A 57,671-nucleotide genomic window follows, 5' to 3' on the forward strand; every position below is an offset into this window, starting at 1 on the left:
CGGAGATGCTGGAGCATTGGGAACGCGTCGGGCGCCCCCGGTTTGGGCTCCCCCGGGCCACTCCCCTGTTTCCCACGGATACGGGCAACATGGTTGACCAGGCGTATCTGCGCCGTCATCCAGGGTTGCCGCGAAGAAGTACGAGTTCATGATTCCGGCCAGGGAATAGGCGACCACTGCGACGGGGAAGCTTCCGGCACATGCCGCTCCGGCCAGGGTCATGCCTACCCCGGCAGCAAGCCACGTCATCAGCCGGTCGGCATCGCCCCGCATCGGCCGGAGCATCACCCCCGCCGAACCGGCTAGGCCACCTAGCCCGTAGGCCGCGGCAAGGACGCCCGCTGCGGCAGGTTCGATCGAAAAATCGCCCGTGAAGGCCACGGCCGTGATGGGCAGTACCGCAACCGACAAGGCGACCACCACCGTCATATAGAGAGTTCGGCGCAAGGGACCCGTCGAGAACATCCTCACCAGGGTCCGTCCCGGGCGGGGGACGTCCGAGGCTGCGGCAGCAGGCGGGGAATATGGCAGGAGCCTGATGACCGCTGCCGCGACAAACGTGGCCGCGGCCAGCATCAACGCTGCTACCGCCGGACCCGACCACGCCTAAACCGCCGCGACAAGGGAGGGCGCCATCGTACCGCCCAGACCGTAGGTGGCCACGTCCCAGCCCTGTGCCCGGCGCTGGCTGGATCTGTCGGGCCCCGCAATGTCCGGCAGTCGGCTGCTGATGCCCCCGGTCAGCAGCGGGCCCACCAGACCGGAAGCAATCAGCAGTATTCCGGTGATGACGGGCCAGACGACCGGATACAGCAATACGGCTGCCGCAAGCGTCACCCCGTGGGCCATGCACGCCAGGGCAATCACGGAACGGCCGTCGCGGGCGGTGTCAAGGATTCTGGCAACAAAGGGTCCAAGCAGATGCGGAGCGGTAATGCAGGCGCCAAGAACGCCGGCCAGCCATCCCGGCGACCCACTCGTCGTCACCAGAAGGACGATGGCAATCACCGCGCCCCCATCCGCACTGCGGGCCAAGGTGGCTGCGACGACATAGCGGGCCAGACCGCCGCGCACGTCGGTGCCGCGGTCGGAAGTGCGGCCAGGGGCGCTACGGCCAGGAAGATTCACCCGGCGTGCCCCCAACTATGGCCACATTCATGGAGAAGTCCCCCTCGGCCCCCTCCAAGCCGGACCACGGTTGCGGGCAAAGGGCCCTGGCCCTCGCATCGGGAAGGACCTCCATGCCGATGCAGCCACCGGACCAAGGATCCCTGCGGCACGGCCCGAGGCATGGGGTCACGCCTCCAAACCGCACCGGCGAATTGCGTCCGCGACCTTCAGGCGACCTTCACCGTCCAGACCGTGAAGCGGCAACGGCAGGCTTGACGGCGAAATCAGCCCAAGGTCCTCCGCAATGGCCGCGGTCACGCGAAGGCTGCCATACATGCGGAACAGCGACCATACCGGTTCGAGATTCGCCGACGCTTCCCCTGCCAGATCCCTGCGGCCAGCCAACGCATGGTCAGCAATCACCTTGGCCCTGCCGGGAAGCACGCCTGCGATCACCGAGTACCAGGCGTCACAGCCGGCAAGCATCGATTCGGCAGCGGCCCAGTCGCCGCTGACACCCACGGAAGTACGTTCCGGAAGAAGCGCACGCAACTCACCCACGCGAGCAGAAGCCTGCCCCGGCTGGGGAGGCGGGATTTTGATGGAGGCAACCGCCGGAATTTCGGCAATGCGCGAATACAGCTCATCGGAAAATGTGAATCCGGTGGTCCCTGGGTTGTCGTAGACAACGATAGGTACGGAAGAGGCCCCCGAAACGTCTTGGTACAGGCTGAACACTTCTTCCTCTGACAAACGTTGGTACGACACCGGCGCCAGCAGCAAGGCCGAGGCCCCTGCCTCCTGCGCATCCTCAACGTGCGCAAGGACATCGCGCGTGCGCACGGCACCCACCCCGGCAATGACCGGGACCCCGTCGGCGGCACCGACGGCGACCTCGAGCACGGCACGGCGTTCATCCCGGGACAAGTACGCATAGTTCCCGGTGGAGCCGAGCACACCCAAGGAGTTCACGCCCGCTCCCGCAGTTCGCGACACCAACTTCGCAACAGCCTTCACGTCAATGCGGTCGTCAACAACCGGCGTGAGGGGAAAGGCGCAGAGACCATCAAACATGAGTCCTTCTTTCATCCGGCTGCGGGCTGCCCCACGTGGAGCAGCGCATGATCATTTGATTCCGGTGTTCATGATGGCACCCCATTTGGTCCTACACTAGGTCCAAGAAAGTTCAATTCGGGAGGTCCATATGGGAGAGACTGAGCTGCCGCTCACACTCGACAGGAATGATCCGAGTCCACTGACCGCCCAACTGGCCGACCAGCTCCGCAAGGCCATCCTCAGTGGGCTGCTCCGGCCGGACCACACGCTTCCGGCGACACGCAGGATGGCTTCCGAGCTCGGCATTTCACGCGGCGTGGTGGTCCGTGCGTTTGAGCAGTTGGCCGGCGAGGGATTCCTTGAAAGCCACGGTGCCGGTGGAACCCGGGTGGTGATCCGCCCGGATGTTCAACACCCTTCCGCCAAGGAACGCCCGGTCCCGCTCATCCAGGACAGCAGGCCGATCATCGATCTCACGCCGGGACGTCCTTCGGGCACACCGTTCAAGGACCGTCAGTGGCACACCGCCTGGCGCAAGGCGGTATCCGAACAGGGAACCACATTTCTGCCCCCGGCTCTTGGCACCGACACCCTGCGGACGGCCGTCGCCGGGCACCTGGCCGTATCCCGGGGACTGGACGTCGGACCCGAGGACGTCATCATTACCGCAGGAACAAGCGACGCCTTGCATCTGGCAGTGGCAGCCCTCCGAAGCCGTAGGGAGCGTCCACGCATACTCGTCGAGGATCCGGGGTATCCCACGGCACGACGGGTCATGGCCGCTGCCGGTGCCGTGATGGAAACTGTGCCCATCGATGAAGACGGACTGAGGGTCTCCCAGCTGGCCACCCTTGAACAGCTTCCCGACGCCGTGCTGATCACCCCGAGCCACCAGTACCCACTCGGCGGCCGGATGCCTGTCCAGGAACGGCTGGACCTTTTGAATTGGGCAGCCAAGCATGGTGTGCTCGTCCTCGAAGACGACTATGACAGCGAATTCCGCCACCGCCGGATGCCCCTGCCCGCCGTTGCCTCACTTCCCTCCAAGGCCGATGTTGCGCTGCTGGGGACTTTTTCCAAGACCCTCAGTCCTTGGCTGCGCTGCGGCTACCTCGTGGTCCGCGGGGAATCAGGCCAGGCGCTGAAGGCCATGCGCGAAGACCTCGACACACCGGTCCCCGGCATCATGCAATCGGCCCTGACCCACTACATCCAGGCCGGAGGCCTCTCCCGGCATATCACCCGGGCCCGCCGCGAGTACGCGCACCGACGGGCCCTGCTCCTGGAACGCCTCGGTGCCCGCCCAGACCTTCGCATTGCCGCCCTCGACGGCGGACTTCATGCAGTCCTCCGTTTCCAGGGAAAGGACGCCGGCCAACTGGCCGACGAGGCGCTTCGCCGGGGAGTCCGCATGGCCACACTGGCCGCCTACTATGTCGACCGCCGGCCCGAGAACGGCCTGGTGATCGGCTACGGTGCCCCCAGCGACCTTCAGCTCACCATGGCCCTAGACATCATCGCCGAACTGCTTGAGGGGCGCTGACCGCTGCACCCCAACGCCCTCCACACGTTCAGCATTCAGCTCTTCGTTTATCCACGCATCGACTCGGCGATCTGCGTCATCACGGTGTTGTCTGCAAGCGTGGTGGCGTCACCGACCTCGCGGCCCTCCGCGACGTCCTTGAGCAGGCGCCGCATGATCTTGCCCGAACGGGTCTTGGGCAGCTCGGGGACCACCAGGATGTGGCGCGGCTTGGCGATCGGGCCGATGTCCTTGCCCACGTGGGCTCGCAGCGTGGCCACGACGTCCTCGCCCTCGGGCGGGGTGATCTGCAGGATCACGAACGCGACCACTGCCTCGCCGGTGGTCTCGTCCTTGGCCCCGACGACCGCTGCCTCGGCCACGTAGGGGTGGGCGACCAGCGAGGACTCGATCTCCGTGGTGGACAGGCGGTGCCCGGAAACGTTCATGACGTCGTCCACCCGGCCCAGCAGCCAGATGTCCCCGTCCTCGTCCCTCTTGGCGCCGTCGCCGGCGAAGTACATACCCTCGAACCGCGACCAGTAGGTGTCCTTGTAGCGGTCCATGTCGCCCCAGATGCCGCGCAGCATGCCCGGCCACGGGTCGCGGATGACCAGGAAGCCGCCCTCGCCGTTGCCCACGGAAACGCCCATCTCATCGACCACGTCCACGGTGATGCCGGGGACCGGGGTCTGCGCGGAGCCGGGCTTGGTGGCGGTGACGCCCGGGAGCGGGGCGATCATGTGCGCGCCGGTTTCGGTCTGCCACCAGGTGTCGACGATCGGGGTCGGGTGATCCTTGCGTTCCCCGTTTTTCCCGTTGTTGGTGCCGATGACGTCGCGGTACCACATCCACGCCTCGGGGTTGATGGATTCGCCCACCGAGCCGAGCACCCGCAACGAGGAAAGGTCAAAGGAGTCGGGGATGCTTCGGCCCCACTTCATGAAGGTGCGGATGGCGGTGGGGGCGGTGTACAGGATGGTGACGCCGTACTTTTCGATGATTTCCCACCAGCGGCCCTGGTGCGGGGAATCCGGGGTGCCCTCATACATGACCTGGGTGGCGCCGTTGATCAGCGGCGCGTAGGTGACGTAGGAGTGGCCGGTGACCCAGCCGATGTCGGCGGTGCACCAGAACACGTCGGACTCGGGGTGCAGGTCGAAGGTGTCGCGGTGCGTGGCGGCGGCCTGGACCAGGTAGCCGCCGGTGGTGTGGATGATGCCCTTGGGCTTGCCGGTGGTGCCGGAGGTGTAGAGCACGAAGAGCGGGTGCTCGGCCTCGTGGCCCACGGCGGTGTGCTCGGCGGAGGCGGTGTCGATCGTCTCGGCCCACCACTTGTCGAGCGAGTCGTTCCAGGCGACGTCCTGCCCGTTGCGCTTGACCACCAACACGTTCTGCACGCTGTGGCCTTCCTTGGCCAGGGCCTCGTCGACAGCCGGCTTCAGGGCCGACGGCTTGCCGCGGCGCCAGGTTCCGTCGGCGGTGACCACGAGTTTGGCCTGGGCGTCGTCGATGCGGCTGCGTAGCGCGTCGGCGGAGAAGCCGCCGAAGACCACCGAGTGGATGGCGCCGATGCGGGCGCAGGCCAGCATGGTGATCACGGCCTCCGGGATCATCGGCAGGTAGACGGCGACGCGGTCGCCCTTGGCCACGCCGAGGGACTCGAACGCGTTGGCGGCCTGCTTCACCGCCGTCGTGAGCTGGGAGTAGGTGTAGGTGCGGGTGTCGCCCGGCTCGCCCTCGAAGTGGATGGCGACGCGGTCGCCCAGGCCGTTTTCGACGTGGCGGTCCAGCGCGTTGTAGGCGGCGTTGACCTTGCCGTCGGCAAACCACTTGGCCACCGGAGCCTCGGACCAGTCCAGGACCTGCGTGAAGTCGGTGTCCCAGGTCAGTCTCTTGCGTGCCGTGTCGGCCCAATACCCCAGGCGGTCATTCGCGGCGCGTTCGTAGCGTGTGGAGTCCGCCACGGCTCGGGCGGAAAATTCAGCGGATGGCTTGAATTTGCGGTTCTCTTGAAGCAGATTATCGGTTTGGGCATTCACGTGAGTATTCCTCCTAGATTATTGCGGGGTTATCGTGCGGTACTGCTCGTGCCCGGTCGGGACGCGAACGGGATTCCGGCCGGATTGCTCATGCCGAGGGGAATCGCATTGCTATCGAAGGGCGACCAGCGGACAGGTTCGAGAAACCGCGAGTGTCGTGGTGCGAGCACGAGGGGCTTGGGGCGTCGCCGGTTTCTGGGCCCCTGCCAACGGTTCTTTGATTCCTCCGACATCATCGTCCATCGCGAGGGGGGTAAAGAAATGCATCGCAGCTTAGCGGTTATCGTCGCAGGCGATGACGAGGACTTCGGCGTCAACAGCCCCGATGCTGCGCATTCGGTGCTCGAGGGAAGCGTCGAAATAGGCGCCGTCCCCGGAGTTGAGGGTGACGATCTCACTGTCGTGGTCCAATTCGATCGATCCGGCGACCACGTAGAGGAACTCTTGGCCGCCATGTTCTGGGTGGGGATCGTTGGCGAACTCCCGCCCTGGACGGACAATAAAGGGAGACATTCCCTTCCCGAGCATTCTCGGTGCGATGGGGTGGTATCGCTCTGTGCCGACTCGGTCAGGCGCGCGATCAATTGTTATTCGTGAACGCGATGCGTCGTCCGCGAAGAGTTGTCCGACATCGACGTTCAGGGAGCGGGCAATTCTCATTGCCACAGCGATCGAAGGCGTGCTCTGCCCTCGCTCGATCTTCGACACGTAGCTTTTGGTTAGGTCGGTCTGCGCCGCGAAGGCTTCGAGAGTCAGCCCCCGTTCCTTGCGTAGCGCCCGTACTAGTGCGGTCACAGTTCCGTCACCTTTTCATAGAGGTCCATAACGGGAAGTATACAAGGTGTCCTACAGAGAAAAATTATGAGAAAAATGCCTTGTCAGGAAACTTTGTGTCCTATAGGCTACTTATGTTTCCAGTTCGTGACGAGTCTGAGGAGACCAACAATGTCCCAAACCTTCAACGCCACCAAGGCAGAGCTGATGAGCCAGGCCCAAGACCAGATGCGCGTGCACTTCACGGAGTCGCAGTGGACGACCCGCCAGAAGATTGCCCTGACCTGCCGGGCACTGTATGACGCCGGCCACGATTCCGGATTGGCGGGGCAGATCACCGCTCGAGCCGAACAGCCAGGAACCTACTACACCCAGCAACTGGGTCTCGGCTTCGACGAAATCACCGAAGATAATCTGCTGCTGGTCGATGAGGACCTCAACGTTCTCGAAGGATCAGGTATGGCCAACCCCGCCAACCGCTTCCACAGTTGGATCTACCGTGCCCGGCCTGACGTGCAGTGCATCGTCCATACCCATCCTTTTCACGTCACCGCGCTGTCCATGCTCGCAACTCCTCTTGTGGTGTCGCACATGGATATTGCTCCGCTCTATGACGACTGCGCATTCCTCTCCGACTGGCCCGGCATTCCGGTTGGCAACGAGGAGGGTGAGATCATCACCGCGGCCCTCGGCGACAAAAAGGCAATACTCTTGGCGCATCACGGACATGTCATCGCCGGAAGCAGTGTCGAGGAGGCGTGTTCTCTCGCCGTACTGATCGAACGTGCCGCGAAAATGCAACTCGCCGCCATGGCCGCCGGAACCATCGCGGAACTTCCCGACCGGCTCGCCCGCGAAGCACACGATTGGACGCTGACACCGAAGCGCAGCCAGGCCAACTTCTCCTACTATGCACGCTGCGCCCTGACCCGGCACCCCGACGCCCTTACGAGCTAACGCGTGGCTGTTCATACACATGAACCACCTAACTCAGTCGTCCCTTTCCCGAACGCCACCACGAATCAAGAAGGACCCTCGGTCATGACTACACTCGAAGGCATCATCGCCTACCCGATCACGCCGTTCACCTCTGACGGCACCACAATTGATACTTCCGCACTCGCAGCGCTGGTCGACCGCCTGGTCGGTGACGGCGTTCATGCCATCGCGCCACTGGGCAGCACCGGAGAAAGCGCGTACCTCACGGAAAATGAGTTCGACACCGTCCTCGACACGACGATCAGCGCAGTCGCCGGCCGCGTCCCCGTGGTGGCAGGCGTGTCCGATTTGACCACAGCCAACACCGTGCGCCGGGCACGCCGTGCCCAGTCAGCGGGTGCGTCAACGGTCATGGTGCTACCGGTTTCCTACTGGAAGCTCAGCGAGCGGGAAATCGTCTCCCATTACGCCACTGTCGCCGCTTCGATCGATATCCCGGTCATGGCTTACAACAACCCTGCTACCAGTGGCATCGACATGAGCCCGGAGCTGCTGGTGTCAATGTTCAACAGCATTGATAACTTGACCATGGTCAAAGAGTCGACCGGGGACCTGTCCCGGATGCAGCGCATCAGCGAACTCAGCGAGGGGCAGCTCCCCTTCTACAACGGAAGCAATCCGCTCGTGCTCGACGCATTGAAGGCCGGGGCTTCGGGCTGGTGTACTGCCGCACCATGCCTGCGCTCACAGCCGTGCCTGGACCTGTACGAAGCCGTCCGCGAAGGCAACTTCGACCGCGCGCAGGCCCTGTACAGCGAACTTCAGCCCCTGCTTGAGTTCATTGTTGCCGGCGGGCTGCCCACCACCGTCAAGGCCGGCCTGGACATTCTCGGAACCGACGTGGGAGCCCCCCGGGCCCCGTTGCTGCCCCTCGACTCCGAAGGCCGCGCAATCCTCACCCGAATGCTGTCCCAGGTCTGAGAAGATTGGTGTGGTGCCGCGCTTGCGGCACCACACCATTGACTCAAACAATCAAGGAATGGCATCCTCTGAAGAAGTTACTGGTGCCCACCCGGCGGCATGTCAATCCGGCGCTGCGAAGAACAGTCCCTTTTCCATCTCGTCGGCGAGCAGGTTGGTCAGGTTTGAGAGCGGCAGAAACAGGGCCCCTGTGTTAGTGAGCCAGATGGTGGCAAAGGCAAACGGCATGGGGTGATGCCGGCCGCGAAATGCACGCCGCCCTCACAACGGAATTCGTGCGCAACTGTGCGACGGCCGATTTGACCTGAATATTCCGTCTTTGGATTGTCCCCTTCAGAAAGGTGCTGCTGTGGCTTTCACTGTGGCTATGGTTCTTCCGTTTCAAGGGCCCGGCGGGATCTACGGCCCTTCGGCCGAAGCCATCACGGAACTGGCCGTGTCCGAAATCAACGCCGACGGCGGCGTCCTCGGGGATCAGATCAATACGATCATGGTCGACGGCGGCGCTCCGCGATCACAGGTCCATGCGGAAGTCAGCAGATTGCTGACTGAAGACAAGATCCAGGCGGTCAGCGGGTGGCATATTTCCTCCGTGCGGAACGCCCTCGCGCCTCTTGTCGCGGGCCGGATCCCATACCTGTATCCGTCCTTGTATGAAGGCGGAGAACAACGCTCGGGAGTTTACTGCACGGGTGAAGTCCCATCGAATCAGCTCGAACCAGCAATGCGATGGCTCCGGAACCAACAGAATGTAAGGAAATGGTTCGTAGTTGGAGACAACTATGTATGGCCGAGGCAGACTTACGCGGCGCTCAAGGACCGAGTCACCGAACAGGGAATAGAGTTCGTGGGTTCGTCCTTCATCGAAGGCAGCCAGCACATCGACACAGCATTGGACTCCATCTCCAAGAGTTCTTGTGAAGGTGTACTGATGCTCCTGGTCGGGCACAACGCGGCAGTATTCAACCGCGCCTTCTCAGCGCGCGGCCTTCACGAAAAAATGATTCGTCTCAGCCCCCTGATGGAAGAAAATACGCTGCTGGCCAGCGGATCAGAAGCCACGGTAGGCATCTTCTCGACCGCCGCGTATTTCAGAAGTTTGGTGACGATGGATGCCATGGATTTGATGTCCCGTTATCACCGGCGGCAAGGCGTCACCGCGCCCATGCTCAACAGCCCGGCGGAGTCATGCTACGAGGCACTGTATGGCCTCAGACACCTCGTTGACCGAGCGGGAAGTTCAAACGTAAAAGACATTGACGCAAAGATCGACGGCACTGCATTTTCCGCTGGTCGCGGCACAGTGGTCTTCGAGGGCAACCAGCTCCGTCAGCCGCTCTACCTTGCGGAAGCCGATGGTCTCGATTTTGACGTAGTTGCTACCCTCTAGCAGGAAGGCGCACCTCGGCCCACAGTTCGGGCGTTCCTGCACCGGGAGGATGTCCCTTTCGTCTAACCTGCACCGAATCCTTCGCCGCCAGGAAATTCCTTCCGTCCTGCTGCCATAGTGCCCATCCAAGTAGAGCTGTTACTGCGCATGGACCCGGGATTAGGGTGTCTTGCGCCGGCGTATGACCTGCAGGTTTGTCTCGTTCCTGCATCAACTGCGCGATTCATGCATTCCATGCATTCGATTCGTTCCGCTGCAGCTACCGGCCACCGAACATCCCGCGGCAGCCGACCCTCTGGTCAGGCTACAAGGACGAAGGAATGGCACGGGTCGCCACGTATCGGCGCCATTCCGAGCAGCAACGATGCCCCGCCGGCACACGTTGGAACAGTTCACCATCGAGTATTCAGGTGTACCGGCATTGGCACGATGTCGGCGTAGAGACCCCGAGTCGCGGGGCCCGTTGTATCGGGCCATCCTCGTCATCGTCCTGAGGCGAGGATGGCGACTACAAGGGGTATCCCCACGGCCCCTGGCACGACCAGTATCCCGAGAAGGCAGAACCTCTTCCATGAAATCCGTATTCCCACCCTGTGGAGCTGGTCATGCCAGAGCAGATTCGCCAGGGAAGCCCAGGGGGTGAGCAACGGTCCCGCGTTGGTGCCAATCAAGAGTGCCACCAAACTGATGGGGGAAGTCGCAAGCGGCTCGAGCAATAGATAGGCTGGCAGATTGTTCATGATATTGCTGGTGAACACCCCGGAAGCGGAGATCCCCAGCAAGCTCCAGCCGGTGTGTTCGCCCGGGGCGAGGTTCTCGCCGATTTGGTTGGCGCTTAGATCGTGGAGCATCGGTACCACGAACATGAGACCCGCGGCCAGCAGGATGATGCCCCATGGGACCAGCGAAAAGCTGATGCTGGGCCTGTTGCGGACCGAGAAAGCGCCTATGAGTACGAGTGCGGCCACCGATGTCGTAATCCAGTAGGGAATGCTGGTCGCCAATAGCAGCACCAGGATTCCAAGCACGACTCCGCAGATGACCAGCAAGCGCTTGTCCGCGGCGGGGCCCCTGGGCATGAGGCAATGTCTTCCGCCCAGGTCCAGATCCTTTCGGAAAAGCACATAGGAAACAAGTGCGGTAACCACGACGGCGGCTAGCGCTGGCAGGAAGGTAGCGCGAAGAAAATCCGCTGGGCCGCTGACGATATCCATTTCGAGCGCGAGCAGGTTGGTTAGGTTCGAGACCGGCAGAAACAGTGACCCGATGTTAGCGAGCCAGACGGTGGTAAAGGCAAACGGCACGGGGTTGATGCCGGCCGCGATTGCCAGCGAGACAACGATCGGGGTGAGCAGGACCGCGGTTGTATCAAGGGACAGGAATGCCGTGCAAATTGCGCCGAGCAGGATGACGGTGATCCACAGCAGCCAGTTTCGCCCCTTGCTGAGCCGGGCGGCCGATGTTGCCAGCCAGGTAAAAAGTCCGGCTTTTGAACACAGGTTCACCACGATCGAGATGGTGATCAGAAACAGGATGATGGGCGCTACGCGGCCGACAAGCGTTTCGATCGTTCGGATCGGGACGCTTCCCGTGCAGATCGCGATAAGCCCCAGGGCCAGTGCTAATCCGCCAATGGACGCCGCCCTCACAACGGATTTCGTGCGCTATTGCGCGACGGCCGATGCGAGTTGGAGGTCGAGTTTCTGGCCCGTCCAGGTCCGTCGGCTTGAGCGGACATGCCACACCAGGATTGCGGTCATAATGATTTGGGCTGCGGCAATCGCCGAAACCGGAACAGTGGTCCACAATCCGGTCATTTGAAGGGCAGCAGGCACGGTGCACGTAATGAAGGCCTGCATGATCGCCAGCGCACCAGCTGGAGCGGTCATCCATTCGACTTTCAGTGCCAGTGATAGGAAGAAGGCTAGGAAAAGCAGGGACCACGAGGCCCAGAGCCAGCCGACGCGGTGATCTGCCAGGTGCGAAAAGTTGATGGCGGCGAGGAACATCGAGATCAAGGCCGCCCACCCGCAGTACCAGCCGAGGGCGGCGCCGTGGGCCCCGGCAAGATTGTTGAAGGCAACGCCCAGGTATGTGAATGAGAACAGCAGGAATCCGGAGGCGCCGAGAATGATACCCAAGCTGGCTTCGTCGGTTCCCCGCACCGGGAGCACAAGGAAGAGCACGGTCCCGGCCAGGAACAGTCCGACGAGAAGATTGATGGCGGTCGATGACTTGGCGTCAATGACGCCAAGGAATACCAATCCATTGATCAGCAGCACAGCGCCGACGAATAGCAGCACAAGACTGGTCATGATGACTCTTTTCTATAAGTGATGTTCAGGAACCCGAGGCAGGGAAGGGAGGGAACGGATGCCCTGGGGCACCCGTTCCCTCCCTTCGTGGCTACTTAGACGGCGGTACCGCTGTAAACCGCTGGCTTCCGCTCGCCCAGGGGTCGGGTCTGCTCGACCGCGGTGCCGACATTGAGCACGGTGGCCTCGTCGAACGCGCGCCCGATGATCTGGAGTCCCACCGGAAGCTGGCCGTTGAATCCTGCCGGCACCGACAGTGCCGGCAGCCCTGTAAGGTTGCTCGGCCCGGTAAACCGGATGAAGTTGTCGATGAGGTCGACTTTCTTTCCATTCAGGTCAGCCGTGGAGTCGCCGATATTCGGAGCCATGACTGGCAAGGTGGGCGTGATGAGCACGTCAACTTCCGAGAGCGCTTCCTTGAATTCAGATTTGAGCTGCCTGCGGATCTGCTGGGCCTGCAGGTACTCAACGGATGAGAAAAGCTCTCCGAGTTCAAAGAGGAACCGGGTGTCGTCTCCGAAATCCTCCGGCCTGTTGACCAGATCCCGGTGGTGGATGGCCGAGGCTTCGGACATGCTTGTCACGATTTCGGCCCATTCCGAAAGCTGAAGGGTAGGAATCTTGACTTTCTTCAGCGTTGCGCCCTGGCTGACGAGGCTGTCGATCTGGAATCGGACCAGTCTCTCGATCTCACTGTCCACGTCCTTGAAGAAGTAATCCTCCTCGATACCGATCACCAGTCCCCTGACATCCCCCGTCAGGTTCTCGTAACTCCCCGTGGGGGTGTTTACCGAGGTGGGATCCTTCGGGTCAAACCCACCAATGACCTTCAGCATGGCCGCAGCATCTGCAACGGTCTTGGTCATAGGACCGATGTGGTCCAACGACCAGGCGAGCGGGAAGCAGCCGAACTTGCTGACACGTCCGTGCGTGGGCTTCAGCCCGACGATGCCGCATGCAGCCGACGGGATCCGGATCGATCCGGCCGTATCAGTTCCCAGGGTCGCAAAGGTCATGTCCGCGGCCACAGCAGCACCGGAACCTCCGCTCGATCCGCCTGGCACCTTGGTGGTGTCCCAGGGGTTACGGACCGCGCCGAAATGCGGACTGTTGTTGTCAATCCCCCAGGCATACTCATGCATGTTCAACTTGCCGGTGAAAACCACCCCGGCCTCGCGAAGCTTGGTCACGACCGTGGCATCATGATCCGAGACAAAGTCGCCATGGATCTTGGACGCCATGGTGGTCACTTCGCCGGCGAAGTAGAGATTGTCCTTTACCGCCATTGGCACACCGTGAAAGGTTCCGCGGTACCTGCCGGCGGCAATTTCCTCTTCCGCCTTTTTTGCTTCCAGCAGGGCCTGATCGGCCCTGAAACTGATGTAGGCGTTGATTTCCCCGTTCAGGTCCTGGGCATGGTCAATCATCGCCGAGGTCGCTTCCACGGGAGAGACCTCCTTGCTCTCGATCAGCCCGGCAAGCTCGGTCACTGACTTCGCGAGAAGTTCCTTACTCAACGTGATCACCTCCGGGGGTGTTGTGGAGCGCAATGTCCGCATCCTCGAGATTGACGTTATCGAGATCGCCCTTGAGATCCAGCACTTCCTGCCACTTGGATTCAAGCCTGCCAAGATGCTCGGCAGAGGGGCTGATGCCCTTGCCGGCGAGAGTTTCCTGAATAGACAAAGCCATGCTTGTCCACGCTCCATATCTGGTCGGATGAGTTCGGGGCTCCTCAGAACCCAAAACAGTTCCAAATGGAACTGTTTCATTTGAAACTATGTGATCCTGCGCACACTGTCAAGGCCCCCCGCCAAAAATGAAGGCGCCAGGGCAATTACACCCAGCACCGTTTGATACCTCCACTCCAGCCGCAGGCTTCTCGGCGCACGGGATTCCCGCGTGCCCGAGGTGGGGAATGTCCATACTCCCGGCAGTTCCAGCTGTTAGCGATTTGCTGATTCTGCGGTGAGCGAGGTCAGAAGCGAGCGGTGGAGGTTCAGTCCGCGCTCTGAAAGGAATATCAGGATTCGCCGGCGGTCCTCGAATGCCACTTCCCGAAAAAGCAGGGCACGGTTAACCAATGCGTCGACATGGCGGCTCAAGGTGGCATTCGATGCTCGCGTGGCTGCACCAATTTCGTTCATTGACAGGCCGTCATTCTCTGCGAGGACGTCCAGTATCAGCCACTCTTCAAGTGTCAGATTTTCGACCCTCAGCACAGGTGCTAGCAAGGATGTCAGTCGCCGGGCATCAACAATGGCCTTTCGCAGCTCGGACACGGCGTCGCACCTCTCAACTCGGCGGATTAGGCAAACATTCCCCCACTTGTTTATTCATACTACAATCTCCCCCGCGGGGTCGCGTTTTTGCCTTGCCCTAAGACCTCCTCCATATGCATGGATTGGGTTAAGGCCCAAGTCCAGTACGACAACTGCCGTGGAAGAGTCGTCGCTGGCGGCCGGACGGATGATGTGAAGTGGCAGCCGGTCAACAAGGGCAATGGGCTGCGTCGGATCATCGCGCTTCCATCTGGTTGACATGGTGCACTGTCCCGTTGGCCGATCCCCCACCGCGACACCTGCGCACAAAAATCCGACGTTTTAAGTACGTAGGAAATCCGCGCATCTACCCGGACTCCCGATTCGCGCATGCCCTGCCCAATGAACTGTCCCGCCAAGGTGACTCAAACGCTGCACGCGAGTCATCTCGCTGCATCTAATTGGGCACGCCTCTTCTACTCGACCGCAAAGGCAAACAGGCCGCCACCAGTGATTATGAGATCCGAAACGACACGCCGAATTTCGACGGTACCGGTACCGGGACCACTTGTTAAGCAAAGATAGATTTCATGAGCCAGACGTACGCTACCCCAAAACTCGACGGTCAACGCGTCGCTTTACGCGGCCGCGTTCTACCTGCACAGCACGCCCGAGCGAGCGCCCAAGCAGCCCAACACGGGATGTCTTTGAGTGAATACTTGGCTGCGCTCATTGATCGCGCAAGCGGTCTACCCACCAAACTTGATAACGAAGAGGAGGCTCTTATCCCCAGAGCTTCTTAAACGGCAAAAGGCCCGCATTTAGCGGGCCTTGCCTGACATTTGCACAGTAGCTAAAAACCTCTATCCGCCAAGATTCTCGGTTTCCAGCTACTTCACCAACTTGGGATTTGTCATGTCCCGAATTACTTGAGATTGGTTCCATCATACACGCACACCCTTTTTTGGGTACAAGTTGCCCTGCTGACCCCTCTGTTGCGTCAGTCACCCCGCCAGACCATGCCCAGGTTTGGGCTGCGCTTGCACCCTTGATAGCCGGCTCCCCCATCATGCGGTTTGCCACGCGTGAGGGAAAATACCCGCGCCCGCGTAACAACCCCCCCCGCATCACCAAGGCATTACCCGCACGTCCAGCGGCCGTGATGATCCACGGCCCTGATGGTTCAGTGCCGACTTTGTCCTTGGACCTTGATACATCCAAGGCTCTGCAAGCTGTTGTAGACGCCGATGCGGCCGCGATCAGCGAACTGCTGACTTCATGTGGGCTGCGATTTGTCGCTGACCATTCCCCCAGCGGCGGACGGCACATTTACGTTCCGCTTTCAGAACGTCTCGCGGCCGAAGACGCCCGTGAACTTGTGGAAGCTCTGGCAGCCCGCTTCCCCAGCCTTGACCCCGGACCACACCAAAACATCACCGACGGGTGCATCCGCCCACCAGGTTCCCTGCACAAGTCCATGACCGGCCACCAAGTCCTCGACACACCGCTGGCCCAGGCATACGACGTGATGCGCCGCCGCAATCCCGCCTCGGCTGTAGCAACGCTGAGAACCGAGATCGCAGCTTCCATCCACCAGGTGCGCGCCCGGAAGACCGCTCGAAAGACTGCTCTGGTTGCCGTGGTCACCGATTCCCTTGTCGCCACCGACCGCCCCAGCACGCGCTCATCCCCGGGCAGCTCCGTGCTGCGACAAGTTGCCCGTACTGGGATCTACGACACCACGCGTTACCAGACAGCGTCCCACGCCCGCATGGCCGTCTTGACGCACCTAGCGAACTTCCCCATCGCTCTCCCCCAGATCCAGGAGCGGCTATCAAAGGATTTCTCCGGCCTGGCCGCGCTATATGGCGACTACGAACGGATGGACCGCCTGCTGTCTATGGAGTGGGCCAAGGCCAAAACCATCGTGGGTATAAAACCGGCTTCCAAAACCTCAGGGGTGCGAAGTTCCCTTAACTACGACACAGAGCCAACTTTAACTCACAGCGGGGGGGCTCTAGAAGGGCGCTCCCGCGTAAGTGCCCTTGAAGAAATCAATGATCTGGAAAATGTGCTCTACGCAGTTCTCGACCAGAGACTAGCCAAGAGTGGCCGAGAAGGAATCAGCCTGCGGCTGTTGCTTCGTGCTGTGATCGGTTTTGCTAGAAGCAAGCAGTCACTGGTTATTGACGTGGGGTGCCGTTCATTCGCTATTGCCATGGGAAAGCACCACGGCACCATAGCCCGCTTGCTTCCACGTCTGGAGAAACTTACGGAGGGCCTGGTGGAACGCATTGAAAAAGGCCGCGGTAAAGGGGCTGACGTGTACCTGTTGACCCTTCCGGAGCAATGGCGCTCAACCGCTGCGGCGCTGTCTTGGCGGAAGGGAAAAATCTACGGAATTCGCCCGGTTTTCAGGGCCTTGGGCGACGTTGCTGCCCTAGTCTATGAGGCCATCGAACGAGGCAGGGTCTCTCCCACCACGGCTGACATTGTGCGGGCCACTGGCATTGGGCGTACAGCCGTCGACCAGGCGTTGATGACCATGGCCGAACTGTCGATGATCGAACGCCATCAGGGTGCCTGGCAGATTCTCCGCGCCACCAATCTCACCCGAATTGCTGAGTGGCTTGGTGTCCAGGACGAATATGAGGACCACAAACGTCGTGTCCGGGCAGAACGTAGGGCCTGGCACGCGCATCTTGAACGATTCACGGAACCAGCGATCCATGAGGAAGACCTTTACGACCAGGAACGGGCTGAGTGGGACCCCTGGGACCCCCACATCTACGATGAATCGGTGGCCCTACAAAGCGGATTGCTTGCCGCGTAGCCGGCCGCTAACCACTACCAAATAAGCGTTGGAAGAAGCCCGTCTTCCTGTCTTCCGGTGCTTCTGGTTCTTGTTCGATGGGTTCGATGACCAAGTGTCCATTCTCAATGAGCTCTAATTCGATTTGATGCTCTGCATCGGGAGTCGTTGGCGCCTTCCGTGCATTGTGTTCAAGACGATCGAAATAGGCGGTTGACCGTGCCCTGACAGGGGAATCCTCGGCGATATTGAGCATTCCGATTTTCGAGGAGAGGTAGAACCCTTGTTCAAATTCCTCCCCCATCACTTCTATTGAGTCCTCATACAGCAGGTGATCTGGAAGGATTGGCAGCGATGCCTTGGGATCGGCTTTCCCTACACCTGACAGACGATGCCGGCCCATCACGCCACGGATCTCCTTGAGGGGCTTCGGCGTTCGTAAACCACGAAGTAACGATATTGGGTTCAGCCTGGCTCAGATCGAAGCGGTCAGCCACAACCAGCACGAAATAGACGCCGTCTTCGTACTCACGCTCCTGAAATTCTCGACGGTCCATCATTCCCCCAATTCACGGATGATCTCCCCCACTGTGCCCCAGCGGATGGTGTCGCGATCAGCATGGCGCTGACCTTCATCCGCCTCATCGGGGTCTACAAACAGGGCATCTCTGAAATATGGGAGAACAAGAATCGTTCTGGACGTTGGATCTGGATACCGATCTCTGGGGATTGGCTTACATCTGAAGTCGTCATGGAGCGACAGTCTACGAGCTGATCACCGAACCCTTCACCTCCGCCATAGCTATCTCACTTCTCAAGACCACGATGAAAAAACCTTGAAGGTACGGCTGCGCCGGCTGGTAACTCATTAGGCGAGGCAGCCGCATCTGCCCCCCAAACGCCATACCGTTCAGAACTAAACTGGCCCGCCCGCAAAACGACGGTCTCGAAGAAGCAGCGACTTGCGGCAGCTTCGGCGCTACGGCACTGGATCTTCCTCGTACGCCCAATGAGCCCAAAAGACGTAGCCTCCGCCATCGGAGACTTCCTTATTTCAGACTGGAAAGTCGCAGACCTTCACCACGCCCTGGACTACAACCCAACGGATCACCCTGGCCCTACTCAGGAATCCCCCGAAGCGACTCGGCTCCAGGCCTTCGCGGATGGATGCGCAAGCGTCTTGTGGCGTGGAGACCGCAAACGGTGAGCCCCTCCGCTCAAGCGACCAACGCTCCACCTCAGAAGCACTAGAACGCCCAAGTCGCTCAAAACACCGAATGCCTCCGCAGGAGCGCGACGCACGCGCCGCCCGGGTGGGTCAGGACTCCCCCGGCAAAATCATGGCCCTCGCCCAAATTCGAGCCCTGCGTCAAGCCAGGAGAATACAGAACGATGCAACCTACTGCCTAAACCAAGTAGTGCCAGTCGGGACGGTGTCCCTTAACATCCTTAGTGGAGCAAGAATAGCTGGCTATTTATTGCAAAGACCGAAAAGCGTGCCGATCAAAAAGTTTATATTAGTACCATACTAGTACCAAACTAGTATGCAACTAGTTTTACGGGTAGTCACAAGCTGGTCTTGACTAGCAAGATTTCAGGGGAAGAACTATCGGTCCCCTCGGCAATTGAATCTGGATTGCGTCACTGGAGGTACGTCCTGATGCGAATCGTACAACACTAGTACCAAATTAGTATCGCACCATCAGCTTCCCTTCCGCTGCCGGAGAGTTAGCGGCGCTTCCTTTCTGCAGAGCGCTGCGTCACAGCCCCAGATTTTTTAGAACTGCATGTTTGTACTAATTTAGTACCAAACCAGTGTTGTACTAAAACTATACTGGTTGTGTTGTTGGAGGTATGTCCCGATGTGAATCGTACAACACTAGTACCAAACTAGTATCGCACCATGAGCTTCCCTTCCGCTTCCGGAGAGTTAGCGGCGCTTCCTTTCTGCAGCGTGCTGCGTTACAGCCCGAGATTTTCAGAACTGCATGTTTGTACCAATTTAGTACCAAACCAGTGTTGTACTAAAACTATACTGGTTGTATGCTGGTGTAGAACCAGTTCGATATAGACCCAGTACTTTTGCGGTACTGGCTTCAAACGAAACGAATCGAGTACCAATGATTATCACCACGGGCTCACTCAAAGGGGGAGTCGGGAAAAGCACCGTCACTGTGAACGTGGCCACTGAACTGTGCAGACTCGGCCGCAAGGTCATCGTCGTCGACGCAGATCCCATAGCTACGACGTCGCGATGGATTGGGGACCGGGAAGAGAGAAGCCCCGATCACGCCCTGATTCCGGGGATCCAGAAGCGCGGCAATCTCCGGCAAACACTGCTCGAACTTGATTCCACATACGACTACGTACTAGTAGATGTAGGCGGATACGACAGTCCGGAAATGCGAACTGCAGCAACTACCTCTGATCAGCTAATTGTCCCCATGAAGCCATCCCCGCCGGATCTAGACATATTGCCCGAATTCGTGGATCTGATAAATCAGTTTCTTGACTTTAACCCAGAATTATCAGTCAGAGGACTTTTCACCCAGGCACCCACTCATTCGACCAGCCGCAAATTAGGGGACTCGAAGAGCATCCTCCTGGACTATCCTGAAATTCCCCTATTCGACACAACGCTTTACCAGCGCGCGGCCTATATGGACGTCATGCCCTTGGGCAGGGGAGTGGTGGAGTGGAGTACGTCCAAGGCAAAGGCGGAAGTCCAAGTGCTCGTTCAGGAGATGATTGCCAATGGCTAATGTGACTCCCAACCGACGCCGCCCGCCCGCCGACCCGGAGCTCGAGAAGAAAATCGAGCAATTCGGCCACGAGGCTGCCACTGTTCCGGAGCAGCGCCAGGCCTCGTTGGCGCCGGAGCTCCCGGCCTCGAAGGCCACTGTTGGATTCAACTTCAAGATGACGCCCGAGGACCACCAGAGGCTCAAGGAGCTGTGTGCCCGTGAGGAACGCAGCATCCAGTACATGCTCAACAAGATCGTCTGGCCGGCCGTGGAACGCCTGCAGAAGGAAGCCGGCCGAACCTAAGTTGTCATGCCCAGCCATCACCCCCACCATGGCAGCGCTTGGGTGGGGGATGACGCATTTCCCTTATGCGGCAGTTGGAAGTGAACCGCTTCGATCCCGTTGCCCTAATACTTGCCTTGCGGCAAACAGTGTTTCTCTCTGTGGGGAACAACCGCGGCCTCCTGGCTTTGTCTCCGGGGGGCCGCACTTTTATGCCCTGGGAGACCGATGGATAGCAGTCGCTCACCATTTTCAAGGGAACCCTGCAATTTCGCGGCCGCAGCCTCGTAGTCTCGGCCTTGGGGTCTTGGTAGTAATGGAACAGGATTGAACGCTATGTGGTTGTGCTCTCGCGGGTAGCGTGGGCCTGCAGGTGGCGGTAGAGCGTCGCGCGGCTCCACCCGACCAGGCGTGCCGCGTCTTCGGCGGTGCGCCCCTTCGCACGCGCCTCCTTCGCGATCGCGAGCTTCTCTGCTACCACCGACGGATCGGAGAGCGGCCGGCCGAAACGGGTACCTGAGGCCCGGGACGCGGCGATCCCGGCGTTGACACGGTCCACGATCAGCTCGCGCTCGTACTCGGCCAGGGAGGCCAGGAAGTTCAGCATCATCCGCCCGGTCGAGGTTGCCGGGTCGATCCCGTCCGCAATGGACCGGACGTTCACGCCGCGTTCGCGCAACAGGTTCACGGTGTTCAGCACATCGAGCAGGGAACGGCCGAGCCGGTCGACCCGCCAGACCACCACGGTGTCCCCGGCCTCGGCGTATTCCAGCAGCTTCTTCATCCCGGGACGCTCGATTGCGTTCCTGCTTCCGGAGGTGACGTCGGCGAACACGTCTCGCTTCTGCACCCCGGCGGCGACCAGAGCGTCGAGCTGCAACGCCGCATCTTGGCTCGAGGTGCTCACACGCGTGTATCCCAAATGTCTCACACCCCCATTTTGGCTCAGAAAACTCTACGCGGAAACCCATTGAGACGCTTTACGGCACGACGACTTTCCGAGACACTTGACGCCCCGCCACCCCGGGCCAGGCAGCTTGCGGATGGAGACCCGGGCCAATGGCTCAAAAAACTAAAGGTTTATGAGACATGATTCGAAGCATTGCCGAAGGACAGTGGCATGTCAGCGAACCCGAAGGACCATGACTGGCACGGCATGCTGCTCGTTCTGGGTTTGATTCTGCTGACGTTGTTGGTTGCCGCCGGCGCCCTTGACGTTCTCGGTTCGGTGTCGGGCAATCCGAGGATGGTTTCCGATGCCCTGGTTTTGTTGCCCGCTCCGATGGTGTGGGCGGTATGTAACGGGTGGCCCGCTCCGCCGGCTGCCCCGAGGCCGATGCCCATAGGCTTCCGGGTTCGGCGGCGGGGACCCTGTGCCGGTCAGGGTTAGATGTAGCTGCAGATGCGGGCGGGGTCGCAGTCCGCGGGGTCCCCGGCGGCCGCGGCGTCATGGAATTCGGCGACGGTCGCACGCAGCGCCGTGAGCTCGGCGATCTGGGCATCCAGGTCGGCGAGCCGTTTGGCCAGCAGGTCACGCACGTGGACGCAGGGGGCATGGCCGATGTCCCGCACGGAGAGGATGTCGCCAATCTGGGCCAGGCTCAGCCCCGCGGTGCGGCCACGGCGGATGAACTCGAGCCGGCCGACCGTTTCCTGCGTGTAGTCGCGGTACCCGTTCGGAGCCCTGTCGGCCGCCGGCAGCAAGCCCCGGTCCTCGTAGAACCGCAGCGTCTTGGCCGTCAGGCCGGCGGCCGCGGCGGTTTCGCCGATACGCATCATGCACCTCGTACTCCCTCTCACCTTCCAGTCTAATGGAAGGTAGGGACGGTGCGCAGGAACCGGTCTTCCCCTGCCGGCCGCACGGGGACCCGGGCCCTTCTCCACCGGAAGATCCGATCTCCGCAGGATGCGCATCCCTCACGGCCTTTCCGCTCGGGGGTCCGTCCGTCGTCCTGGCCAGCGACTGTGACGGACCTGACGCTTGACCTTCCCCCTTGGTGGAAGGTGCAGACTGGTGGAAGAACCACTGACCGGGGGCCGCCGCGTGCGGTGCCGCAAGACTTTTGGAGGAACCATGCCTGAACCAACAACACCCGATTTCGACCTGGCCGTCATCGGCTCCGGCGGCGGCGCGTTCGCGGCCGCGATCCGGGCCACCAACCTGGGCAAGCGGGTCCTCATGGTCGAGCGTTCCACCATCGGTGGGACGTGCGTGAACACCGGCTGCGTGCCGTCCAAGGCGCTGCTGGCCGCCGCCGAGGCACGCCACATCGCCCTGGATTCGGGCAGGTACCCCGGCATCAGCACCTCGGCAGGGCCGGTGGACATGCCCGCACTCATCGACGCCAAGCAGTCCCTGGTCGAGACGATGCGCGCGGAGAAGTACGTGGACCTGATCGGCGACTACGGCTGGGAGATGCGCCAGGGCAACGCCGTGTTCGCCGGCACCCAGGACAATCCGGTCCTGGAAATCACCGGTGCCGACGGGACCCGCACCACGGTCCGGGCGGCTCAGTATTTGGTCGCCACCGGGTCCGCCCCCTGGGCGCCACCGATCCCGGGGCTGGCGGACACCGGCTACCTGACCTCCACCACCGCGATGGAACTGGAGGAGGTCCCCGAGTCCCTGCTGGTGCTCGGCGGCGGGTACGTCGCCCTGGAACAGGCCCAGCTCTTCGCCCGCCTCGGGTCGAAGGTGACCATGCTGGTCCGTTCCCGGCTGGCCTCGGCAGAGGAACCCGAAGCCTCCAAGGCCCTGATGGACGTCTTCGCCGACGAGGGCATCCGCGTCGTGCGCCGGGCCGAGGTGTCCTCCGTGCGCACCGACCCGGCCACCGGCGGGATCGTCGCGACCGCGACGGTGTCCGGCGGCGAACAGGAATTCCGGGCCGCCAAATTGCTGGTCGCCACGGGACGGCGCCCCGTCACCGAGGACCTGAACCTGGATGCCGTCGGCGTCAAAACCGGGGGCCGGGGCGAGATCCTGGTCGAGAACACCCTGGCCAGCTCCAACCAGCGGATCTGGGCCGCCGGGGACGTGACCGGGCACAGTGAATTCGTCTACGTCGCGGCCGCCCACGGCTCCCTGGTGGTGGAGAACGCCTTCAACAACGCCGGCCGCGAGGTCGACTACCGGCACCTGCCCCGGGTCACCTTCACGAGCCCCGCACTGGCCGCGGTCGGCATGACCGACCAGCAGGCCAACGCGGCCGGCATCCGGTGCGAGTGCCGGGTCCTGCCCCTGGAGTATGTGCCGCGGGCACTGGTGAACCGGGACACCCGCGGCTTCATCAAGATCGTCGCCGACGCCGACACCGGGCGCATCGTGGGGATCACCGTCGTCGCCAAGGACGCCGGGGAGCTGGCCGCCGCCGGCGTCTACATCCTGGAAGCGGGGATGACCGTGGAGCAGGTCGCCAACCTGTGGAGCCCGTACCTGACCATGGCCGAAGGCCTCAAGATCGCCGCCCAGTCCTTCAGCACCGACATCTCCATGCTCTCCTGCTGCGCCTCCTGACCCCGCCCCGCCACCACGGAAGGAACCCCTGACATGACCGAAGACTTCACCGAACTCTCCGACCGCCTGGCCTCGCCCGATACCGGCCTCGAGGCCGCACTCTGGGTGCCGCTGATGCGCCTTCTCTCACGGGGCGATCCCGTGGACATCGCGGACCTGGCCGCCGCCACCGGACGCACCGTCCCGGAGGTCCACGCCGCGCTGGCAGCCGTCCCCGACACCGAGCACGACGGGGAGGGACGCATCATCGGGCAGGCCCTGACCCTGCGCCCCACCCAACACCGCTTCGAGATGAACGGCAAACAGCTGTACACGTGGTGCGCCCTGGACACCCTGATCTTTCCGGCCCTGCTGGGCGCCACCGCAAGGGTCGAATCAGCCTGCCACGCCACCGGGGCTCCGATACTGCTCAACAGCGGAGCGGGAAGCGTGACCGGCGTGCAGCCGGCCACGGCCGTGGTCTCCCTGATCAATCCGGAGGACATGAGCTCGATACGATCGGCGTTCTGCAACCAAGTCCATTTCTTCGCCTCTGCCGAAACGGCACAGCCATGGCTCGATGCGAACCCCGACGGTTCCGTCGTTCCCATCGCCGAAGCCTTACGGCTCGGCACGGCCATGGCCGGGTCCCTGCTCCACGAAACCCCGCCCGCACAGCGAACCCTCCAGGGGAAGGGCATGCACGGGTGCGCTTGCTGACAACCCGACCCGGTGGGACAGGCCGCGCCCGCCCGCGTGCATCCGATCCGATTCATGAAAGGCCGCACGCCGGCGACGGGGTTCACTTTTCACAAGCACGGGCCAAGCGCCACTCGTCATCAACGTCAGCGGAAACCGCCAAACCCGCCAAACGAACCCGTGATTTAACCGCCAAAAGAAGTTAGCGGCCACACGATGCGGGGCTGGCGTGGGTGGTCGTTCAGTCATCGAACGTTTTCTGAACGAGGGCAGCGTCCGGTCAGTCTTCGACGGGATGCGTTGCTCCCTCCCGCAGGGGCCGTAGCGTGTTGGGGGTTGGAGCGGTGAAGGCGTAGCGGCCGAGCATGTTGATGTGGGCGTCTCCGAGCGGGGACAGGCGGGCGATGTCAGTTTCGGGGATCTCCTGCCCGGCATCGCGCAGGGCCGTCACGGCGGCGTCGATGTAGCGGGTGTTCCACAGAACGGCGGCGTTGAGCACGAGACCGAGTGCGCCGAGCTGGTCTTCCTGGCCTTCGCGGTAACGCTGGTAGATCTGTCCGCGCCGGCCGTGGAAGATTGCCCTGGCCAGGCGGTGGCGGGACTCCTGGACGGTGAGTTGGGTGTTGATCGCCCGCCGGTATGTCTCGTCGAGGGGATCGACCAAGGCGAGCAGGTGCAGCGTCTTAGCGATACGCCCGTACTCGGTGATCGCCGCCCCGAACGGGTTCGGTGCCCCGTTGTCGCGGGTGAGCATGCGCAGCACGTCGTAGGCGCGTACCGTCCCGGTGACCAGCGAGGCGGCCACGCGGGTCATGTCCTCCCAGTGGGTGGTGATCTTTTGCAGGTTGATCTTGTGGCGCGCGACGTCGTTCAGGGTTCCGTAGTCGCCCGGTGCTTGTCCAGGACTGGTGGCGCGCCACAGCCGTTGGTCGGCGAGGTCTGCGATGCGAGGCGAGAACCGGTAGCCGAGGAGTGTGAAGATCCCGAAGACCATGTCGGAGTATGAGGCGGTGTCGCTGGCGATCATCTCCGGCTTGGGACCGCCGTCGAGGTTGAGCATGGTGTCCAGCACGTACAACGAGTCACGCACCGTACCGGGCACGACGACGGCACCGATGCCAGCAACCTGGTCGTTGACGGCGTTGAACCAGGTCAGGCCACGACCGTGGCCGAAGTACTTCGGGTTCGGGGCCGCGTTGACCGTCCGCACGGGAACCACGAAGCGCAGCCCGTCGACCGAGGCCAGCAGTCCGCCGCCCCACCGGCCCGCGATCGGCACCCCGGCCTGCGCCTCGATCAGTGCCGCGTTCGCGGCCGCGTGGGTTTCGGCGCGCACGTAGTTCGCCTGCACATGCCCCAGCCGGTCGCGGGTCAGTGCCGCGTGCCCCTCGGCGACCACCGGTGTCAGCCCCACGTTGCAGGCCTCGGCGATCAGCACCGCGGCGACCGAGACCGGCAGGTCGGTCATGCGCGAGCCGGCACCGGAGACGTGGGTGTAGGCGTGAAGGAACCCGGTCCAGGAATGCACCTCGAGCAGGATCTCGGGTAGGTCCACCTGCGGAAGTATGCCCGCCACCTGTGTCCGCAGCGCCGTCAGGGACTCGGGAACGTCCAGGGCATCCAGCCGTGCGACCGTGAGTTTGGCCTTGCCGTCCTCGGTCTCCGTCAACCGCACGCTTGCGTCCGGGCCAGCGTCGGTGATCGCGTCCGCCAGGCCCCGCCAGGCGGCGTCCAGCACCTCGACCTTGCCAGCCAGGTGCTCGCTCACCGGGCCGTCCAAACTCAGCGACCGCAGGGTCAGCTCCCGTGCCGCGTCCCATGCAGGGCCGGCCAGCAGATGGGCGCGCGGGTCAGCCCAGCGTTTCGAGGTCGTGGCGAACACGTCCCGGCGGCGCAGGGATGACCGCAGCAGCTCCAGCACGCACACGACCCAGGCGTCCCGGTCCACCTCAACGCCATCACCGCGACCTAACACTGCGGCTCGCCACGAGGTCGGCACGAGGGTTTCGTCGATCTCCTCCCGCCGGACCTTTCGCCGACCGCGCAGCCTGTCCACGGATGCCAGGGCGTCGAGAACGGGCTTCCCGGCAGCGGTCGCACCCCACGGGATTGTGGTGGACAACATGCGCAGGAACGGCGCCACGGTGCGGAACCGGCGTGCCATCTGCTCGCGCATCGCACCGTCGGCACCGGACTCGTCCGGCACGAGCTCGTCGACCTTCGCCACGGCCTCGGCGATCCGGTCCCGGGCAGCGACCTGTTCCAGCTCCGCCCACGCCGCGGCGACGTCGATCTGCTCATTGGACTCCCCGAGCACGCGCAACAGCCTGGCCCCGACCCGCGCCAGGACGCGGGATGCCTTCTCCAGCTCCGGCATCTTCATCAGCCGGACCGAGGCTGCGGCACGCTGCGAGGGCCTCAGGACCTTCGTGGACATCAGCAGATCGAACAGGTCCAACGCGTCATCGACGGCGTCGGCCTCCAACGCCGCCACCGTCGCGACCAGCGTCGCCGTCCGGCGTGGTTCGGCCAGTCTGCGCAACGTCTGCGCCTTCGCGCCGATCCCGTACCTCGCCAGCATTCGCACCCGTGCTGCCGGCAGGCCGGATAAGTCCACCGCACCGGTACCGAGCCTCCGCACCGCGGCAACCCGCTGCAGCGCCTTGTCCAGCTCCGGGCCAGACACCCTCGTAGGCCCTGCCCGTAACGCTTCCAACCGGCTCGCCCGCTCGCCCTGGTCAATGGTCAGCAGGCCACGCAGAACCGCCGGCAGCCCCGGATCTTCGGCAACGGCAGCCGTCGCGACGACGTCGTGCAGGCGGGCGATGGCCTGGCCACGTGCCGCTGCCACCAGCCGCGCCAGCACGCTCACACCGGGCAGCAGTACCCGCTCCCGATGAAGCCAAGCCGTCGCGTGATCGAACAACACGCTCAGCCCCTCACCGTACGTCCAGGCCCGCGAGTAGACGAACAGCGTCAGTTCTTCGGTCAACTCTCCAGCCAAGTCGCGGTACCCGTAGGCCGCGCGGATCTCGCGTGCATGCCCGTGGACCGTCGGTGCCCGCCGAGGGTAGTTCTTTACGACCGAGGGATCCGTAATCCCGAGCTGGGCTGCGAGATAGTCAACGACGCCCCACGGCACATCAAGCGAATCCGCGAGGAATGCCCCCAGGAAGCGGACCGTCCCCAGCTGCACCGCAAACCCCAACCTGTTGTGGTCACTGCGTCGAACGGTGATCAAATCCCGGTCGGCATCATCGAGATGGAAGAACCGCTCCAGATCCGCCTGCGACAGCTCACCCTTGAACCGCCCAAACCCAGCGGCCTGTTCATCACTGAGGAATTCCACCGGCACGCCCTCACACTACCGAACCGCGAGGCTCAGCGTTCAATCCTGTTCCATTACTACCAAGACCCCTCCTTGCTGGCTGCGCTGGGGCTGCTTCGCCGACAGACGAAGCTTCTTCGACCTCGGCGGCAACAGCGGCCGAGGCAACTTCTGCTCCAGCGGCAGCGGCACCGGTTGCCACGATGACCGATGCGGAGCGGGTGACCCAAGCGGAGGCCGCAGTTCTGGCCGAGCTGCCCGCTGACGTACCGATCTACAAAGGCATGACGGCCAAGGGAAGCGTCGTGAACGACACCGAAGTCTGCGTCGATCGCACCTGGCGCCCAGGAGGCGGAATTGAGCGCAAGGGCGGGAACGCAGGCTACGTGGTCGTCAGCTTCCCCGAGGTCGACCTCGGAGAGCCGCAGGACGGACTCTGCAAGAGTTACGCACCCGGGGAAGCCAAGGCGCCGGTCCCGGTTGAGGTGCCCGATGAGATCAGCAACGATCCGGGGCTTCTCGTCAGCACCAACTTCGGAGACGAGTGGCCGCTGACGGTTCCCTATGTTGTTGTCCACTGCGAGGAGATCTCGGTAGCCGGTCGGACCATGCAGGTGGCTACCCTCGATGATCCCGAGGGGAAAACCTATGCGGCGAACGGCACGGCCAAAGACCACGGAGATTATCCAGCCGTTGACCCGATCTGGGCCCCGAATCCGGATATATCTGGTTTGAAGATTGACATTGCGCCGGTCATTGATGCGGCGCTTGAGCGGTGCCAGTGATTGGCATGCTCCTCGTTGCTCATGGGTTGAGCCATACACGCCGCTAATCTGGGTGGCCGGCGACTAAGGTGGCTTCGACTCCAGCCGGGATAAAACGAGAAGGAATAGTGCCACAACGAATAGCACCAATTACCGACGTAGAAGCCCCCCTGGGTCCCACAGGCCGGCTCCAACGAATACATCGCCCACGTGGATGTGAACAGCTTCTATGTGAGTTGCGAGCGGGTCTTTGACCCGACGCTGATCGGCCGGCCGGTGATCGTCCTGTCCAACAACGACGGCTGCGCCCTCGCCCGGTCGGACGAGGCCAAGGCCCTGGGCATTGAAATGGGCGCCCCTGGTTCAAGCTCGCCCCCACCGCCCACCGCCTATAGGTACCACGCTGTATTCGTTGTCGCGCTATTCCCATTGGCTGTGTCCTGAGAGAGCTCCTGAAGCGTTCCGTTTCACGCCCGGGCACGGGACTCTTCACCGGATAAGGTCTACGGGACGGTCGACTTTCCTGTGAATCCAAGAAACTTCGTGAGTCGAAGTCAGCCAGGGTTGCGTTCCGGCAGCCGACCCTCTATCGGGACGGTTCCAATTGCCAATCCGGACAGCCCCCTTACGGGGCCCAAGGTGGTCCGCGGAAGAATCCAAGCGTGTTCATTCGCATTGTTTGTGGGGCTTTCCATCTGCTATGCCCACACGATGAATTCGGGGCGTACAGCGTGCCAGTCCGTTCTCCTGACACGCTGTACCGGACTTCGCGACGTTAATCCGTCCGAGAGAGCCCTAGCCAAGCTCTCCAAAGCCACGAAATCCTAGCGATACCCCTCTTGGGGAGGGAGATCACTAGTCAATTTTAACTCGCCAGTCGAAATTCTGACAGGGTCTCAGACTCCGGATCGATATCCGTCCTGATGGACCTGCCCGGCGTCGGCCCCGTGTCCGCGACCCAGGTGCTCATCTCGTATTCGCACCACGGGAGGGTGCGTTCGGAGGCCGCCTTTGCGGCGTTGGCCGGGGTGAACCCCATCCCCCGCATCATCCGGCAACACCACCCGGCACCGACTCAACCGCTACGGCGACCGGCAACTGAATCGGGCCATGTATACGATCGCCCGATCCCGGATGATCTACGACCCCGCAACCATCGCATACGTCGAACGGCGGACTTCCGAAGGAAAAACCCTTCGGGAGATCCACCGCTGCCCCAAACGATTCATCGCCCGCCAACTCTTCCGAAAACTACAAACCCTCTTGACTTGAGCCATAGAAGGGTCGGCGATTAGCCGGAAATACTTTAATGATAAAATGTGCGCATGAATGCAGATAAGAGAGTTTGCTCGCTGGATGTCGAGAGTCAGTACGTTGAGCTGGCTGTCGAGGTCTTTTCCATGCTGGCCGATGCCACCCGGGTGCGGATCATCCTTGCCCTGCGCGAGGGTGAAATGGCGGTCGGTGCACTGGCCGAGATGGTGGGCAAGTCCCCGGCGGCGGTCTCGCAGCACCTGGCCAAGATGCGGCTGGGAAGGATGGTTTCCACCCGCCAGGACGGCACCAGGGTCATGTACCGGTTGGAGAACGAACATGCCCGGCAACTGGTGGCCGACGCGATATATCAGGCCGAGCACGCGCTTGGCGGCGTGCCCGCGCACCACCGTGCGGAACAGGCCACGGCATGAGCATCACCCAGCGAAACGGCCATCACCCCCATGATGACCATGAGAACCACGGCCATGCCCACAAACCTCGCTCCCGTGACCATGACCATGACGGACATTTCCACAAGCACCACACGGGTTTCAAGGGTTGGTTGTTTGAGCTGTTCGTGCCACACACCCATGAGTCGTCCGATTCAATCGACGATGCGTTGGAGGCAAGCCAGGAAGGCATCCGGGCGTTGAAAATCAGCATGGTGATCCTGCTGGCCACGACGGTGCTGCAGGTCATCGTGGTGGCGATCAGCGGTTCCGTGGCGCTGCTGGCAGACACCATCCACAACTTCTCCGATGCGCTGACGGCCGTGCCGCTGTGGATTGCCTTTATCCTGGGTCGCCGGGTGGCCACGAAACGATACACGTACGGTTATGGGCGGGCCGAGGACCTTGCCGGCCTGTTCATCGTCGTGGTCATCGCCCTGTCCGCGGTTATCGCAGCATGGCAGTCGATCGATCGGCTGTTCAACCCGCAGCCACTCGAAAACCTGTGGTGGGTGCTCGCGGCCGGCGTGATCGGATTCGCCGGCAACGAGATCGTGGCGGTGTACCGCATCCGGGTCGGGCAAAAGATCGGTTCGGCCGCGCTCGTGGCCGATGGCGTGCACGCACGCACCGACGGGTTCACCTCCCTCGCCGTGGTGTTCGGCGCCGTGGGCGTGATGCTCGGTTTCCCGCTGGCGGACCCGATCATCGGTCTGCTGATTTCGGCGGCGATCATCGCCCTGCTCTTTGGGACGGTGAAAAGCATTGGCCGGCGGCTCATGGACGGCATCGAACCCGACCTCGTCGACCGCGCTCACACCGCCCTTGAGAGCACGCCCGGCATCCTGTCCGTGCCGCGGCTGCAGCTGCGCTGGGTCGGGCACCGGCTGCAAGGCGCGGCAACCGTTGTCGTCGCCGACGACTCCCTGTCGGCGGTTGAAGGGACCGTCCTGGATGCCGAGCGTCGGCTCGGGCAGGCGCTCCCGAAACTCGACGATGTGGTGATCAAGGCCATCACAGCGTCTGCAGGCGATAACGAGATCGAACCGGCACTGTGCATGCATGGCCTCCATCAATGAGACGGCCCTACCTGATGGCGGACTCGACGGCTGGTCGGAGCCTGTCGGCGAGCATTCCCGGTCATGGCAGCTTCACCGTGACCGGGGATGCATTGGCCATGATCGAGGTGTTCGGCGGCCTGCTGCATTGCTACCAGGGGCCCGGTGGCTGCCGCAAACAGGGCCTGTACTTCTCACGGACGGAACCGAAGAAGCCTATTCGATGCCTGCTCGGTGACCCGGAGCGTTTCGGCGGCGGTTCCCGCGATGGGTGGATTCAGGCGGGCGGCGAGGAAATCGTGGTCAGTGTCAGCCACGAACTGGCTCCCAAACTCGGTGGGGCCGTGCTGGATTTCGGGTCGTACAACAAAATGCAACGCTTCGTGTGGCTGTCCCTGCCGGCGGTCAAGGGACCGGCCTGTACATGCCGACGCTCCTTCGGGGCTCCGGCCGGAAGACGCTCACCCTGTCTTGATGACCAAGGGCTCGGCTTGAACGACCTCTGAAGGTGAATCCTCCACGTCTACGAACGAGGTGGCGGGTGAAGCGCGGGATGTGAAGGATTAGCGGCGTCCGGTGCGGGGAGTTTCCCACCCCCGCTGCGCACTTGGACCCCGTTGGTGCGAGACTGAGCAGACGGCGTCAGCGGGACGTTCAGGCACCTGATGCCATGCCCTGAAGCCGCCTGTCGCGAATGTTCGATGCCCCTGCACGACGCTTTGCCGTCCCTACGGGGAAACCATTCATGGCCAGAAAGCTGTCCAGCCACCCGGGATAGCCATCTGGCTAACAGGCTGTGGCCTTGCGGTTAGCTGATGATGGTCGGGCGGAGGTTTGTCGCTTGGCCCCGTGGGTGGCCAAGCGGAGGGAAATCCGCTGCTTGCAGGACAGAGATGTCCCGATGGCCCATGCATTCGTAAGAGGCCATCGGGACGCCTTTGCTTCCCTCGGATCAATATGTGGAACCCATCGAGCGCCGGGGCAACGTCATGGTCGATCCGAGTGATCCGAGTGATCCGCGGCGGAGGGGCTTGATTCGAGGTTCTCCGGCAAACCGGCGACCGGGAGGATCACCACGCCCTGGAGGTTCCATCCAGCTCAATGATTGCCTGGGTCACGTAGCTGAGCATCGTTGTCGTGATCTTGTCTCCTGGGGGACGAGGAGCGCTTTCACATGGAAGACTTGGCCCTGGCCTTGGCCCCCCTCATCCTTATCCCGGCGGACTTCGCCCACGGTTCGGCCATGAGCACGTCCAGGACTTCCCCAATCAAGGGGTGGGGTTTGCGTTGGTCGTAGGTTGTTGCTCTTTCGTCCATGAGATCCGCCACGGCGAATTTCGGGGTGCGCACCCCGTCCCGCAGGACCTCGGCGGAGTTGAAAAGTGCGGCTGCCCCGTCGAGCCGCCACCATCCAATGCTAAACAAGAATCATTAGCGTTAAATGGGATCATGACGTCCTGCGGAAACGGCCATTTCAGGAGTCCAGTCCGCGGCATGGATTGGCTCCACCGCGTCCGGCTGCAGGGCGGGTCGACCCGACAGCCTGGAACCACTTTGGCTGGCTATGGAGCCGTTTTCCGTGGCCTTGGCACCCGAACCGGTGGCCTTGACCACTGCCACCGCGATGGCAGTGGTCACCGGGATGGCCAATACCAGCCCGATGGAACCCACCAGGATCCGGATGACCTCCTCGGCCATCTGGCCGGTGGTGAGGGTGTCCATCAGGGGTCGGTCGTACAGGCTCACCAACACCAGGATCGGCAGTGCCGCGCCGGCGTAGGCGAAGGCAATGGTGTAGACGGTCGAGGCGATGTGGTCCCGCCCGATGCGCATCCCCGAGGTGAAAAGCTGCCGGGCAGTGGAATGCGGCGCGATTTCCGCCAGCTCCCAGACCGCGGAGGACTGGGTGATGGTCACGTCGTTGAGCACGCCCATGCCGGCGATGAGCAGGCCGCACAGCAGCAAGCCGGAGAGACTGAGTTCGGGCACCACCGTGCTCAGCGTCATGGCCGAATCCTCCGTGGCCCCGGTCAGCGCCGCCGCATCGGTGGCCCAAACGGCAATGGCCGCGGTGACGCCCAGCCCGAACAGCGTGCCCAACAGCGCCGTGGAGGTCCTGGCCGAGAATCCGTGGGCAAAATACAGTGCCGCGAACATGACGATGGTTGAAGTGGTCAGCCCAACCAGCATGGGCGACTTGCCCTCCAGCAGCGCCGGGATCATGAAACTGACGATGAAGAACAACCCGCCGGCGAGCCCTGCCAAGGCACGCAGCCCGCGCCACCGCGCAACCCAGCACACCACCACCGCATAGGCGATGCCCAGCAGGGCCAACGGGGTGGAGCGCACGAAGTCAACGAAGACATACGGCGCCGAGGAATCGGAGGTGTGCGACATGTCGAGGTACTTGATCTTGTCCCCGGCCACCAGGGGCCGGGACTGGGTGGTTTCCGGAGGCACCTCCAGCGCGAAGGAAGCTCCGCCGGCCTCGGGGGAGACATAGGAAACATCGCACAACAGTTCCTGGCCGCCGGCCTCGTCCATCCCCTGGGTGGAGGGACAGGTCTCGCTGACGGTCCGGGTGACGGTTCCGGTGGAAAGCTCCACCCCGCTTGCGGTGTCAAAGACATCGTTGAGCGGGGACGGGGCGATGCCGTCGCTGGGCCAGAGCACGATGGTCGCCACGAACGCCAGCACCCCCACCGGGGCAAGGAGGATCCAGAGGATGAGGTTGGCGCGTCGGCGTCGGGCCGGGTCAACGAGTACGTCGGCGTGGTGGTGTCCACCCATAAAAGGTTCAGCTCCAGATCGATTGAATGAGCGCGGTATGGCGAGATGCGGGAACATGTGGGGCCATAGCGAACAGGGAAGAAATGTGGTCGGTGGTGGATCCGCATTTCAACGGATCCACCACCACTAAAAAGGTCAGGACTCGCTACAGGGTGGAGAGCAGGCCTTCCCTGTCCTTGAATTCGGATTCCTGGGAAGAGGCGATGCTCTTGGTCAGGTGTCGTTGGATATCGGACTGCAGGCACGCCACATTGACGCCCGCCTCCGCCTCCGGCAGGGAATGGCGATAGGTTTGAATCTCTGTGCCGTCCTTGGAGCACCGCTCCTCAGCGCAGACCCATCCGATCTTTTCGTAGAAGACTCCGGCCCCAGCAACCCCGGCCGTGGTTACCAGTTCTGCCCGGAACGAACCTCCTCGTTGGGCCTGCGCGAGGAATTCATCCACCAGAAGAGTTCCCACACCCCCGCCCCGCACCGTTGGCAGCACCACGAGCGAGGTAATGACCGCCGTTGCCGGCTCGGACTTGGCGGAAGTGGCACTTGGGCTGGACGGGCGTCCCGCTATGCGACGCAGGTACGGTCGGGCCCGGGTGCGCAGGAAGTGAAGAAGCACCCGTGGACGGATGGAAAGCGCTGCAGCTCCCGAGAGCAGGAGACTCCACTTATGGTTGTTGAGAACATCTGCGACGTGGCGGATTTGGTGGGTTGAACCAATCAGGAAACCAACTTGTTGCTGTGCGACATCGTTCGTTACAGCGACAAGGGCAACCCCCTGTTGTTGGGTGAGAAAGGTTCTCATCCAGCGCTTGACGAAACGTTTTCCCAGGCGTGGGAACAGCCCGTCAGGCAAATACCGGATCATGTCAGAAGCCATTAATCGCAGGTCTTGATCCGTGGCATCCCTGACGATCACCATGGATCGCGCGCTGGGGAACAACGGGAAAATCTGGCTCATCGGGTTTCCTCGGTAAGAGTGGTGCCGTCGTAGGTGAACTTGACCAGGCCACGTTCCATGGCCATCCAGATGGAAAGGCGCCCATCTGCGGCACTGGTAGCCCCAATGGCCGACGTTTGGTCTACCTCGGCGCCGGTTCCTTGCCAGGAAAGACCGGCATCGTCGCTGAGATACACGCTTCCTTCCGGTGAAATACCAACGGCGGTCTTCTGATCCGCAAATGCGGCGGTGAGGAGTCGCGGTCCGCCACCGGGAGCCGACCAGGTTCGTCCGCCATCGATGGATCGCCACACCCCTTCCTCGGTGGTGGCCAGAACCACCGTGTCGTCGGGGCTGCCCGCCAACGCATACGGGGAAGGAGACATCGGCCCGACGTCCGACCATTCATTGCCGTCCACCGTCGACCGAAGAATCCCGTCGAATCCAACCAGCTGGTCACTCGTCGCCGTCATGGCATGGAAATCGGATTCACCCTGCCGCGAGAGGGGTATCCAGGATTCCCCGCCATCGGTCGATTTCATCAGGCCCAGGGGGTTGGGCAAATCCACGCTCGGCCCTGGATGCCCGGAAGCATAGAAGGTTCCGTCTGATGAGATGGTGAATCCCATCAGGTCGATCGGTGGGCCGACTGGTCTTGGAACGGTCTCGGTGGCGTCGAAGAGGCCGTTGTGGGTTGCGAGCAAGACCCGTTGTGTTGATTCTTCGACGCTGATGGCATGGATATGGCCATACGGATTGGCCGGTGGTTGTTCGTCTGCATTCGACTTCTGGGTCTCGCCGCACGCGGCAAGGCCCAAGATGGCGAGTAAGGCGATGGACGTCGCAGTCCATTTTCGGGAACGAGAAAATATGGGCAGAGTGGAAGACATGGTTCTCCAGGGATAACGGAGCAGGAACGGGCCTGCTGGAGTGGGCTTCGGAGGTGCCGCAGCCCACTCAAAATTCGTGGATGATGGCAGCGTGCAGTGGACGGAACATGTCAGTCGGCAGGCAGATCTTATTGGCTGACCAGAAGTAGTTCTTCTATGGCCGACAGCTCTGCCCCGTGGCGGGGGATCCCCAGCTGAGCGATGTTCGCTTCGCCAAGGTGATGCCAGGCCACAGAAAAGGGGTTTGCCGAGTTATGGTCCTAGCGGTCCAGGTGCTCGATGCCGGGCACGGAACAAGGAATGGTGCCGTGAGGGTGGCTACCGACTGACAGCGTGGTAAGCCCGATTCGACAACGCGGCAAAAGGGCAGCGGGGACCGTGAAACACGGTGATCCATGGATTGTATCCATTGCGGACAGGAGTCTTGCTCTTGATCCCGCTTCGCTGTCGAAAAAGGGCACGACAAAAGATGGTTTGGCCTCGAGGCCTTACCACTGCTTTACGTGCGACTGATCGATAGCTGAATTAGCGAAGGCGTTGTGTGTGCATGAACCCGGGGGATCCAGAAAACGGGCGGGGCAGGCAAACCCCAACCCGGCACGGATCGGCATGCCCTCGAAAAACGATGGAAAAAAAGTCCGCCGATGGATAGGGCAAGAACACATAGGCCGATCAAGGCTGACTCCACACCGCCAACGGAATCCCCCGCAAACGAAGCAGGGGTATCGTCGACCGGGGCGTGCTGAGTCAGTACTGAGAATAGGTTCGGGCCATGGGCGGAATCCAGGATGGCTTCCTGACCGATGACTCCGACCGGGGGATTATGAGTCGCATGCGAAACATGGTGATCCACACCAACAACGTGCATCCCGAGTAGGCCAAGGAACAGTGCGATCAGAATAAAAGCAGGACGAAACACCAACGGCAAGAATGCTCGGCTTTTTATCATGGCGGACTTCCTTCCCTGAAAGTGTTTCGGACAAGCTCATATGCAACATTCTGGCAAACCGTTCGGACTGTGCCACTGGGCTGCATGCCCCCGTGCCGAAATTTGCCCAGAGTCGCCCAGGCCGCTGTTGCAGCCGGAAACATCCCAACACCGGCAAGATCGTAAATAGCGAGTCAGTCCGACACCGATGCCCCTGGGTCCCTTTGTCTAGGCTAGGTTCGATCCATTTTACGATAGCTTGTGTGCGAAACGGCAATCGCAGAGACCACCGGGGAAGAACGCTGCCCTCGTAAATCTCACCACCTTATGACCTGTAGATCGCTTAGAGCACCTCAACGGATGGGCACCTTGTGGCCCTTCGGTTTTTGACGGCTTCAACGTACGGTTCTCTTCACATTTATTCAGCCGGATATTAAGCGTCGGTCCGCGCCCGAACCTGGGGTGGATCTGGCTGGACCATGGCAACGCAGAGGTCAGGAACCGAATGGACGAGAATGGACGTGCTTGGGGAACTGGCGGGAATGCCGTCGCCTGAACCAAGGATGACCGGGGTGAAAGGTGAACGGCTTCGTTTGGTTCTCGCATTCCGGTAAGGAAGGGGTATGGCCTCGCCGGAGTGGCAAGGCTACGTTTGTTATGAGGGGCGGCGGCCCGCCGGTTCTCTTGGCGTCCATGGAGTAGGAGCAGAATGATGAGTCATATCACCTCAATGCTGGAGACCTATCCGAAAGATCTTGGTGGCATTGACCGTCAAAAACTTGCCGAGTGCATCGCTGCCTGTTTTGAATGCGCGCAGACCTGTACCGCCTGCGCCGATGCCTGTTTGAGTGAAGACATGGTCGCTGAGCTGACCAAGTGCATCCGCACCAATCTGGACTGTGCGGACATCTGCGCCACCACCGGAAACATCCTTTCCCGTCACACCGGGTATGACGCCAATATCACCCAAGCCGTATTGACAGCCTGCGCGGCAGCCTGCAAAGGGTGCGCCGATGAATGTGAACGCCATGCCGATATGCACGAACATTGCCGCGTCTGTGCCGAGGCGTGCCGCCGCTGCGAAAACGCCTGCAACGAACTGATTGAATCCCTCGGACGCGGAGCCACCGAGTAGAACCACAATGGCAGCCCTCCCGGAGGCGTGGTGGAGCATTCCAGGAATCGATGCGGGTGATTTGGGCCTCTATCCGGGCAAGAATCGGGGGCAACGAAAAGACCGAAGGACGATATCAGAACACGACGCAGCGTAACCGCGGCCTAAGCCACATTGCCGGCCCCGCGCCCGAACCGCCGGAGCAAAACTCGGGGTCAGGCTTGGGGAGCGTGAGGCCGGGGATCTGGTTTCCGGATGGCCTTGCGGATGACCAGCGTGGGTGGCGGGCGATGAGCGTGTAAAGCACTTTCGTTCCGTCTTGGCGCGTAGTCACCATGCGCGCCATGCGCAGCCGCGCCAGGTGCTGGGACACGCCCGAGGGCGACTTCTCGACAATCTTGGCCGGCTCGCCCACCGCGAGTTCTTAGCCGGGTTCGAGAGCAAGGAGAATCCGGATGGGGGTGGGATCCGAAGCAGGCCCAGGACCTCGCCGGCCAACTCAATGAACTCCGGTTTGACCGGAGGGGTGGCCTCAAAGCTGTCCCCGTGCATACGCATATACTGTCTTGGGTGTCGGTCATAGCTGTCGGTTCCCCCCGGACTCCGACGCGCTTACGTACCGCCGGGGACTGCCCTCCACACGCAGACAGGACCTGACGCTTCGTGAATACGCAAACGCCAACGCCCCTCCATTCACCCCCTTCCGCCCCGCCGAAACGGTCCGCCGCCCTGGATGTTGCCCGGGCGTTGGCCGTCATCGGGATGATCGCCGTGAACGTCGGGCCGCAGGAGGCGGACGACCTGCTCGAACGCATCTTCATGCTTCCCTTTGGCCGGGCCTCCTTGCTCTTCGTGTTCCTGGCCGGGATCGGGCTCGGAATGCTGACGCATCCGGCCAAGCATCGCCCGTGGCGCCAACAGTGGACCATGCTGGTGTGGCGGGCGCTTCTGCTGCTCGGGTTCGGCCTGGCCCTGCAACCCATCAACCACGGGGTCAGTGTCATCCTGGCGGTCTACGGGGTGTTGTTCCTCGTGGGGATACCGCTCACCCGCCTGCGCACCACGGTTCTCGCCTGGCTCACCGGCATCCTCATGCTTGCCGCACCCTTGCTCTGGATGGGCCTGTTGGTCCTGCGCGGCGAGGGGTTCAGCCGAACCCCGATCCTGCTCTCCGGTAATCCGCTGGGGATCCTCGATGGAATCCTGGTGACAGGACCCTACCCGGCGCTCGTGTGGATCGTCCCGCTGGTGGCCGGACTGACCCTGAGCCGGCTGGACCTGCGCCATCACCGGCTCCAGCTGATTCTTTTGTTCGGAGGGGTGGCCGCCGCGGTCGGCGGAATCGTGCTCTCGCGCCTGCTGAGCGGGGTGACGGGGATCGATCCCACCAGCGGCGGCTTCGCGCGGCTTTTGGCCAGCTACGACCATTCCCAGGCGCCCCTGTGGCTGCTGTCGGGGATTGGTTCTGCCGCCGCTGTCATCGGGATGTTGCTGCTGGTGGAGCCCTGGCTGGAGCGGCATGCGCTACCGCTCGTTCACCTGGGACGGCTCTCGTTCACGATGTATGTCATGCACCTGGTGCTGCTGGCGATCTTCGTGCGGCCCGATCCGCACACCACCGGCGAAGGCATCGCCTTCGCCGCGCTCATCTCCGCCTTCTGCATCATCTGCGCACATCTGTGGGTTCCGGCCCGGGGACAGGGCCCCCTGGAACGCCTCCTGCGGCTCCCGGCCCGCTTGACCCGCCGCCCCGCCACCAACCCGTCAGGACACCATGGATAATCCCGCCCGCCCGCTGCGGGGGTATCGCCGTCCGTTGGCCCGGGCAGCCACCATCGCCATGGCCACAGTGCTCCTTTTTCTGGGCCTGGGCATCACGGGGGGCCACGCACATGCGGGGCTTCTCGGCGGACCAGCCACCCAAGTAGCAGCGCTGAAAACAACACCGCGGGAAACGGCGGTGCAACTCCACGTTGCGGTGCCAAGATCCGAAAACCCAGAGACAACAAACGACGGAAACGACGAGGATTCCGGTGAAGATCATCGTTTCTGGTCGCCGGGGCTGCTCGGGCTCGCCGGACTTGTGGCCGTGACGGCACTCGTGGGCACGATCCTCATGATCCGTTCGCGGCGCCGCCCGCCACCAAGCCAGGAGACCGAACGATGAAACAAAATATCCGTACGCCTTCCAATCGCCCAGGATTCGGCAACACGCGGAAACGCTGGGGCGTCAGGCAAACGGTCGTCGGAATATTGTCCGTCGGCCTGCTTCTGGCGGGCTGTTCGAGCCAGCCGCTGGCCGAGAGGTTCTCCGCCCCCATCGGGACGGGTCCCAGTCCGGAAACCGCCCCTGCGGTGACGGCGCCAGCGGGGACAGTGTTGGCGCAGGAGGGCATCGCCGCCGGGCATCCCGAGGCGGTGGAGGTCGGGATGGAGATCCTGGAGCGGGGCGGCAATGCCGCCGATGCGGCCATCGCCACGGCCTTTGCCGTGTCGGTGGTCGAGCCCCATGCCTCGGGGATCGGTGGTGGAGGAGTCACCCTCATCGCGGAGCCGGAGAAGGAGGTCGCCGCCTTCGATTACCGCGAGGTCGTGAACAAGAGCGGGAAGATCCCTGTCTCCGGGACCGGCGTGCCCGGCTTCGTCGATGGCATGGCGACCCTGCATGCAACCTATGGCTCGATGCCGTGGGACGAATTGCTGCAGCCGGCAGTGGAGCTGGCCCGCGACGGCTTTGTGATCACCCAGTTCCTGGGTGAGCGCATGAACGACGGGATTGGATCGAGCATCGTTTCGGAGCACCGGCAATTCCGCACCAAGGACGGCAGCCGTGTGCTTCGCGAGGGCGAAACACTCAAACAAGCAGAACTGGCAGAGACGATCCAGACGCTGGCGACAGGCGGACGCGACGAATTCTATGAAGGTTCGATCTCCCAGCAGCTGACAGAGGTCAAGGGCCTCGATGCAGCCACGCTGGCCGATTACCAGACCGAAAAGTTCGAACCCGTCGACGGGAAGGTGGGCGACTACACGGTGGTCACCGCGCCGCCGGCCCTCCCCGGGGCCGGATTGATCCAGATGCTCCAGCAAGCCGAAGGTGCCGGCATCGCCTCCGACGCTCCCGGGTCCGCGCCCTACGTGGACAAACTCATGGCAGCATGGTCAAACGCCAGCGACACCGTCACGGAGAATTTCGGGGACCAGCGCTTTGTCGAGGTGGACCTCTCCGAGGTCCTTGACCGAGAACGGAACCTCAAGATCGGCAGCCAACTCGAGGAAAGGGCCTCCAAGGACTCCCCGGCCGGAGCCATCGACCCGGGAAACACGACCCACCTCTCCGTCGTGGACCGCGATGGCATGGCAGTGTCGATGACAAACACCATCACCAGCTTCTGGGGAGGGACCAAGAGCGATGTCGTCGGCGGATTCTTCCTGAACAACCAGCTCAGCAGGTTCAAGAGCATTGATTCGCCGGCGAATCGCCCGGAACCAGGCCGGAAGTCAGTCACCTGGTCCAACCCCGCCATGGTCCTGGACGGGCAGGGCCGCGTGGTCATGGGTATCGGAACCCCCGGCGGCCAGCAAATCCCCAACATCCTGGCCTCCGTCCTGGTCCCCGTCCTGCTGCAGGACCAGACCGTCCAGGATGCCGTGGACGGGCCACGCTTCCACCTGCAAGGCGGGATTCTTGCCGTGGAAGGCAAAGCCACCAAGAGCATGAAGGCCTTGGCGCGGGCCAATAAATGGAAGATCCGGGAAACCAGCCGATCCGACGGCGTCTTCGGATCGATCCAGGCGCTCTGGGTCGACTACGACACCGGGACCCTCGACGGGGCCACCGACGTGCGCCGCGACGGCGACCACGGGGTCACCAAAACCGACCAGTAAGGCAGCTGCCCCCAAAGGGGCAACGCCACATCGCCCTGCAGACGCGGATTGCAGCAGACCGTTGCTTCCCCCCTGCTCTGCGTCTTGCTTTAGGCGGCCAGGATAGGCTGCAGCGGGCCCGCAGCCCGAGCGTCACCGGAACCCCCGGACGACGTCATCAAGGAACTTTCCAAGGGCATGGGAGGGATGCGCTGTCTGGATGATGACGTCCACTCAAAAGCCGAGAAGCCCTTGAGCTACCCGAAGCCCAGGCTGCCGACGAGCTGTTGCTCCAGTGGACGCGTTCACTCCAGAGATATGACGAGCAGGTTTATTCCACTCTTCATGCCCCGGCGGAACCTGCACCTTCGGAAACCAGAGACTAGGTTCATGTCCCGGTGGCAGGTGACACTGGAAATACTGGCTGGCCTGGCAGGCGTCTATGCGATCCTGCTGGTGGCCTTGTGGGTTTATGCGCGAAGGTACCCCGGCACCGTAGGCATGCGCGATGCCCTGCAATTGCTGCCGGATCTGCTGCGCCTGTTGCAAGGCCTGATCACCGAAGGCAGTGCCGCGTGGAGTGCGGGTAAAACTGGCGCTGCTACTCGTTTACCTGCTCATCCCCGTGGATCTTGTGCCGGATTTCCTTCCGGTGATCGGGTATGCCGATGACATCATCATCCTCGCTGTCACCTTGCGCTCCGCCGTCCGTTCGACCGGCTCATAGCCGCTGCGTCGCCAGTGGCAGGGTCCTTCCGCCGGGCTTGCTTTCGGGGAAAAACTTGCTGGACTGCATTGCGGCACTGCTCCGCTCCCCGCCAGTCGGGCTTTCTTGAACGCGTTCAAATAAAAGCCCGACTGGCGGGGAGCGGATCTTCAAGGCCGAGATATCCGGCCGTCCCTGTTTCAACGAGTGGGTCGAAGGCACGTGCTGGGGCAACGACCACGTGCGTCCTCTCGACCACCGGGTGTGCGACTGTGCCTCTTGGCGTGTTCAGCACTCAACGTCGAAGGTTGCGCCGAACGAAAGCAGAACACCCTCGGTGTCATTGATGCGATCCACGGGCAGGACTCCCTTCAGGGCTGCCCGCCACCCAAGAGCCAAAGGAATAGCTCATGGACACCGCTTCGGTCCTGGCGGGAAATACCCCGGCATGGATCACCGCTCTCGCTGAAGGCCTTGGCCAGGGGGCCGCCCCGTAGCCAAAGCGGCACAGGAGACTTGGTTCTACCTGAGGTAGGAGAAGACTCCCATCATGCCGCGTTCGGCGTGGAAGGCGTTGTGGCAATGGGTGAGCCATTGACCGGGATTATCGGCGTCGAACTGGACCGTGACCGTTTCCTTGGGCAGGACAATGACTGTGTCCTTGCGTGCCCCGGTTTCCCCAATCTGGAAGGTGTGGCCGTGGATGTGCATCGGGTGCCACATCTCGGTGTCATTGACGAACTTCACCTCCACCCGTTCACCGGCCTGGATGTCAAAGGCCTTTTCGAAGGGTTTGGCCATGTCGAAACGGTGGCCGTTGATACCCCAGTCATAGTTCGCCATCCCGCCGGTCAGCCGCAGTTCGTGGACCCGGTCCGGCGCCTTGGCAGCCAGCCGCACGGCCGGGTCCGCGGTGAGCTGGCCACCGTGGACGACCTTGCCCGTCAAGGTCTTCGGGAGGTCCGCTCTCGCCGGGGCGCTCCCGGTCCCGGTGGAGATTAGCCCGTAGGCCATTTGGGCTTTGCCCTCGGCCAACGCCACTACGGGGGTGTAGCCGGCACCGACGGTCAAAAGCGCATCGATGCGTTCGCCCATGCCCAGGACGATGGCATCGGCATCGGTGTGCTCGACGGGGAAGCCGTCGGTGTGGGTCACGGTGAGTTGCTGGTTCGGGACCCCGATCCGGTAGGCGGTGTCGCCGGCGGCATTGATGATGCGCAGCCGGATGCGGTCACCCGGTTTCGCCGTGAAGGTCTGCGGCTTTTCGGCGCTGGTGCCGTTGAAGAGATGCAGCGGGTAGGCAACGTCGCCGGCGTCCCCGCCCAGGAAGTCGCTGGTGGCACCCATGAGCATGTGGCCCATGGCCATGGGACCATTGTCGCCGCCGTGGTCCATGCCGCCCATTCCTCCCATGCCCTTGGACAGTTCCTTGATGACGTCGTCAGGGGTACCGGTGACACCGTCGAGCCAGTCATCCAGGACGATCACCCATTCCTTGTCGTACGTCAACGGTTCCTGCGGGTCGTCGATGATCAAGGCACCATAGAGTGCCCGTTCGCGCTGCATCTCCACGTGCGAGTGATACCAGTAGGTGCCCGGGTGCGGCAACTTGAAATCGTAGAGGTATTCGGTGCCGGCACCCACAGGTTCCTGGGTAAGGCCCGGCACGCCGTCGGCATCATTGCGCATGGCGAGCCCATGCCAGTGGATGCTGGTGGATTCGGTGAGTTTGTTGGCGACGGTAACGCTGAGCTGGTCACCAACCGAGCCCCGCAGGGTCGGTGCGACAAGGGAACCGTTGTATCCCCACGTGGTGATGTCCGTCCCTGCCCGGGTGGTGGACAAAGGCCCCGCGGTGAGGGTTTGGCTGACGGTCTTTCCGGTGCTGGCCCGCTGGGCTTCGGCTGCGGAGATGAGCGGGTCCGTGGGCAGGATGCGAGAGACCCCTGCGGGGGCGGTCGGAGTGGGCGCGCATGCGGCCAAGGCCGCCACGGCGGTCGTCGCGACGGAAAGGCCCAGGAAGGAGCGCCGGTTCAAATGATAGGTCATGAGTGAATCCTTCAAAAATATATGTTCAGACGAGGAACGAACGGGGGAGATAAGGCAGCGACCGAGCCCTGAGGCAAGGGTGTCGTCCGGGCACAGCAAAGAGGCATGCGGGAACAAGCCCGGTCGTACCCGGCGGGGAAGAAGGGGTGCAAGGGGTGGTTCCGAAACATTTCGGAACCACCACAGCAAAAAGGCAGGACCGGGGGTCGCTACAGGGTGGCGAGCAGGTCCTGCATGTCCTTGATCTCGGCTTCCTGGGAGGAAACAATGTCCTTGGCCAGGGCCACGGCGTCCGCGTTCTGGCCGCCGGTGACCTCTGTCTCGGCCATCTTCACGGCCCCTTCGTGATGGACGATCATCTGGGTCAGGAACAGCTTGGTGGCCTCGGTGCCCTGGGCGGACTTGAGCTTGTCCAAGTCGGCGTCGGTCATCATGCCGTCCATGCCATGGCCCCCGGCCATGGCGGTCGGTTCGGACCACCCGGTGAGCCAATCGGTCATCTTCTGGATTTCGGGAGCCTGCGCGGCCTTGATGTCCTGGGCCAGTTTCTCGATCTGGGGGTCCAAGTCCGATTTCTCCAGCATAATGTCGCTCATCTCCACCGCTTGGACGTGGTGGGGAATCATCATTTGGGCGAACATCGTGTCAGCGGCATTGTGCTGCGCGTTGGTGGCGGGTGCTTGGCTGCCGGAGGTGGCGGAGGTGGCGGTGGGGCTGTTGTCCATGCCTTCCATCTCATTGCCGGACCCGGCACCGCATCCGGTCAAGGCGATCGCGGCGGCCAGGGCGGTGATTGTGAGGGCTGCAAATTTCTTCAAGGGGATCATTCCTTCGATCAAAAGTTTCTCGCGGTAAACGGCACCCCGTGGGGCACCCGGTTGATAGACCTGTCACCGAGGTGGCAGGAAACATCATCGGTTTACGTTCGAAGGATCGAGAGTTCGGCCAACGAGGGAGGATCGGGAATCCGGCCCCCCGATTTAGGTCCCGGGGCGCTGGTGAACGCCGTTACCGTGGGTGTCCAAGCGAGTATCCGCGGCGGTGGAAGGTTCGGCAGCTCTGGTCCGAAAGCGGGAACACAGATTTCGTGGCTGTCCATGCTGTGTCCGTCGGAGGGGAACCCGCCACAGCCCATCGGCATCCCCTGGGGTGCAGGCAGGATCGCGTCGGCACCCAGAGGGGTCGCCGGGAGAATGCCAGTGGTTGCCGCGTGGTTCGGCACCGTGGATTGCACGGTGGGAGATGTTGTCGAGGCCGGGCTGGGCATCGATGCCGACTCCATGGCCGTTACTTGGATCCCTCCCAGGACATGCATGCCCAAGAGGCCGGCGACAATGGCGAGCACCATGGCCACCAAGCCGAGCGGGGGCAGGACGGGACCCCTGGCAGGCGGGGCTGGGGTCGTGCGCACGGCGGGTCCTTCCTGTGGATGTCCGGAGGTGGTGGGTTAGTTGTGTATCTTACGGGTGCAGGCTGGGTGATTCCTCGGATCCCGGCATCAGCGGGCGTCGGCGGGGTTGAGCCGGAGCCGGCGCAGCAATTGGGCGTTCAGTGCGACCACGATGGTGGACAGGGACATCAGCACCGCGCCGGCTGCGGGGGAGAGCACGATCCCGGCGAAAGCGAACACCCCGGCAGCCAAAGGCACGGAAATGATGTTGTAGCCGGTGGCCCACACCAGGTTCTGCCACATTTTCCGGTAGCTGGCATGGGAGAGATCCACCATGGACAACACGGCCCTCGGGTCGTTGCCGGCCAACACCACCCCGGCCGATTCCATGGCAACGTCCGTGCCGGCCCCGATCGCGATGCCGACCTCGGCACGGGCCAGTGCCGGGGCGTCGTTGACGCCGTCACCGACCATGGCCACCCTGAGCCCGCGGCCCTGCAGTTCGGCAACCTTCTGGTCCTTGTCCTGGGGCAGGACCTCGGCGAAAACCTCATCAATGTGCAGTTCGGCGGCCACGGCCTGGGCCACCTGGCGTGCGTCCCCGGTGATCATGGCGACCTTGATGCCGCGGTCCTGCAAGGCCTGGACGGCCTGGCGGGATTCATCCCGGACCTCGTCCTCCAGGGCGACGGCCCCGATCACGGCTCCGTCGCGAATCACGTGCAACACCGATGCGCCCCGCTCCCTCCAACCTCTTGTTGCCATCGCGACGCGCTCGGGCTCGGTCAGGTTCAGTTCCGCCAACAGTGCGGGCCCGCCCACGGCGAGGTCCGAGCCGCCAACGGTTGCCTGGACTCCGCGGCCGGTCATGGAACGGAAATCCGTGGCCGTCAGCACGGGTGCACCCGTGAGTTGGGCGGCGTTGGCGATGGCGCGGGCCACGGGGTGTTCGCTGTCGGACTCGACGGCGGCGGCGAGGGCCAACAGGTCATCGGTCAACAGGCCCTCGATCGCCTCGACATCGGTGAGGGCCGGTTCGCCCTTGGTCAGGGTGCCGGTCTTGTCGAACAAGACCACATCGATGGTGCGCATCCGTTCCAGGGCCATGCGGTTCTTGATCAGCACGCCCGCCCGGGCGGCCCGCTCCGTGGAGATGGCAATCACCAGCGGGATGGCCAGCCCCAGGGCATGTGGGCAGGCAATGACCAGGACCGTCACGGTGCGGGTCACCGCATCCGGGATACTGCCCAGCAGCGACCAGACGATGAAGGTGATGACTCCGGCGCCGGCGGCGAAGTAAAACAGGAACGCAGCGGCCCGGTCTGCCAGCGCCTGCGCCCGGGAGGTGGATGACTGGGCCTCGGCCACCAGTCGCTGGATCCCTGCCAGTGCGGTGTCGTCCCCGACGGCGGAGACCTTCAGGCGCAGGGAACTGTCGGTGGCAACGGTCCCTGCCACCACGGGGTCCCCAACGGTGCGGGGGACGGTTTTTGACTCCCCGGTGATCATCGACTCATCCACCTCGGCGGAACCCTCGGTGATCACGCCGTCGGCAGGCATCCGCGCGCCCGAGCGCACCAGGACGATATCCCCGGCAACCAGTTCGGTGATGCCGATGGTTTCGGTGCCGCCGTCGATGACCCGCTCGGCCTCATCGGGGAGCAGTGCCGCCAGCGCGTCCAGGGCGCCGCGGGCCGAACCCAAGGCCCGCATTTCGATCCAGTGCCCCAGCAGCATGATGGCCACCAGCAAGGCCAGTTCCCACCAGAAATCCAGGTCGAAACCGCCCAGGCCCAGGCTTGTCACCCAGGAGGCGATGAACGCCACGGTGATGGCCATGGAAATCAGCAGCATCATGCCCGGCTGCCGGGCCTTGATCTCCTGCCAGCCGCCCTTCAGGAACGGTTGGCCGCCATAGAAGAAGATGACGGTGCCCAAGATCGGGGCAATCCATGGTGAGCCGGGGAATTCCGGCGGGACGTATCCCAGCAGGTGCCCGACCATGGGGCTGAAGTACACCACCGGAACCGACAGCGCCAAGGTCAACCAGAACCGGTTCTTGAACATGGCGGTGCTGTGCCCGGCATGCTGGCCCTGGGTGTGGACCGCGTGGTCATCATGATCCATCTCGCCGTGACCCATGGCCGCGTGGTCATCATGATCCATCTCGCCGTGACCCATGGCCGCGTGATCCATGCCCGGCACCGAATCCTGACGCACGTGCCCGTGGTTGCGCTCTTCCATGATTCTCCTTACGTGGTGTACTGAACGACCTCGGCGGCTGGACTGCCGACGACTGACATGCGAGGCTTCACTGACAACACCCCAAACATACCCCCATGGGGTATGTTTGTTCAAGTGATGGCCGTCCCGGAGGTCTTGGCTCGGGCAGGAGCCCGGTGCCGTAGAACATCGCTTGGCCGGGGCCCTGCGTTGCCACCCGCATCTTCTACGGCAGGGAACGTTGGTAGGTGTGGATGGGTGTCCCGTCCTTGGAATGGCGTTCCCCAACGCATGTCCAGCCCAGCTTCTTATAGAACGCCCCTGCCCCTGCTGCCCCTGCCGTGGTGACAAGCTCGGCCAGGGATGCCCGGTCCGCCACGGCACGGTTGAGGAATTCCTCCACGAGAAGCCTTCCGATGCCCCCGCCCCGCAGGGTGGGCAGGACCACGAGCGAGGTGATCACGGCCGTTGCCGGCCGGGGGTTGACCCCGGCAACCGGGTCGTTCGTGCGCCTCAGGATGCGGCGCAGGTACGGTCGGGCCCGGGTGCGCAGAAAGTGGAGAAGTACCCGCGGCCGGATGGAAAGTGCCGCGATTCCCGAGAACAGGAGACCCCACTTGTGCTGGTGCAGGACGTCGGCGACGTGGTGGATTTGGTTGGTGGAACCGGTCAGGAAACCCACTTGCTGCCGCGGGGCATCGATGGTTATCGCCACCATGGCCACCCCGTATTGTTCGGTGAGAAAGGTTTTCATCCAACGCCGGACGAAGCGTTTTCCCAAACGTGGGAACAGCCCCTCGGGCAGATACCGGATCACGTCAGAAGCCATCAAACGCAAGTCTTCTTCCGTGGCTTCCCTGATGACCACGAGGGAGCGTGTGCTGGGAAATTTCGGAGGTTTCTGGCTCATGGGGTTTCCTCGGTGAAGGTGGTGCCGTCATAGGTGTACTTGACCAGGCCACGCTCCATGGCCATCCAGACGGAAATGTTTCCATCCGCGGTTCGGGTGGCGCCCATGGTCGATGGCTGGCCCACTTCGGTTTTGGTTGAGGCCCAGGAAAGGCCGGCATTGTCGCTGAGATACACGCTTCCCTCGGGTGTTACGCCCACGACGGTCATCGGATCAGCAAATGCGGCCGTGAGCAGCCTCGGCCCACCATCCGGAGTTTCCCAGGTATCTCCACTGTCAACGGATCGCCATACTCCGTCCTCGGTGGTCGCCAGAACCACGGTATTGTCGGGGCTTCCCACCAACGCATACGGGGAAGGTGACATCGGCCCGGCATCCGACCATTCCTTGCCGTCCACCGTCGAGCGAAGAATCCCGTCGAATCCAACAATTTGGTCGCTGGTCACGGTCATGGCATGAAAATCGGATGACCCCTGCAAGGAGACCGGGATCCACGATTCCCCGCCATCGGTCGATTTGATCAGGCCCAGGGGATTGGGCAGATCAATACCTGGACCGGGATGCCCGGAAGCATAGAAGGTCCCGTTCGATGAGGCAGCGAATCCCATCAGGTCGATGGTGGGGCCGATTTTCCTTGGAACGGTCTCGGTGGCGTCGAAGAGGCCGTTGTGGGTTGCGAGCAGGACCCGTTGTGTTGTTTCTTCGATGCTGATGGCATGGATATGGCCAAACGGATTGGACGGTGGCTGTTCGCCGGCATTCGAATTTGGGGTTGCACCGCACGCGGCAAGTCCCAGGGTGGCGAGTAAGGCAATTGCCGTGGCGGGCCAGATGCGGGACTGGCGAAAAATACGAGTGGGGAAAGACATAGTTCTCCATAAATAACATCGATAAAAGGGAGCAAGCCTGCATGTGTGAAGGCCGGGGTCCCAAGGGGCACCCGGTTTGTGCATGATTGCAGCGTGCCGTCGACGAACACCGTCTTTCGGCAGGCCGAGTTTACTGGGTGAGCGCTTCGTGGATTCGGGAAGCGAATGAAATCTAATGCCATAACGCCACGCTTGGCGCAGCGAAGGCCAGGGATAGTGGGCTCCGGCATGGCACCATCGGCGGTCCCCGGGGGTGGCATCAAACCCGTTCTTCGTGCCCACGGACACCGGTCCCTCAAGGAACCTGTGGTGTTTTGCGAGGTCGGCACGGTCCATGCCGGCCCACCCTCGAGGGGACAGTCTCTTCCCCTTGAAGGTGGCGTCTTGCCTGCAATGAGGCATGCTCCCTCGAGGGAGGATCGTATCCTCAGCGTGGGCTAGGCCTATCCCCTTTTTTACGTGCGGCTGACCGAAAGCTGAACCAGCGAAGGGGTTACACGCGAACGGATTCGGGGGAGCCAAAGAGCGGGCGGGGCGGCCAGCCCCCTTCCGGGGACAGGTTGAAACGCCCTGGTGAGGAGGTGTGAGAACAATCCGCCCAAGGATAGAGCAAGGACACACATGCCGATCAGGGTCGATTCCATACCGCTCAAGGAGCTCCCGGCAAGGGAAGCCTGGGAATCATCGACCGGAAGATGATGCGCTACCACTTGCCATGCGGTCGTGTCTTGGGAATAACCTGGCCCGCTGTCCTGCACGTTGACCGCGACACTGGAACCATAAGCGGCATTGGGTACCTGATGGTCCACTCCGAGAACGTGCATGCCGAGCAGGCCCAAAGCCAGCGCAACCAGAATGAAAGCAGGTTGAAACACCAGAGCCAAGAATGCTCGGCATTTCATCACGGAGTACTCACTTCCCTGAAATTCTTATCGAACCGGCCCTAGCGCCACAACGTGCTTCCGGTCCCACGATAGTTGTCGAGTGCGGGATAGGGTCTGCAGCGACTACCATCGGCACCACCACGCCCGGCAAAAGATTGCCTATACTAAACTCTGAAACATTTTACAATAGTTCGTGCGCAAAACGGCAAACGTGCGGGACGCTGGACGAATACTGCTGCCCGGGCCGGAAATATTCCGGGGGACATGTTCGCTCGATACTGTTTTGGCAGCCCACCGTCGAACCAAACACCATGAGTTCCCGTTACAACCGGGAGAAGGGGCCAAATAATCACCGCTTCCGCCACGGGGACAACGGGCTGGCGGTGCCATGAACGGGTCCTGTCGACGTCATCGTTGCGGTTCCCGGGCGCCGGCCATCGCGATTACCTCGGTTTAGGTTGTTGAACAAGGATTTGAGATACTTGGGCCATGTCGACTGCTACCGTTCACCTGCTGCGTCATGGCGGAGTTCATAACCCGGACAGGGTCCTCTGTGGTCGATCGCCGAAATTCCACCTTTCCGATCTAGGCCATCAAAGGGCCGTTCGGACGGCAGATTTCTGCACCGGAGAGCATGAGTCGGACGCCACAACACCCACGTGGTCTCGTCCCGGCTTGTACGGGTTCGGAAAACGGCGAAGCCCGCCTTTAGTGCCCCGCTCCTGGACCTTGTCACGGATGCGCGAATCACCGAGGCAGCGAATCGTTTCGAGGGCTTGTCCCTGTTCTAGGACCGACTGAGGGTCCTACGTCGCAAACCCATTTCGTCCATCCTGGGGGGAACCCTACCGGGACCAGATTGAACGAATGATGGCCACCGGCTGCCCATCTGGGTGACACGCCGCTCCGCCGAGGGCAAGACCCTGTGGCACCACCCGCGGAAACGCGAATGCACTCTCACCTCCGTGACTAGGCTGGACTTTGAAGATGGAAGTCCGGTCGCAGTCCGCTATACGCAACCCGGCGTGGACCTCTTGTCCAACGCTGCGAACATCCCTGGAGCTTGAGATCATGACCGATCCCATCTCGTCCCAAGCACAGCGCTTGAGACGACGTACATTCTTGCGCGCCGCACTACTTGGAGCTGCCGTGCTGCCGCTGACGGCCTGCATCGGCGAAGAAGACCCCCTGGCCAAGCAGGCCCGCGAAGGAAACAACAAGAACTACATTGCCGGCGACGGGTCAGTCCAGGAATACGGTCCGGAATCCCGCACGGCACCGGTCGAGATCAATGCGGTGGCCTATGACGGAACCACGATTGACTCAGCCGAGTGGGCCGACCAGGCAACGGTCCTGAACTTTTGGTACGCCGCATGCGCACCGTGCCGCATCGAGGCTCCGCACCTGGTTGAACTCAGCAAGGAGTTCGAAGGCCAGGTCGGATTCATTGGCATCAACGTGCGCGACGAAAAGGAGGCGGCCGAGGCCTTCGAGCGCACCTTCGGCATCAAATACCCCTCCATACAGGACACCCAGGGCGCCATCCAGCTCGCCATGACCAAGTACGTCCCGCTCAAGGCCGTGCCCACCACCTTGGTGCTGGACAAGCAGGGACGGGTCTCCGCTCGGATCCTGGGCGTCGCTGAAAAAGCTACGCTCAAGGCACTAATCAACACGGCACTCACCGAGTCGTTGTGATCAGCCCCGTACTGGCCGGAGCCCTCATGCTGCCGGCCCAAGGAAACCCGTTTGCCGAGATCGTCCAGGACGGATCGCTGCTTATCGCGGTGCCCGTGGCCATCCTGGCCGGACTCGTGTCCTTCCTGTCGCCATGCGTGCTGCCCCTGGTGCCCGGCTACCTCGGATACGTCACTGGCCTCTCCGGCGCCGACCTTGCCGACCAAAAACGCGGCCGCATGGCCGCCGGCATCGGGCTGTTCATCCTCGGCTTCACCGCGGTCTTCATGCTGGCCGGAGTCGTCTTTTCACAGATCGCCGGCTGGATGATCTACAAGGGCTCGTGGGTCACCCAAGTGCTGGGCCTGGTGGTGATTTTCATGGGCGTGGTGTTCATGGGGGGATTCTCCTTCATGCAACGCGAAGCCAAGATCCACCGCAAACCCCCCGCCGGGTTGTGGGGTGCACCGGTGCTTGGGGTGACCTTCGGGTTGGGTTGGGCACCCTGCATCGGGCCGACGCTTGCCGCCGTGCTGATCATGAGCAGTGGCCCCGACGCCAACGTTGCCAAGGGCGCCCTGCTGACCTTTTTCTACTGCATGGGCCTGGGACTGCCGTTCCTTTTCATCGCCCTGGCGATCCGCCGTGGCATGGGTGCCATGCAATTCTTCCGTCGGCACCAGCTGGCGATCATGCGCTTCGGCGGCGGCATGTTGATTCTTCTGGGAATCCTGATGGCCACCGGACTGTGGGGCTTTTGGGTCACGCAATTGCAGGATTGGTTCACCAATGAGGTCAGGTTGCCCATCTAATGGCAAAAAAAGATTCCAAAAAAGACATTGCGGTCCCGGCCCTGGGCTTCGGGGGCATGCTCCGCTGGACCTGGACCCAGCTCACCAGCATGCGCACCGCGCTCTTCCTGCTGCTGCTCCTGGCCGTGGCAGCGGTGCCCGGTTCACTCTTTCCCCAGCGCTCGGTCAACCCGGAGCAGGTGACCACCTACCTGACCAACAAGCCGACCACCGGCGAATGGCTCGATCGTTTCCAGCTCTTCGACGTCTACTCCTCCGTCTGGTTCTCGGCCATCTACCTGTTGCTGTTCATCTCCCTGATCGGCTGCATCCTGCCGCGGGTCAAGAAGCACGCGCAGGCGCTGCGCACCCCGCCGCCACGCACGCCCTCACGGTTGAACCGCCTCCCGCAAAACGGCACCATCCAGATCCAGCCGGCCTCCGAGTCTGGTCTCAGCGACGGGGAAATTGTCGAGCGGGCCGCGAAGCTCCTGAAGAAGCGTGGTTACCGTTCCGAGGCCCGCCCCGAGGGTTCCAGCCCGTCGGTGGGTGCAGAACGCGGGTACACCCGAGAAATCGGCAATCTGCTGTTCCACATTTCCTTGGTGGGACTCCTGGCCTCGGTCGGCATCGGCGGCGCCTTCGGCTACAACGGCCAGCGCCTCCTGGTGGAGGGGGACACCTTCGTGAACTCCCTGGTGTCCTATGACGCGTTCACTCCCGGGACCTGGTTCCAGGAAGACTCCCTTGACCCGTATTCGGTCAAGCTCGAGAAATTCAATGTCACCTTCGACCGCGAATCCACCACGCACTTCGGCCAGCCCATCGACTTCACCGCCGAGGTAGAGACCCGCCGCAACCCGAATGCCGAACCCGAAAAGGAAACGATTCGGGTCAACCACCCCCTGCGCATCGATGGCGCCGACATGTACCTGGTCGGCAACGGGTACACCCCGGTGGTCACCGTGCGAGACGGCGACGGAAACATTGCCTTCAGCGGATCGGTGGTTTCGGTGCCGCAGGATGGCATGTACACCTCGCTCATGGTCATTAAGGTCCCGGACGCCAAGCCCGAGCAGTTGGGGTTCCAGGGATTCCTGCTGCCCACCGCCATGACCGACGAGACAGGGTTCTCCATTTCCGGGGACCCGAATGCGATCAACCCGCAGCTCCAGCTGAATTCCTACTATGGGGACCTGGGGCTGGATGACGGCATGCCGCAAAACGTCTACGTGCTGGAAACCGATGAGCTCACGGAGCTCAACAGCAGAGAGCTTGAGGCCGGCGGCATCGTGCTGGGCGCCGGGCAGACGTACGAATTGCCCGACGGCAAGGGAAGCATTTCCTTTGACGGGCTCAAGCGCTTCATCGGCGTGGACATCGCCTACGACCCGAGCAAGCGCCCCGTCGCGGTCTTTGCTGCCCTTTCGCTGCTGGGTCTGGGCATCTCGCTCTTTACCCCGCGTCGCCGGGCCTGGGTGAGAATCAAGACCTCCGTTGACGGCTCGGGCCGTGAAGAGCGGGTCATCGAATACGGATTGCTGGCCCGTGGTGAAGACCACGGACTTGAAGCCGAAGCCAAGGAGCTGCGCGAGCTCCTTGAACAGCAGTGGCCCGCCGTTGAGCGAGCCGGAGTCTAGGAGAACGAATGGAAAACGACATGCCCACGATCAACGTGGCCTTGGGGCAGTACAGCGACCTGTTCATGCTGCTGGCAGCAATCGTCTATGCGGCAGCCTTCGTGGCCTTCGCGTGGGACCTTGCCAAGTCCAGCAAGCTCATCCGGGAGATCGACGCCGCAACACTCGTCTCGGAAAAGAAGGTCCTCGTGGCTGCCGGTTCAGCAGGGGCGCCTCCATCGGTCGGATCGGAGAACGAACTGGTCAATGACTCCATGGACTACACCATGGCCTCCGGAAGGCGCATGGCAGCGAAGGTGGCCGTCTCCCTGACCTGGCTCGGCGTGCTCATGCAGGGGTTCGCGGTGGCCGGCCGCTCCATTGCCGCGCACCGGGTGCCGTGGGGGAACATGTACGAGTTCCTCTCCACTGGCTCCTTCCTGGTGGCCCTCGTCTTCGTGCTCGTGCTGCTGAGGAAGGACCTGCGCTTCATGGGCACCTTCGTCATCGGCCTGGTCACCGTCATGCTGTGTGGCGCCACCATGGGTTTCCCGACTCCCGTGGCGCACTTGGTGCCCGCGCTGCAGAGCTACTGGCTGATCATCCACGTCTCCATCGCGGTGCTGGCCTCGGCCCTGTTCACCATCACCTTTGCGATGAACGTGCTCCAACTGGTCCAACATGCCCGGATCGATGCACTTGCCGCCGGAAGGAAGGACAAGATGCCGTTTATGCGCCTGGTCCCCGGCGCGGCGTCGTTGGAAAACTTCGCCTACCGCATCAACGCAGTTGCCTTCGTGATGTGGACCTTCACCTTGATAGCCGGTGCCATTTGGGCCGAGGCAGCCTGGGGCCGTTACTGGGGCTGGGACACCAAGGAAGTCTGGACCTTCGTGATCTGGGTCGTCTATGCAGGCTACCTGCACGCCCGGGCGACGGGCGGCTGGACCGGGGCACGCTCGGCGTGGTTGAGCATCATCGGCTACCTTTGCCTCGTCTTCAACTTCACCGTCGTGAACCTCTACTTCAACGGGCTGCACTCCTACGCCGGAGTCTAGACCACCGTCCGCGGGAACCGTGGCGGGCCTGACCGCCTGCCAAGGCGTGCACACACTCGGGGTCGCGGATGTGGAGTTTCCCTGGGCGTTTACGTAGCCGATGATGTTCGCGACAACAGTGGAGGCCAGCAGGATCCAGGCGACGATCTTGGGTTCCGGGAGTGGGTGTCGCGGTGGGGGCGGGTGCGTTCCATTTGGCGCCCCACCCCCCGCCGCGACATCCGTGCACCAAAATCCGACATGCAAGAGGTTGGCCCGGTCCCCGGAAACAGAGCGTCTGTTCTGGGCCGCAACGGATTGCGCATTCGCGCCAGTAGGAGGCGATCAGACCGATGCCAGGTCAGCCATTGCGACGAATCCGGACATGGTCAATGCTCAGGGTCGCCGGGAACTGGGTGCTTTCGTCCGGGTCTCCCGGGTACTCGCCCCCGACGGCGAGGTTCATCACCAGATACATCGGCTCGTCCGGCACCTGCTTGCCGTCCAGTCGCCATACCCGCTTTCCGTCGAGGATGAAATCCAGCCTGCCCGGGGACCAGTCCAGGCCGATGGTGTGCCAGCCGTCGGCCAGGGAAGCGCCTCCCGGCAGGAGGTAATCCTTTCCGATGGATGGGGCCGACCTGTCCTTGGGATGCAGGTGCATCCGCAGGCGACCAGGATCCTCGCCGGTGACTTCCAACATGTCTATTTCGGGCCGGGAGTCTTGGCTGGCGGGAAGCAGCCAGATGGCGGGCCACAGGCCGCGGCCTGCAGGAAGGCGAAACCGGACTTCCACCGCCCCATACGTGAATGCAAGCTTGGGCCCCATCTGGTGGGCCGGCGGCCCGGTGGTCACCATGCCCGAAGCGAAGGCATAGCTTTTGCCGTCGGATGCGGATATCGCACTGCGCGCAGCGGTCAGGTGAAGCGCCCCTTCGGAGACCTTGACCTGTTGCGGAAGATACCATTCAAGTTCATCGTTGGTAGCAATCGTGCATCCGTCGTCCTGCCACCAATGGCACGTATTCCAGAGGGCGGTATCCAGCGTGTTTCCGTCGAACCTCTCGTCCAGCAGGATCCCATCCTTGGAAGCCGCGCCAGGGCGGGTTTCAGGGATCGGATCCTGGGAAGAACATCCTGCCAACAGCAGCCCCAGCCCGATGCATCCGGCCATGGCCCCAACACGGAATTCGTTCCTCCTGCGCATTTCCCGATGCTAGCCGCAGCGATCGCGCCCAGCAATGTGTGCGTTGCTACCGCCCGTGCATTCCTTGCAAGCTCACAGGTTGTTGCCGACGGGACCGCGCGTGCAGAGGCCCGTTACCAGGCGGGGTCTCCATCTATCAGAACACTGAGCCTTCCGGCCTTCGGGATACCCCGGACATGACTTTGCGGGGCCTCATGGACGATCGGCATCTGGCCGGCATGGGAACTCCTACAGATCCCTCCACCACAAACGGTACATATCCCTTTTCGACGCGATAAGGGTTCGGTGGGGGTTTTCGGAGGGGAATTTACCGTCGTGTCGGCTGTCCTGCGACTATTTATCAAAAGTGGCGTTTTGATCGCTGGCGTGATGCCAAGAACCAGCCATTTGAAAAATCCTTGTAAAAAGAAACGGGGCCCCCGATCGATCCTTGCGGATCGATCGGGGGCCCCGGAACGCCTGTGCTTAGCCCTTGAGGGTGTAGTACCCGTAGAGGGGGTTACGCG

The 57,671-nt window shown here is 62.4% G+C and carries 50 protein-coding genes and 4 pseudogenes (1 of these 54 running past the window's edge); 26 read left to right on the plus strand and 28 right to left on the minus strand.

Annotation, left to right across the window (positions count from 1 at the left end; translation table 11 throughout):
• The 3 genes and pseudogenes from OIU93_RS18060 to OIU93_RS18070 form a co-directional block, all read right to left on the minus strand.
• Positions 1-576: pseudogene (locus tag OIU93_RS18060) on the minus strand (hypothetical protein); the annotation flags it as partial.
• Positions 577-606: 30 nt separating this feature from the next.
• A complete protein-coding gene (locus OIU93_RS18065; RefSeq protein WP_264271451.1) occupies positions 607-1,128 on the minus strand; it encodes a hypothetical protein in 522 nt (173 codons plus the stop codon).
• Between the two features lie 168 nt (positions 1,129-1,296).
• Entirely contained in the window at positions 1,297-2,184 is an 888-nt protein-coding gene (locus OIU93_RS18070) for a dihydrodipicolinate synthase family protein (RefSeq protein ID WP_264271452.1), read from the minus strand.
• Positions 2,185-2,314: 130 nt separating this feature from the next.
• On the opposite strand from OIU93_RS18070, the gene OIU93_RS18075 reads away from it, so the two are divergent.
• The gene (locus tag OIU93_RS18075) at positions 2,315-3,709 is read left to right on the plus strand and encodes a PLP-dependent aminotransferase family protein (RefSeq protein WP_264271453.1); all 1,395 of its coding nucleotides are present in this window, start codon (positions 2,315-2,317) and stop codon (positions 3,707-3,709) included.
• A gap of 47 nt (positions 3,710-3,756) precedes the next feature.
• On the opposite strand, the gene acs is transcribed toward OIU93_RS18075, so the two are convergent.
• Together acs and OIU93_RS18085 are read right to left on the minus strand one after the other, a co-directional pair.
• Positions 3,757-5,730, minus strand: coding sequence for an acetate--CoA ligase (gene acs, locus OIU93_RS18080; RefSeq protein ID WP_264271454.1), 1,974 nt, complete (start codon positions 5,728-5,730; stop codon positions 3,757-3,759).
• Positions 5,731-6,003: 273 nt separating this feature from the next.
• Complete coding sequence (locus OIU93_RS18085; protein ID WP_264271455.1) at positions 6,004-6,525, minus strand: helix-turn-helix domain-containing protein; 522 nt, start codon at positions 6,523-6,525, stop codon at positions 6,004-6,006.
• Positions 6,526-6,675: 150 nt separating this feature from the next.
• Here OIU93_RS18085 and OIU93_RS18090 point away from each other — a divergent pair, with 150 nt between their 5' ends.
• Both OIU93_RS18090 and OIU93_RS18095 read left to right on the plus strand, forming a co-directional pair.
• Entirely contained in the window at positions 6,676-7,461 is a 786-nt protein-coding gene (locus OIU93_RS18090) for an aldolase (RefSeq protein WP_264271456.1), read from the plus strand.
• Positions 7,462-7,545: 84 nt separating this feature from the next.
• Positions 7,546-8,424 carry a dihydrodipicolinate synthase family protein gene (locus tag OIU93_RS18095; protein WP_264271457.1) on the plus strand — a complete coding sequence of 293 codons (879 nt, stop codon included), beginning with the start codon at positions 7,546-7,548 and terminating at the stop codon, positions 8,422-8,424.
• A 102-nt stretch (positions 8,425-8,526) separates the two neighbouring features.
• Here OIU93_RS18095 and OIU93_RS18100 read toward each other — a convergent pair whose 3' ends face one another.
• Positions 8,527-8,652, minus strand: coding sequence for a hypothetical protein (locus OIU93_RS18100; RefSeq protein ID WP_264271458.1), 126 nt, complete (start codon positions 8,650-8,652; stop codon positions 8,527-8,529).
• Positions 8,653-8,773: 121 nt separating this feature from the next.
• Here OIU93_RS18100 and OIU93_RS18105 point away from each other — a divergent pair, with 121 nt between their 5' ends.
• Positions 8,774-9,814 (plus strand): substrate-binding domain-containing protein, encoded by a 1,041-nt coding sequence (locus OIU93_RS18105; protein WP_264271459.1) that lies wholly within the window; start codon positions 8,774-8,776, stop codon positions 9,812-9,814.
• Positions 9,815-10,296: 482 nt separating this feature from the next.
• Here the strand turns inward: OIU93_RS18105 and OIU93_RS18110 are convergent, their stop codons facing one another.
• The 5 genes from OIU93_RS18110 to OIU93_RS18130 all read right to left on the minus strand — a co-directional run bounded on the left by OIU93_RS18110 (position 10,297) and on the right by OIU93_RS18130 (position 14,411).
• Positions 10,297-11,463 (minus strand): SLC13 family permease, encoded by a 1,167-nt coding sequence (locus OIU93_RS18110; protein ID WP_264271460.1) that lies wholly within the window; start codon positions 11,461-11,463, stop codon positions 10,297-10,299.
• Between the two features lie 15 nt (positions 11,464-11,478).
• Entirely contained in the window at positions 11,479-12,129 is a 651-nt protein-coding gene (locus OIU93_RS18115) for an AmiS/UreI family transporter (protein WP_264271461.1), read from the minus strand.
• A 95-nt stretch (positions 12,130-12,224) separates the two neighbouring features.
• A complete protein-coding gene (locus OIU93_RS18120) occupies positions 12,225-13,646 on the minus strand; it encodes an amidase (protein ID WP_264271462.1) in 1,422 nt (473 codons plus the stop codon).
• Positions 13,639-13,821 carry a hypothetical protein gene (locus OIU93_RS18125; RefSeq protein WP_264271463.1) on the minus strand — a complete coding sequence of 61 codons (183 nt, stop codon included), beginning with the start codon at positions 13,819-13,821 and terminating at the stop codon, positions 13,639-13,641. Before OIU93_RS18125 ends, OIU93_RS18120 begins: the two co-directional genes overlap by 8 nt.
• Before the next feature lie 254 nt (positions 13,822-14,075).
• Entirely contained in the window at positions 14,076-14,411 is a 336-nt protein-coding gene (locus OIU93_RS18130) for a MarR family winged helix-turn-helix transcriptional regulator (RefSeq protein ID WP_264271464.1), read from the minus strand.
• A gap of 1,180 nt (positions 14,412-15,591) precedes the next feature.
• Between OIU93_RS18130 and OIU93_RS18135 the strand changes: the two genes are divergently transcribed.
• Positions 15,592-17,223: a hypothetical protein gene (locus OIU93_RS18135; protein ID WP_188109177.1), complete on the plus strand. Its 1,632-nt coding sequence runs from the start codon at positions 15,592-15,594 to the stop codon at positions 17,221-17,223.
• A 7-nt stretch (positions 17,224-17,230) separates the two neighbouring features.
• Here the strand turns inward: OIU93_RS18135 and OIU93_RS18140 are convergent, their stop codons facing one another.
• Positions 17,231-17,608, minus strand: coding sequence for a hypothetical protein (locus OIU93_RS18140; RefSeq protein ID WP_264271465.1), 378 nt, complete (start codon positions 17,606-17,608; stop codon positions 17,231-17,233).
• A 1,714-nt stretch (positions 17,609-19,322) separates the two neighbouring features.
• On the opposite strand from OIU93_RS18140, the gene OIU93_RS18145 reads away from it, so the two are divergent.
• Together OIU93_RS18145 and OIU93_RS18150 are read left to right on the plus strand one after the other, a co-directional pair.
• Entirely contained in the window at positions 19,323-19,964 is a 642-nt protein-coding gene (locus OIU93_RS18145) for an AAA family ATPase (protein WP_149619461.1), read from the plus strand.
• On the plus strand, positions 19,957-20,250 hold the full coding sequence (locus OIU93_RS18150; protein ID WP_264271467.1) for a hypothetical protein: 294 nt from the start codon (positions 19,957-19,959) through the stop codon (positions 20,248-20,250). The genes OIU93_RS18145 and OIU93_RS18150 overlap by 8 nt, the downstream gene beginning before the upstream one ends.
• 313 nt (positions 20,251-20,563) lie before the next feature.
• Here OIU93_RS18150 and OIU93_RS18155 read toward each other — a convergent pair whose 3' ends face one another.
• Together OIU93_RS18155 and OIU93_RS18160 are read right to left on the minus strand one after the other, a co-directional pair.
• Positions 20,564-21,160, minus strand: coding sequence for a recombinase family protein (locus OIU93_RS18155; protein WP_264271468.1), 597 nt, complete (start codon positions 21,158-21,160; stop codon positions 20,564-20,566).
• 455 nt (positions 21,161-21,615) lie between these two features.
• Entirely contained in the window at positions 21,616-22,005 is a 390-nt protein-coding gene (locus OIU93_RS18160; protein WP_264271497.1) for a heavy metal-responsive transcriptional regulator, read from the minus strand.
• A gap of 298 nt (positions 22,006-22,303) precedes the next feature.
• On the opposite strand from OIU93_RS18160, the gene merA reads away from it, so the two are divergent.
• Together merA and merB are read left to right on the plus strand one after the other, a co-directional pair.
• The gene (merA, locus tag OIU93_RS18165) at positions 22,304-23,746 is read left to right on the plus strand and encodes a mercury(II) reductase (protein WP_264271469.1); all 1,443 of its coding nucleotides are present in this window, start codon (positions 22,304-22,306) and stop codon (positions 23,744-23,746) included.
• A gap of 33 nt (positions 23,747-23,779) precedes the next feature.
• Positions 23,780-24,445 carry an organomercurial lyase MerB gene (gene merB, locus OIU93_RS18170; RefSeq protein ID WP_264271470.1) on the plus strand — a complete coding sequence of 222 codons (666 nt, stop codon included), beginning with the start codon at positions 23,780-23,782 and terminating at the stop codon, positions 24,443-24,445.
• Between the two features lie 259 nt (positions 24,446-24,704).
• Here merB and OIU93_RS18175 read toward each other — a convergent pair whose 3' ends face one another.
• On the minus strand, positions 24,705-27,779 hold the full coding sequence (locus OIU93_RS18175) for a Tn3 family transposase (protein ID WP_264271471.1): 3,075 nt from the start codon (positions 27,777-27,779) through the stop codon (positions 24,705-24,707).
• A gap of 176 nt (positions 27,780-27,955) precedes the next feature.
• On the opposite strand from OIU93_RS18175, the gene OIU93_RS18180 reads away from it, so the two are divergent.
• From OIU93_RS18180 to OIU93_RS18205, 6 genes and pseudogenes are all read left to right on the plus strand, one after another.
• Positions 27,956-28,537 (plus strand): YebY family protein, encoded by a 582-nt coding sequence (locus OIU93_RS18180; RefSeq protein WP_264271472.1) that lies wholly within the window; start codon positions 27,956-27,958, stop codon positions 28,535-28,537.
• A gap of 180 nt (positions 28,538-28,717) precedes the next feature.
• Positions 28,718-28,899: pseudogene (locus OIU93_RS18185) on the plus strand (DNA polymerase V subunit UmuC); the annotation flags it as partial.
• Between the two features lie 537 nt (positions 28,900-29,436).
• A pseudogene (locus OIU93_RS18190) lies at positions 29,437-29,788 on the plus strand (transposase); the annotation flags it as partial.
• 53 nt (positions 29,789-29,841) lie between these two features.
• On the plus strand, positions 29,842-30,204 hold the full coding sequence (locus OIU93_RS18195) for a metalloregulator ArsR/SmtB family transcription factor (protein WP_264271473.1): 363 nt from the start codon (positions 29,842-29,844) through the stop codon (positions 30,202-30,204).
• Between the two features lie 146 nt (positions 30,205-30,350).
• Complete coding sequence (locus OIU93_RS18200) at positions 30,351-31,301, plus strand: cation diffusion facilitator family transporter (protein WP_372342962.1); 951 nt, start codon at positions 30,351-30,353, stop codon at positions 31,299-31,301.
• Positions 31,298-31,786: a peptidase gene (locus OIU93_RS18205; protein WP_264271475.1), complete on the plus strand. Its 489-nt coding sequence runs from the start codon at positions 31,298-31,300 to the stop codon at positions 31,784-31,786. Before OIU93_RS18200 ends, OIU93_RS18205 begins: the two co-directional genes overlap by 4 nt.
• A 664-nt stretch (positions 31,787-32,450) precedes the next feature.
• Here OIU93_RS18205 and OIU93_RS18210 read toward each other — a convergent pair.
• The 4 genes from OIU93_RS18210 to OIU93_RS18225 form a co-directional block, all read right to left on the minus strand.
• Entirely contained in the window at positions 32,451-32,705 is a 255-nt protein-coding gene (locus OIU93_RS18210) for a hypothetical protein (RefSeq protein WP_264271476.1), read from the minus strand.
• A 12-nt stretch (positions 32,706-32,717) separates the two neighbouring features.
• Positions 32,718-34,070 carry a YibE/F family protein gene (locus OIU93_RS18215; protein WP_264271477.1) on the minus strand — a complete coding sequence of 451 codons (1,353 nt, stop codon included), beginning with the start codon at positions 34,068-34,070 and terminating at the stop codon, positions 32,718-32,720.
• Positions 34,071-34,215: 145 nt separating this feature from the next.
• On the minus strand, positions 34,216-35,025 hold the full coding sequence (locus OIU93_RS18220) for a GNAT family N-acetyltransferase (RefSeq protein ID WP_264271478.1): 810 nt from the start codon (positions 35,023-35,025) through the stop codon (positions 34,216-34,218).
• On the minus strand, positions 35,022-35,894 hold the full coding sequence (locus OIU93_RS18225; protein WP_264271479.1) for a F510_1955 family glycosylhydrolase: 873 nt from the start codon (positions 35,892-35,894) through the stop codon (positions 35,022-35,024). Before OIU93_RS18225 ends, OIU93_RS18220 begins: the two co-directional genes overlap by 4 nt.
• Positions 35,895-37,534: 1,640 nt before the next feature.
• On the opposite strand from OIU93_RS18225, the gene OIU93_RS18230 reads away from it, so the two are divergent.
• A complete protein-coding gene (locus OIU93_RS18230) occupies positions 37,535-37,957 on the plus strand; it encodes a four-helix bundle copper-binding protein (protein WP_264271480.1) in 423 nt (140 codons plus the stop codon).
• Between the two features lie 115 nt (positions 37,958-38,072).
• On the opposite strand, the gene OIU93_RS18235 is transcribed toward OIU93_RS18230, so the two are convergent.
• A complete protein-coding gene (locus tag OIU93_RS18235; protein WP_372342963.1) occupies positions 38,073-38,351 on the minus strand; it encodes a hypothetical protein in 279 nt (92 codons plus the stop codon).
• Between the two features lie 248 nt (positions 38,352-38,599).
• On the opposite strand from OIU93_RS18235, the gene OIU93_RS18240 reads away from it, so the two are divergent.
• The 5 genes from OIU93_RS18240 (at position 38,600) to OIU93_RS18260 (ending at position 42,530) form a co-directional block, all read left to right on the plus strand.
• A complete protein-coding gene (locus tag OIU93_RS18240) occupies positions 38,600-39,718 on the plus strand; it encodes a DUF418 domain-containing protein (protein WP_264271481.1) in 1,119 nt (372 codons plus the stop codon).
• Positions 39,711-40,103 (plus strand): hypothetical protein, encoded by a 393-nt coding sequence (locus tag OIU93_RS18245; RefSeq protein WP_264271482.1) that lies wholly within the window; start codon positions 39,711-39,713, stop codon positions 40,101-40,103. Before OIU93_RS18240 ends, OIU93_RS18245 begins: the two co-directional genes overlap by 8 nt.
• Positions 40,100-41,824 carry a gamma-glutamyltransferase family protein gene (locus OIU93_RS18250; protein WP_264271483.1) on the plus strand — a complete coding sequence of 575 codons (1,725 nt, stop codon included), beginning with the start codon at positions 40,100-40,102 and terminating at the stop codon, positions 41,822-41,824. The genes OIU93_RS18245 and OIU93_RS18250 overlap by 4 nt, the downstream gene beginning before the upstream one ends.
• Positions 41,825-42,193: 369 nt before the next feature.
• Entirely contained in the window at positions 42,194-42,475 is a 282-nt protein-coding gene (locus tag OIU93_RS18255; protein ID WP_264271502.1) for a hypothetical protein, read from the plus strand.
• Positions 42,429-42,530: a DUF1232 domain-containing protein gene (locus OIU93_RS18260; RefSeq protein WP_264271498.1), complete on the plus strand. Its 102-nt coding sequence runs from the start codon at positions 42,429-42,431 to the stop codon at positions 42,528-42,530. The genes OIU93_RS18255 and OIU93_RS18260 overlap by 47 nt, the downstream gene beginning before the upstream one ends.
• A gap of 501 nt (positions 42,531-43,031) precedes the next feature.
• On the opposite strand, the gene OIU93_RS18265 is transcribed toward OIU93_RS18260, so the two are convergent.
• From OIU93_RS18265 to OIU93_RS18290, 6 genes are all read right to left on the minus strand, one after another.
• The gene (locus OIU93_RS18265; RefSeq protein WP_264271484.1) at positions 43,032-44,558 is read right to left on the minus strand and encodes a multicopper oxidase family protein; all 1,527 of its coding nucleotides are present in this window, start codon (positions 44,556-44,558) and stop codon (positions 43,032-43,034) included.
• A 209-nt stretch (positions 44,559-44,767) separates the two neighbouring features.
• The gene (locus tag OIU93_RS18270) at positions 44,768-45,385 is read right to left on the minus strand and encodes a DUF305 domain-containing protein (protein ID WP_264271485.1); all 618 of its coding nucleotides are present in this window, start codon (positions 45,383-45,385) and stop codon (positions 44,768-44,770) included.
• A 92-nt stretch (positions 45,386-45,477) separates the two neighbouring features.
• A complete protein-coding gene (locus OIU93_RS18275; protein WP_264271487.1) occupies positions 45,478-45,969 on the minus strand; it encodes a DUF6153 family protein in 492 nt (163 codons plus the stop codon).
• 87 nt (positions 45,970-46,056) lie between these two features.
• On the minus strand, positions 46,057-48,192 hold the full coding sequence (locus OIU93_RS18280) for a copper-translocating P-type ATPase (RefSeq protein ID WP_372342964.1): 2,136 nt from the start codon (positions 48,190-48,192) through the stop codon (positions 46,057-46,059).
• Positions 48,193-48,397: 205 nt separating this feature from the next.
• Positions 48,398-49,081, minus strand: a complete 684-nt coding sequence (locus OIU93_RS18285; protein ID WP_264271488.1) for an N-acetyltransferase — start codon at positions 49,079-49,081, stop codon at positions 48,398-48,400.
• A complete protein-coding gene (locus OIU93_RS18290; protein WP_264271489.1) occupies positions 49,078-50,286 on the minus strand; it encodes a F510_1955 family glycosylhydrolase in 1,209 nt (402 codons plus the stop codon). Before OIU93_RS18290 ends, OIU93_RS18285 begins: the two co-directional genes overlap by 4 nt.
• Positions 50,287-51,323: 1,037 nt before the next feature.
• Between OIU93_RS18290 and OIU93_RS18295 the strand changes: the two are divergent.
• The 5 genes and pseudogenes from OIU93_RS18295 (at position 51,324) to ccsB (ending at position 55,979) form a co-directional block, all read left to right on the plus strand.
• Positions 51,324-51,901 (plus strand): annotated as a pseudogene (locus OIU93_RS18295) (histidine phosphatase family protein).
• 4 nt (positions 51,902-51,905) lie between these two features.
• Positions 51,906-52,532 carry a TlpA disulfide reductase family protein gene (locus tag OIU93_RS18300; RefSeq protein ID WP_264271490.1) on the plus strand — a complete coding sequence of 209 codons (627 nt, stop codon included), beginning with the start codon at positions 51,906-51,908 and terminating at the stop codon, positions 52,530-52,532.
• A gap of 26 nt (positions 52,533-52,558) precedes the next feature.
• On the plus strand, positions 52,559-53,323 hold the full coding sequence (locus tag OIU93_RS18305; protein WP_264271500.1) for a cytochrome c biogenesis CcdA family protein: 765 nt from the start codon (positions 52,559-52,561) through the stop codon (positions 53,321-53,323).
• Complete coding sequence (locus OIU93_RS18310) at positions 53,323-54,942, plus strand: cytochrome c biogenesis protein ResB (protein WP_264271491.1); 1,620 nt, start codon at positions 53,323-53,325, stop codon at positions 54,940-54,942. The genes OIU93_RS18305 and OIU93_RS18310 overlap by 1 nt, the downstream gene beginning before the upstream one ends.
• A gap of 20 nt (positions 54,943-54,962) precedes the next feature.
• A complete protein-coding gene (gene ccsB / locus OIU93_RS18315) occupies positions 54,963-55,979 on the plus strand; it encodes a c-type cytochrome biogenesis protein CcsB (protein ID WP_264271501.1) in 1,017 nt (338 codons plus the stop codon).
• Positions 55,980-56,319: 340 nt separating this feature from the next.
• On the opposite strand, the gene OIU93_RS18320 is transcribed toward ccsB, so the two are convergent.
• Positions 56,320-57,165 (minus strand): glycoside hydrolase family 16 protein, encoded by an 846-nt coding sequence (locus tag OIU93_RS18320; protein ID WP_264271492.1) that lies wholly within the window; start codon positions 57,163-57,165, stop codon positions 56,320-56,322.
• 465 nt (positions 57,166-57,630) lie between these two features.
• On the minus strand, positions 57,631-57,671 hold the 3' end of the coding sequence (locus tag OIU93_RS18325) for a C40 family peptidase (RefSeq protein ID WP_264271493.1). The gene runs 826 nt beyond the window's last position; the window shows 41 of its 867 coding nt (coding positions 827-867); its start codon lies beyond the right edge, outside the window; its stop codon occupies positions 57,631-57,633.

Source organism: Paeniglutamicibacter sp. ZC-3 (genome assembly GCF_025847175.2).
GTDB lineage: Bacteria > Actinomycetota > Actinomycetes > Actinomycetales > Micrococcaceae > Paeniglutamicibacter > Paeniglutamicibacter sulfureus.

Coding starts and splice junctions, on each gene's coding strand:
- OIU93_RS18070 (WP_264271452.1), bottom strand. CDS start 2,184: ATGTTTGATGGTCTCTGCGCCTTTCCCCTCACGCCGGTTGTTGACGAC.
- OIU93_RS18075 (WP_264271453.1), top strand. CDS start 2,315: ATGGGAGAGACTGAGCTGCCGCTCACACTCGACAGGAATGATCCGAGT.
- OIU93_RS18090 (WP_264271456.1), top strand. CDS start 6,676: ATGTCCCAAACCTTCAACGCCACCAAGGCAGAGCTGATGAGCCAGGCC.
- OIU93_RS18095 (WP_264271457.1), top strand. CDS start 7,546: ATGACTACACTCGAAGGCATCATCGCCTACCCGATCACGCCGTTCACC.
- OIU93_RS18100 (WP_264271458.1), bottom strand. CDS start 8,652: ATGCCGTTTGCCTTTGCCACCATCTGGCTCACTAACACAGGGGCCCTG.
- OIU93_RS18115 (WP_264271461.1), bottom strand. CDS start 12,129: ATGACCAGTCTTGTGCTGCTATTCGTCGGCGCTGTGCTGCTGATCAAT.
- OIU93_RS18125 (WP_264271463.1), bottom strand. CDS start 13,821: ATGGCTTTGTCTATTCAGGAAACTCTCGCCGGCAAGGGCATCAGCCCC.
- OIU93_RS18145 (WP_149619461.1), top strand. CDS start 19,323: ATGATTATCACCACGGGCTCACTCAAAGGGGGAGTCGGGAAAAGCACC.
- OIU93_RS18150 (WP_264271467.1), top strand. CDS start 19,957: ATGGCTAATGTGACTCCCAACCGACGCCGCCCGCCCGCCGACCCGGAG.
- OIU93_RS18160 (WP_264271497.1), bottom strand. CDS start 22,005: ATGCGTATCGGCGAAACCGCCGCGGCCGCCGGCCTGACGGCCAAGACG.
- merA (WP_264271469.1), top strand. CDS start 22,304: ATGCCTGAACCAACAACACCCGATTTCGACCTGGCCGTCATCGGCTCC.
- merB (WP_264271470.1), top strand. CDS start 23,780: ATGACCGAAGACTTCACCGAACTCTCCGACCGCCTGGCCTCGCCCGAT.
- OIU93_RS18180 (WP_264271472.1), top strand. CDS start 27,956: ATGACCGATGCGGAGCGGGTGACCCAAGCGGAGGCCGCAGTTCTGGCC.
- OIU93_RS18195 (WP_264271473.1), top strand. CDS start 29,842: ATGAATGCAGATAAGAGAGTTTGCTCGCTGGATGTCGAGAGTCAGTAC.
- OIU93_RS18205 (WP_264271475.1), top strand. CDS start 31,298: ATGAGACGGCCCTACCTGATGGCGGACTCGACGGCTGGTCGGAGCCTG.
- OIU93_RS18215 (WP_264271477.1), bottom strand. CDS start 34,070: ATGGGTGGACACCACCACGCCGACGTACTCGTTGACCCGGCCCGACGC.
- OIU93_RS18220 (WP_264271478.1), bottom strand. CDS start 35,025: ATGAGCCAGATTTTCCCGTTGTTCCCCAGCGCGCGATCCATGGTGATC.
- OIU93_RS18225 (WP_264271479.1), bottom strand. CDS start 35,894: ATGTCTTCCACTCTGCCCATATTTTCTCGTTCCCGAAAATGGACTGCG.
- OIU93_RS18230 (WP_264271480.1), top strand. CDS start 37,535: ATGAGTCATATCACCTCAATGCTGGAGACCTATCCGAAAGATCTTGGT.
- OIU93_RS18245 (WP_264271482.1), top strand. CDS start 39,711: ATGGATAATCCCGCCCGCCCGCTGCGGGGGTATCGCCGTCCGTTGGCC.
- OIU93_RS18250 (WP_264271483.1), top strand. CDS start 40,100: ATGAAACAAAATATCCGTACGCCTTCCAATCGCCCAGGATTCGGCAAC.
- OIU93_RS18255 (WP_264271502.1), top strand. CDS start 42,194: ATGTCCCGGTGGCAGGTGACACTGGAAATACTGGCTGGCCTGGCAGGC.
- OIU93_RS18265 (WP_264271484.1), bottom strand. CDS start 44,558: ATGACCTATCATTTGAACCGGCGCTCCTTCCTGGGCCTTTCCGTCGCG.
- OIU93_RS18270 (WP_264271485.1), bottom strand. CDS start 45,385: ATGATCCCCTTGAAGAAATTTGCAGCCCTCACAATCACCGCCCTGGCC.
- OIU93_RS18280 (WP_372342964.1), bottom strand. CDS start 48,192: ATGGAAGAGCGCAACCACGGGCACGTGCGTCAGGATTCGGTGCCGGGC.
- OIU93_RS18285 (WP_264271488.1), bottom strand. CDS start 49,081: ATGAGCCAGAAACCTCCGAAATTTCCCAGCACACGCTCCCTCGTGGTC.
- OIU93_RS18290 (WP_264271489.1), bottom strand. CDS start 50,286: ATGGACCGTGCCGACCTCGCAAAACACCACAGGTTCCTTGAGGGACCG.
- OIU93_RS18300 (WP_264271490.1), top strand. CDS start 51,906: ATGACCGATCCCATCTCGTCCCAAGCACAGCGCTTGAGACGACGTACA.
- OIU93_RS18305 (WP_264271500.1), top strand. CDS start 52,559: ATGCTGCCGGCCCAAGGAAACCCGTTTGCCGAGATCGTCCAGGACGGA.
- OIU93_RS18310 (WP_264271491.1), top strand. CDS start 53,323: ATGGCAAAAAAAGATTCCAAAAAAGACATTGCGGTCCCGGCCCTGGGC.
- ccsB (WP_264271501.1), top strand. CDS start 54,963: ATGCCCACGATCAACGTGGCCTTGGGGCAGTACAGCGACCTGTTCATG.
- OIU93_RS18320 (WP_264271492.1), bottom strand. CDS start 57,165: ATGCGCAGGAGGAACGAATTCCGTGTTGGGGCCATGGCCGGATGCATC.